This is a genomic window from Gammaproteobacteria bacterium, assembly GCA_019748175.1.
Classification (GTDB): domain Bacteria; phylum Pseudomonadota; class Gammaproteobacteria; order JAIEPX01; family JAIEPX01; genus JAIEPX01.
Window position 1 is genome coordinate 1 of record JAIEPX010000001.1, and the last position, 44,545, is coordinate 44,545.

40 protein-coding genes and 2 tRNA genes are annotated in these 44,545 nt (G+C 40.6%); 26 read left to right on the forward strand and 16 right to left on the reverse strand.

The features are described 5' to 3' along the window. The coding region (locus K2X50_00005) for a hypothetical protein (protein ID MBX9585616.1) at positions 1-1,440 on the reverse strand (1,440 nt) is incomplete at its 3' end. Between the two features lie 225 nt (positions 1,441-1,665). Between K2X50_00005 and K2X50_00010 the strand changes: the two genes are divergently transcribed. The 6 genes from K2X50_00010 (at position 1,666) to K2X50_00035 (ending at position 6,310) form a co-directional block, all read left to right on the forward strand. After that, a complete protein-coding gene (locus K2X50_00010) occupies positions 1,666-1,944 on the forward strand; it encodes an HU family DNA-binding protein (GenBank protein MBX9585617.1) in 279 nt (92 codons plus the stop codon). 25 nt (positions 1,945-1,969) lie between these two features. Beyond that, positions 1,970-2,045: transfer RNA gene (locus K2X50_00015), tRNA-Val, on the forward strand. Positions 2,046-2,050: 5 nt separating this feature from the next. Further along, a tRNA-Asp gene (locus K2X50_00020) sits at positions 2,051-2,127 on the forward strand. Between the two features lie 108 nt (positions 2,128-2,235). Further along, on the forward strand, positions 2,236-4,152 hold the full coding sequence (locus tag K2X50_00025; GenBank protein MBX9585618.1) for a SurA N-terminal domain-containing protein: 1,917 nt from the start codon (positions 2,236-2,238) through the stop codon (positions 4,150-4,152). A 1,079-nt stretch (positions 4,153-5,231) separates the two neighbouring features. After that, positions 5,232-5,723 (forward strand): hypothetical protein, encoded by a 492-nt coding sequence (locus tag K2X50_00030; protein ID MBX9585619.1) that lies wholly within the window; start codon positions 5,232-5,234, stop codon positions 5,721-5,723. Positions 5,724-5,731: 8 nt separating this feature from the next. Beyond that, entirely contained in the window at positions 5,732-6,310 is a 579-nt protein-coding gene (locus K2X50_00035; GenBank protein ID MBX9585620.1) for a hypothetical protein, read from the forward strand. Between the two features lie 70 nt (positions 6,311-6,380). Here the strand turns inward: K2X50_00035 and K2X50_00040 are convergent, their stop codons facing one another. Then, the gene (locus K2X50_00040) at positions 6,381-8,093 is read right to left on the reverse strand and encodes an NAD-dependent malic enzyme (GenBank protein MBX9585621.1); all 1,713 of its coding nucleotides are present in this window, start codon (positions 8,091-8,093) and stop codon (positions 6,381-6,383) included. Further along, entirely contained in the window at positions 8,087-9,340 is a 1,254-nt protein-coding gene (locus K2X50_00045) for a tyrosine-type recombinase/integrase (protein MBX9585622.1), read from the reverse strand. The genes K2X50_00040 and K2X50_00045 overlap by 7 nt, the downstream gene beginning before the upstream one ends. A gap of 95 nt (positions 9,341-9,435) precedes the next feature. On the opposite strand from K2X50_00045, the gene K2X50_00050 reads away from it, so the two are divergent. Further along, entirely contained in the window at positions 9,436-10,098 is a 663-nt protein-coding gene (locus K2X50_00050; GenBank protein ID MBX9585623.1) for a class I SAM-dependent methyltransferase, read from the forward strand. 52 nt (positions 10,099-10,150) lie between these two features. On the opposite strand, the gene K2X50_00055 is transcribed toward K2X50_00050, so the two are convergent. Both K2X50_00055 and purB read right to left on the reverse strand, forming a co-directional pair. Next, positions 10,151-10,612 carry a hypothetical protein gene (locus K2X50_00055; protein MBX9585624.1) on the reverse strand — a complete coding sequence of 154 codons (462 nt, stop codon included), beginning with the start codon at positions 10,610-10,612 and terminating at the stop codon, positions 10,151-10,153. 583 nt (positions 10,613-11,195) lie between these two features. Beyond that, positions 11,196-12,563, reverse strand: coding sequence for an adenylosuccinate lyase (purB, locus tag K2X50_00060; protein MBX9585625.1), 1,368 nt, complete (start codon positions 12,561-12,563; stop codon positions 11,196-11,198). 170 nt (positions 12,564-12,733) lie between these two features. On the opposite strand from purB, the gene K2X50_00065 reads away from it, so the two are divergent. The 10 genes from K2X50_00065 (at position 12,734) to K2X50_00110 (ending at position 23,707) form a co-directional block, all read left to right on the forward strand. After that, positions 12,734-13,372, forward strand: a complete 639-nt coding sequence (locus tag K2X50_00065; protein MBX9585626.1) for an acetyltransferase — start codon at positions 12,734-12,736, stop codon at positions 13,370-13,372. Positions 13,373-13,747: 375 nt separating this feature from the next. Beyond that, a complete protein-coding gene (locus K2X50_00070) occupies positions 13,748-14,476 on the forward strand; it encodes an acylneuraminate cytidylyltransferase family protein (protein MBX9585627.1) in 729 nt (242 codons plus the stop codon). 193 nt (positions 14,477-14,669) lie between these two features. Next, positions 14,670-15,773, forward strand: coding sequence for a DegT/DnrJ/EryC1/StrS family aminotransferase (locus K2X50_00075; GenBank protein MBX9585628.1), 1,104 nt, complete (start codon positions 14,670-14,672; stop codon positions 15,771-15,773). A gap of 14 nt (positions 15,774-15,787) precedes the next feature. Continuing rightward, a complete protein-coding gene (locus K2X50_00080; protein MBX9585629.1) occupies positions 15,788-17,614 on the forward strand; it encodes a polysaccharide biosynthesis protein in 1,827 nt (608 codons plus the stop codon). Further along, positions 17,611-18,930: a UDP-glucose/GDP-mannose dehydrogenase family protein gene (locus tag K2X50_00085; protein ID MBX9585630.1), complete on the forward strand. Its 1,320-nt coding sequence runs from the start codon at positions 17,611-17,613 to the stop codon at positions 18,928-18,930. The genes K2X50_00080 and K2X50_00085 overlap by 4 nt, the downstream gene beginning before the upstream one ends. Positions 18,931-19,047: 117 nt before the next feature. Further along, positions 19,048-20,265, forward strand: a complete 1,218-nt coding sequence (locus K2X50_00090; protein MBX9585631.1) for a multidrug effflux MFS transporter — start codon at positions 19,048-19,050, stop codon at positions 20,263-20,265. Between the two features lie 91 nt (positions 20,266-20,356). Further along, entirely contained in the window at positions 20,357-20,761 is a 405-nt protein-coding gene (locus tag K2X50_00095) for a hypothetical protein (protein ID MBX9585632.1), read from the forward strand. An 87-nt stretch (positions 20,762-20,848) separates the two neighbouring features. After that, on the forward strand, positions 20,849-22,156 hold the full coding sequence (locus K2X50_00100; GenBank protein ID MBX9585633.1) for a hypothetical protein: 1,308 nt from the start codon (positions 20,849-20,851) through the stop codon (positions 22,154-22,156). A gap of 303 nt (positions 22,157-22,459) precedes the next feature. Continuing rightward, positions 22,460-23,110, forward strand: a complete 651-nt coding sequence (locus K2X50_00105) for a hypothetical protein (GenBank protein MBX9585634.1) — start codon at positions 22,460-22,462, stop codon at positions 23,108-23,110. A gap of 231 nt (positions 23,111-23,341) precedes the next feature. Beyond that, positions 23,342-23,707, forward strand: a complete 366-nt coding sequence (locus K2X50_00110; GenBank protein ID MBX9585635.1) for a hypothetical protein — start codon at positions 23,342-23,344, stop codon at positions 23,705-23,707. A gap of 275 nt (positions 23,708-23,982) precedes the next feature. On the opposite strand, the gene K2X50_00115 is transcribed toward K2X50_00110, so the two are convergent. The 4 genes from K2X50_00115 to K2X50_00130 are packed head-to-tail and all read right to left on the reverse strand — an operon-like array spanning position 23,983 to position 27,398. Then, positions 23,983-25,155: a 2-oxo acid dehydrogenase subunit E2 gene (locus tag K2X50_00115; protein ID MBX9585636.1), complete on the reverse strand. Its 1,173-nt coding sequence runs from the start codon at positions 25,153-25,155 to the stop codon at positions 23,983-23,985. Next, positions 25,152-26,132 (reverse strand): alpha-ketoacid dehydrogenase subunit beta, encoded by a 981-nt coding sequence (locus K2X50_00120; GenBank protein ID MBX9585637.1) that lies wholly within the window; start codon positions 26,130-26,132, stop codon positions 25,152-25,154. The genes K2X50_00115 and K2X50_00120 overlap by 4 nt, the downstream gene beginning before the upstream one ends. Beyond that, on the reverse strand, positions 26,125-27,195 hold the full coding sequence (pdhA, locus tag K2X50_00125; protein ID MBX9585638.1) for a pyruvate dehydrogenase (acetyl-transferring) E1 component subunit alpha: 1,071 nt from the start codon (positions 27,193-27,195) through the stop codon (positions 26,125-26,127). The genes K2X50_00120 and pdhA overlap by 8 nt, the downstream gene beginning before the upstream one ends. 8 nt (positions 27,196-27,203) lie before the next feature. Continuing rightward, positions 27,204-27,398: a hypothetical protein gene (locus K2X50_00130; protein MBX9585639.1), complete on the reverse strand. Its 195-nt coding sequence runs from the start codon at positions 27,396-27,398 to the stop codon at positions 27,204-27,206. Positions 27,399-27,742: 344 nt separating this feature from the next. On the opposite strand from K2X50_00130, the gene K2X50_00135 reads away from it, so the two are divergent. Beyond that, positions 27,743-28,489 carry a glycerophosphodiester phosphodiesterase gene (locus K2X50_00135; GenBank protein ID MBX9585640.1) on the forward strand — a complete coding sequence of 249 codons (747 nt, stop codon included), beginning with the start codon at positions 27,743-27,745 and terminating at the stop codon, positions 28,487-28,489. A gap of 77 nt (positions 28,490-28,566) precedes the next feature. Here the strand turns inward: K2X50_00135 and K2X50_00140 are convergent, their stop codons facing one another. The 3 genes from K2X50_00140 to K2X50_00150 form a co-directional block, all read right to left on the reverse strand. Then, entirely contained in the window at positions 28,567-29,127 is a 561-nt protein-coding gene (locus tag K2X50_00140; protein ID MBX9585641.1) for a hypothetical protein, read from the reverse strand. Between the two features lie 137 nt (positions 29,128-29,264). Continuing rightward, positions 29,265-30,227, reverse strand: coding sequence for a nucleotidyl transferase AbiEii/AbiGii toxin family protein (locus K2X50_00145; protein ID MBX9585642.1), 963 nt, complete (start codon positions 30,225-30,227; stop codon positions 29,265-29,267). Then, positions 30,211-31,023 (reverse strand): transcriptional regulator, encoded by an 813-nt coding sequence (locus K2X50_00150; protein MBX9585643.1) that lies wholly within the window; start codon positions 31,021-31,023, stop codon positions 30,211-30,213. Before K2X50_00150 ends, K2X50_00145 begins: the two co-directional genes overlap by 17 nt. A 197-nt stretch (positions 31,024-31,220) precedes the next feature. Here K2X50_00150 and K2X50_00155 point away from each other — a divergent pair, with 197 nt between their 5' ends. Then, a complete protein-coding gene (locus tag K2X50_00155) occupies positions 31,221-33,650 on the forward strand; it encodes an acyl-CoA dehydrogenase (GenBank protein ID MBX9585644.1) in 2,430 nt (809 codons plus the stop codon). Between the two features lie 57 nt (positions 33,651-33,707). Then, positions 33,708-34,091, forward strand: a complete 384-nt coding sequence (locus K2X50_00160; GenBank protein MBX9585645.1) for a hypothetical protein — start codon at positions 33,708-33,710, stop codon at positions 34,089-34,091. Positions 34,092-34,124: 33 nt separating this feature from the next. Here the strand turns inward: K2X50_00160 and minE are convergent, their stop codons facing one another. The 3 genes from minE to minC form a co-directional block, all read right to left on the reverse strand. Continuing rightward, on the reverse strand, positions 34,125-34,394 hold the full coding sequence (gene minE / locus K2X50_00165; GenBank protein ID MBX9585646.1) for a cell division topological specificity factor MinE: 270 nt from the start codon (positions 34,392-34,394) through the stop codon (positions 34,125-34,127). Continuing rightward, entirely contained in the window at positions 34,394-35,221 is an 828-nt protein-coding gene (minD, locus tag K2X50_00170) for a septum site-determining protein MinD (protein MBX9585647.1), read from the reverse strand. Before minD ends, minE begins: the two co-directional genes overlap by 1 nt. 226 nt (positions 35,222-35,447) lie before the next feature. Then, a complete protein-coding gene (minC, locus tag K2X50_00175) occupies positions 35,448-36,236 on the reverse strand; it encodes a septum site-determining protein MinC (protein MBX9585648.1) in 789 nt (262 codons plus the stop codon). 105 nt (positions 36,237-36,341) lie between these two features. On the opposite strand from minC, the gene K2X50_00180 reads away from it, so the two are divergent. The 6 genes from K2X50_00180 (at position 36,342) to K2X50_00205 (ending at position 44,208) form a co-directional block, all read left to right on the forward strand. Next, positions 36,342-38,024 (forward strand): AMP-binding protein, encoded by a 1,683-nt coding sequence (locus K2X50_00180; protein ID MBX9585649.1) that lies wholly within the window; start codon positions 36,342-36,344, stop codon positions 38,022-38,024. Continuing rightward, positions 38,021-38,878 carry a methylisocitrate lyase gene (gene prpB / locus K2X50_00185; protein MBX9585650.1) on the forward strand — a complete coding sequence of 286 codons (858 nt, stop codon included), beginning with the start codon at positions 38,021-38,023 and terminating at the stop codon, positions 38,876-38,878. Before K2X50_00180 ends, prpB begins: the two co-directional genes overlap by 4 nt. Before the next feature lie 3 nt (positions 38,879-38,881). Then, positions 38,882-40,000 (forward strand): 2-methylcitrate synthase, encoded by a 1,119-nt coding sequence (gene prpC / locus K2X50_00190; GenBank protein MBX9585651.1) that lies wholly within the window; start codon positions 38,882-38,884, stop codon positions 39,998-40,000. A gap of 24 nt (positions 40,001-40,024) precedes the next feature. After that, positions 40,025-41,800: an ATP-binding cassette domain-containing protein gene (locus tag K2X50_00195; GenBank protein ID MBX9585652.1), complete on the forward strand. Its 1,776-nt coding sequence runs from the start codon at positions 40,025-40,027 to the stop codon at positions 41,798-41,800. A gap of 13 nt (positions 41,801-41,813) precedes the next feature. Further along, positions 41,814-43,010: a glycosyltransferase family 4 protein gene (locus K2X50_00200; protein MBX9585653.1), complete on the forward strand. Its 1,197-nt coding sequence runs from the start codon at positions 41,814-41,816 to the stop codon at positions 43,008-43,010. A 112-nt stretch (positions 43,011-43,122) separates the two neighbouring features. Continuing rightward, entirely contained in the window at positions 43,123-44,208 is a 1,086-nt protein-coding gene (locus K2X50_00205; protein ID MBX9585654.1) for a hypothetical protein, read from the forward strand. A gap of 61 nt (positions 44,209-44,269) precedes the next feature. Here the strand turns inward: K2X50_00205 and K2X50_00210 are convergent, their stop codons facing one another. Then, the gene (locus tag K2X50_00210) at positions 44,270-44,509 is read right to left on the reverse strand and encodes a hypothetical protein (protein ID MBX9585655.1); all 240 of its coding nucleotides are present in this window, start codon (positions 44,507-44,509) and stop codon (positions 44,270-44,272) included. Between the last annotated feature and the right edge of the window lie 36 nt (positions 44,510-44,545).

The following is a 44,545-nucleotide window of genomic DNA, read 5'->3' on the forward strand; positions in this document are numbered from 1 at the left end:
ATGAGCATCGACCGCAGGGGCGACAGCGAAGAAATCCGCACGCCATGTGGAGGCATCGCTGTAATTGTAACCACAATATCCAAAGCTACCCACGATAAAGGCTGCAGCTGCGCCTCCGGCGAGTGAAATGGCAATGTTTTGGGTGACGAAAGAAATTATCGAAGCGGCTCCAAAAGTGGCAATTCCACCAGAGGCGAAAAGGAGTAAGGTAGTGGCAATGATTGCTGCAACAACAAGACCAACGAGAGCAGCAACGAGTGCGTTATAACGATCTTGAACTTTCTCAGAATACAATTTTCCATCGCAGTTTTGGACGAAAGTGTTTTTAGCCTTATTAAAATCATCCGCGGTTTTTGCTTTGAGTAACGAAGAAGTGAGTGTTTCTAGCTCAAAAAGAAGATCGTGGATCTTAGAGGCTTTCTTAACAGATTCAATGAGGTTTTCAGTTGAACCCTTTGTTTTATCGAGATTAATTTTTTCAAGATCTTGAGCGAATTGTTCCAGGTTAGACGTCAATTGTGCTTTCAAGTCGGTGTTTTGAATGGTGAGTATTTTATTCGAAACATCTTTGATCCATTTGTCTGAATTTGCTTTAAAACTTTCAAGGAATCCGTCTAGATGGATAAAGCTCGCTATCAATTCATTATGCTTCAAATCACACGCGAGAGAGATGGGGGATTTACCCTCAAAATTCTTTTGAAAAATCAATCGCGGGAAATCTTTTAGTGGCTTGAGACTATTAAAAAAAGCTTGATCGTCATCGTAAAGCTTTGAGGTACCCTCAGGATTGTTTTCAGCAATACCTAGAACCATCTCGTGAAGAATATTGTTCCCTTCTACAGTGAGGATAGTCGGATAAGCATTGCCACCCTTATTTCTTGTGCGAATTAAATGACTGAATGCGTTTAGATTACGTTTTCGGGCGGCTTTCAGTAGAGGTGCTGGTCGATGCTTTAGGCTCGGTGAATTAACAGAATGTTTTATCTGTGGATAATCAGCGAGAAATGATTCAACCAGTGCACTGGCGTTTTCCTGATCCAGTGCGTCTCGAAGTATATCAGCAGGGTGATGAGAAATATCAAGTAAGCGTCTAAAAAGATTTTTATCATTCGGTAGTAGAAGCGCAACATAAGTTAAAGGAGTAAAGTAACAAGATGGCGTAAAGTTATGATAAACATCGACATTCTCACTGCCGCCTTTATTTAATAAAATATCAAGAAGCCTGCTGCGAATATTGTCTGTCCATTTTGAAACCACTAAGTGCAGTAAAGAAAATCCGTCTTCTTTTTGGCACCAACGAGCCAGCGCAAATTTAGTTTTCTCATCGAGTCGTTCGATCTTAAAGTAAAGATCATCATCGCTTGGAAAAGTAATCGCACGCTCGAACAATTCGATAGGATCTTTTAAGTTTGCAGGTAAAGGTAATTTAGCTCTAGACATGATAATCCTCTGGTTGTTATGTTTGTAAAAACCATTCATTGGTTCGAACAGTAGACTAACAAATTCTTCTTATAATTGCGAGAGTGGAAAGATTTGAGTGAAAAATCGCTGTTTCGACAATCATCGCTTGACTGTTAGGGCAAGCTATTGGTATAAACGCCTGGACTGGGACGGGTAAGCGTTTCGCTGCCCGCGTTTTATCAACGGAAGAGGGCAGTAAAGATTATGAACAAAGAAGACTTAATCAATGCAATTGCATCACAAGCTGGCATTTCTAAACGTCAAGCAGGCGATGCATTAGATGCATTTACAGGTGCTGTAGTCAGTACTTTAAAATCAGGTGAAACTGTTACACTGGTTGGATTTGGAACCTTCAAAACTGCAGATCGTGCTGCACGTGAAGGCCGTAATCCTCAAACCGGTGCAAAGATTCAAATTAAGAAGGCAAGAGTGCCTAAGTTTGTTGCTGGTAAACAGTTGAAGGATGAAGTTAATACAAAATAATTGTATTATGTTTTAGTTCTGATCTGGGTGCTTAGCTCAGCTGGTAGAGCGTCGCCCTTACAAGGCGAATGTCGGGGGTTCGAACCCCTCAGCACCCACCATTTTAGGAGTGGTAGTTCAGTTGGTTAGAATACCGGCCTGTCACGCCGGGGGTCGCGGGTTCGAGTCCCGTCCACTCCGCCACATTGAAACATCAAACGCGCTCATTTAAGGCGCGTTTTTTGTATCGAGCTTAGATATTGTTTATGCAGTACCTAGGCTAGTTTCTACATCTGAATGAGGTCACTGATTATGCTGCAAACGTTTAGGAATCATCTCGTTGGTTGGTTTTCTAAAATTTTAATTGGATTAATTAGTGTAGCCTTTGGCTTATTCGGTATTGAGTATTATCTTGTGAGTAGTCGCACCAACCCTCCTGTTGTCACTGTCAATGGTGAAAAAATCGGGGCGACTGATTTAACAGCTGCGTATAATCGTCAACGAAATCAACTGTTAAATCAATATGGTACGTCATTACGTTTAACAACAGAATTACAAGAACAACTTCGAGAAAAAGCGCTGAATGATTTAATTTTGCGCACGGTAATGTATCAGGGTGTGAGTAAAGCAGGATTTGTTGTAAGCCCGTTAGTTGTTCAAGCCGTTATCGAACAAATGCCCGCTTTTCAAGTTGACGGAAAATTTTCCCCCGATCGTTTTCAGCATTTAATTTATAATCTTTCATATTCCGAAAATAGCTTTTATCAGGACTTGATGCGTTCTCTAATGGTCAGTCAATTCAGTGAGGGGATTATTCAAACGGCATTTGCTCTGCCGAATGAAATAAATCAGGCCTATGAAGTGGCTGAACAAAAACGTGATTTTAAATACGTCACATTACCTGTTAAAGATTTTGAGTCAGAGGTGACGGTTAAGGATGCTGATATCAAGTCGTATTATGATGCCCATAAAAAAGCCTATCAGAGTGAAGCACAAGTCAGTGTGGATTATGTTGAACTAAATATCGAGTCGCTTAAATCAAAACAAACCGCTAGTGATGCCGAAGTGCAAGACTATTATCAAAATAATCAAATGGCTTTCTCCAGTCCTATGCGGTGGCAGGTTGCAAAAGGGGTTGTTCCTATTGCGACAGGCGCTAAAGTAACAGACATTGAAGTTGCAAAAAACCGTGCTGAATTATTATCTAAACAATTAGGGCCAGGTGAAAAATTACCGGACGCTGCGAAAATTCAGTGGGTAAGTCCCGCCAAAGATAATGCGGACTTAGTGAAACTATTTGCGACGATGAAAGTGGGGCAAGTTAGTCCTGTGCAACAAAAACAAGAAGGTTTTGTAGTCTATAAATTATTGGCGGTGGAAGAATCAAAACCACAACCTTTAAGTGCGGTGCGATCTCAAGTCAGTGAAGCCATACTCAAACAAAAAGCCGAGCATGAATATACGTCATTGAGTGATCAATTAGCTGAGTTGGCGTTCACTCATCCTGATTCTCTAGCACAGGTTGCTCAGGCAGTTGGTGTGCCGATTAAATCTACAGGCCTATTTACACACCGTGGAAATAAGGATGGACTTGAAGCATCGCCTAAAATTGTTTCTGCGGCATTTACTGATGAGGTTTTACAACAAGGCAGTAATAGCTCGCCGATTGATTTAGGCAACGGACGCTTAGTTGTGCTTCGTGTTAAAACATATCAACCCGCACAAGTGTTACCTTTAGAGAATGTTAAAGATAAGATTGTGGCAATACTGAAACGTCAACAAGCTCAAGTCACAATGCAAAGTGTAGCAAATACTCTCGTAGAGAAATTACGAAGTGGTAACAATACGGAAGATCTTTTGAAGACTCATCATCTTGTGTGGCGTCAACAAAACGGAGTCAGTCGACACGAGAATGGAATGAATCAAGAGATACTTCAGCTTGTGTTCCACCAACCTCCCCCTAATCAAAAAACGGCTGCATATGATAGTGCAGCATTAGCTGACGGTGATCATGTAATAGTCGGCGTTGAAAAAGTGATACCTGCTCAAGTGAAAACAATGACAACAGAACAACGTGAAAGTTTTAAAAATTCTTTGACACTTAATTATGGTTCTCAGGATTTTAATATTTATGTCAAAGACTTAAGAGATAAAGCTAAAGTGAACAAGCTGCGAAAACAATCGGAGAATTCCTCGGCGGCTCCGGCCGACGTTTCTGACGATTATTAAAGTATTTTTATCGTAGCCTGGATATTGCATAAAGAATAATTTATGTAATATTCCGATTAGCAATTTTCGCGTCATCCATTTTTCATCCCGCCGGAATTAATTTTAGTTTTGCAAATTAAAATGAGAGAAAACAATTCTGTTTTTTTATTTCGCTGTTAGAAAATTTTGGGCTGCAGAATTTTTTTTTGCTGAATTATATTATTCTTTTTTGATATGGGTTAACAGAGAGAAGGAAATGAATAATAATGCTATGGCTAGAGAGTTGAAGTGATCATGAAATCAAGGGGATTGGCCAAATCCTTAGCTTATTGATTAAAATTCTTTTATTTTCAGTGAATTAGCTACTCTATTTAAAGGGTTAGACGCAGAGTCTGGTTGTATCCCTTGTGCGAGATGTCTCAAAGGCTGGTAAGTGTATCGCGGAGGAATTGGTGCCCCAAAAACCGAGTTTTTTCATAAGTCGTTGAAAAATAACGATTTTTAAAGTAAGCCAAACCGGACTTGAAAAAATTACTTCTTGGCATTGAATTTAGGCCTACTTGCGAGTTTTTAGTAATATGGTAGATTTACATTAAGTCGTTCAAGGATGAACGATGTGGGATTGGTGATGTGCCCTAACACGGATGTTCTTCAGGGAAGAGATAGGGCGGCAAAGGATTGCCATCACTAGTCCAAATAACATTTTAGCGCTTGTCGCTGAAATGTAAAGGTAAGAGGTAGGGTAGGTCTGTTAACAAGGAGTTCTTGGGGCATGGATGCCCGGAGCAGACCAACTATACTGAATGCCTTTCCAAGCTGAGCATTTATTGTCTCGGCTTTTTTTTTGCCTTTAATTCTCTTGAAGCCAATAATTATCTTATAATATACAATTAAGTACATTAAAAAATTAAAGTGCTAAATTAATCTTAGTGGGTCAAGTCTAAGATTGCTACATTGTATATTTTGACAGTACGAATACAAATTTAACATATAAGAATAAAGCAATCTTAGACTTGACCCCTATACATTCACTTGCGATGATGTTTAACGCGACGATATAATTCGTATTTTGTACTATCAATCAACTGAAAGGATGTATTATGATTTTGCTAAGGATTTCAATGGCGTGTTTAGTAGCGGGTACTTTGTTTGTAGCCGGTTGTCATGAAAAGCAGAAATCAGATCATGAGACCGCACTTCCTGCTGGGTCTAAACAAGTGCAGCCGGCCAAACCTGAAATGCATGAATCAGAAAAAGTTCCTGTGAAGCATCCAGATGTTGGAAGTAATACTCAACCTACTTCTTCCGGTGAGGCCAATGCTGAGAGTTATGGCTCTGAAGTTGAAGCAGATGGTGTCAGTTATATTCCGCCAATAGACGGGCTAGATTCTTCAACTGTGGCTGTTGCAAGTTCTGAAAATGCTGCATCGGTGCCCCAGTCAGCCGAATCAGCTCAAATTGGATCAAGTGCGCCGAATTCAACGATTGCTGCATCTCCTGGCGCTTCATCAAGCACAAATACCACGACCACAAATAACTCCCCAATCGTGCAAAATCCAGGTACAGTACAGCAGGCAAACAACCCTAAGTAATGTGTGATATGGTCAAATTAATTCAAAAATACGTCGGTTACGCTTTTGTGAGTCTTGCAATAGTAAGCATTATTGCTGGCTGTTCTGGCGTTCCGTATGGAATTCCATCGAAAGAATGGTCTGCTCTTAGCATGCCTGATATTAAAGACCTTCAAGAAAATTACCAACGAATCAAAGACTTAAGAGAAGAAGAAAAAAGTTGGCAAGAGCGCACTAAAATCACTGCAACCACGCCTCGTATTGAATTGAATATTCAAGGGGGCACAATTCAGGTTCCGCCTTTTGTCAAAAGAGTAGAATATAAACCTATAAAATTAGTTGTTTATCAAGGGCATTGCCGGTCCGTTAAGGTGCATGAAAAATCAGGTAAAAAGAAAACCGAACTTGAAGCGTGTTATTTGGGCGACATTGTTTATATAGATCCCAGTAAAACAGTTTACCAGTGGCGACATGGTTCATTACGATTTTATTATGTTCCCATTTGGGACTCAGGATTTACGTACCATAATATCAGTAGCCATGGTTATGTCGCGTTACAAGATGCGACTATCAAAATCACGGCCACGTCGATAACGCCAGCATCATAATTATTCGTCAGCATCTCCCAGTTAACGATATTAGATTTTATTTTGTCAATGTCTCTATCATGATTGCTGATTATACTTTTATGTATCTCAAATATTTAGGTTCCCATTTGATGGCGTCTATGAGTCCAGAAATATTGTCTGTGTTAGAAACAGTTGCAAGACCTTCTTTTACAGCTTGGCTAGCAACGGCGAGAGCAATTACGTTGGAAAAAGGTCTGGCTTCTTCGATAGGGGGAAGTAGGGCGGCATCGGGATTTTTGAGGATTGGAGAAAATTGGGCGGCAGCTTCGCAGGCAGCCCACAGCATGTCATCCGATAAGCGTTTAGCTTTAACGGCCATGATGCCTAAGCCAATACCTGGGTAAACTAATGCATTGTTGCATTGCCCGATGGGAATGGTTTTGCCGTGATAATCAACAGGAGCGAAAGGACTTCCGGTAGCGATTAGGGCTTTGCCTTGAGTCCATTCTAAAATATCAGCGGGTGTCGCTTCGCTGCGCTCTGTGGGATTCGATAGTGGGAAAATAATCGGGCGTTCACAATGCGATGCCATGGCTTTCACCACAGTTTCTGTGAAGGCAGAACCAACCGTTGAGCAGCCAATCAATACAGTGGGATGAACGTTATTAATCACATCTTCAAGATTAGCGATACCCGCAGACGTAGTTTTCCATGATTGTATTTCAGCAGGGTCTCTGGCATACAATGCGCGTTCTGTTGATAGTTCAGGCGTGTCAGATGTAATGAGTCCACTGCTGGAAATCAACCAGAATCGCGAACGAGCTTCTTTTTCATCCATCCCGTTTCGAATGAGCGCATCGCACAATTGGTGCGTGATTCCAAGCCCGGCACTGCCAGCGCCAAAAATGACAAAGCGTTGATCTTTTATTGAGGTTCCAGAAGCATGAACAGCAGCAAGCATTGCTGCAAGTGTCACAACGCCTGTGCCTTGAATATCATCGTTGAAAGAACAGATTTCATTGCGATACGTTGTTAAATTGCGTTGAGCGTTATCACGACCAAAATCTTCCCAATGTAAATAAACACCCGGGAATTGTTTTTTGACTTCATCGATAAACATTCGAATAAATTCATCGTATTTTTCACCCGCAATTCGATTTTGTCGCCAGCCTAAATAGAGGGGGTCATCGAGGAGTGCTTGATTGTTAGTGCCTGTGTCTAACATGATTGGCAAGGTTCGTAATGGATTAATTCCCGCAGCAATCGAGTAAACCATTAATTTTGCGATGGGAATATCGATGCCGCCGATGCCTTGATCACCAATTCCTAATACACCTTCACCATCAGTGACAACGATCACGTCAATCTCTGGGTGTGTTCGGTTCGATAAAATTTCGCGAATGTATTCACGATCTGGATATGAAATATAAAGGCCCCGTGGACGTCGAAATTCTGTGCTATGTGTTTTGACGGCAGTGCCAACGATGGGAGTGTATAAAACAGGGATCATTTCTTTCATATGATCGGCCACGAGTTTATAAAATACCGTTTCATTTGTTTCGTGGAGTGTGCGCAAATAAATGCTTTTTTGTAAATCTGTAGCAAAAGCCGAATATTGAATAAAAGCACGCATGGTTTGTTCAGGCAGTGTTTCGGCGGCAGCGGGTAATTTGCCTAATAATCCGAATTCATGACGTTCTTCATACGTAAACGCCGTTCCTTTATTAAGCTGTGGAGATGTTAATAAAGTTTTTCCGCTTAACGGAGTTTTGAGAATGGTTTCGCCGGTTTTTGGATCTTTTGTCACTTCAAATTCTAACATGCTGTCTCCTCAATTTTCCTTCTTAATGTTTTTTTTCGCGCTGAATCATGTCGCGCGATTCGATCAATATCGATGTAGCGATCGGTGATACTGATATTTTCATGTCCGGCATCATCACGAACATGTTCACGTGGACGATTTTCTACATCGGCAGAAATGGCGGTATGTCTTAACCAGTGAACTGTCGCTACTGTTAAGTCCTGAGCTTCATCATCTAAGCCATCACGTGTTAGTTCTAGGATAGCTTGATCGAAGCAAAATTGCACGAGATTACGTATTTGCCTGGTGCCTAAGCCGCCTCGGCCGCGCTGCTTATTGAGCAGCGGTGTTGGGTCGCTGCGAGAGGGGAGGGAAGGTAATCCCTGACTCATACGATAACGTTTTAATGCGGATAACATGGCATCAGGCACCGCAATATCCCGTATTTTATTGCCTTTACCTACTGTTGTGAGCCACCAGCGGCTTTGTTTATCCGGTGCAAAATCGCCCATGCACGGAATACGTCCGGGTGTTTCTGCTAATTCAGAAATACGCAGGCCCAGTAAATAAAACGCTGACATCATAAATAAATGGCGCTCATATTGCGGATCTTCGTGAGCGAGTTGCTCGATGGTATTAATCGTGTAGCGCCATTGTACGTCTGTCAGTTTACGAGTGACTTTGGTTGTTTGTCGTTTCTGTAAAAATCGGCCTTTTTGTCGAACCAATTGAACAGGATTGATATCGATGTAACTTTCTTGCTGCAGGAATGTGAAAAATGTGCTGAGTCCTGCAAATAATGCGCGACGTGATGGATCGTGCATGTGGTAATGCGCATCGTCCGTTGTTTGTCCGGATCGGCGCTGTGATTTTCCAATGCGTATGACAAAAGGGCGCCACTCAGTATTTTGAATGCGTTCACCGTTTTTGTTAATGAAGCGAGCCACACTTTTATCAGTCAACCATTCTTTGGGGGGATCTGTCGCAAATTCAATATAACGACGGATGTCGTTGCGATCGAGACTTTTAACTGATTTTTTGGCGACGATCCATGCCCATTGAAGGAATCGTTCTATTTCTTTTCTGTAGGCATTAAAGGTATCTTGCGAACCGGCATAGCTTGCCAAAAACTCTAGCGATAGTCGGTATTCTTCAGGCACTTCAGGCATATCGAAATTTTTCAGATAGAGAGTGATGCAGTCTGGAGTTGGATCGTCCAGATTGGTAATTGTGTCGAAAAGAGCTTTAGGTGCAATCATTTTAGTCATTGTTGCAGTCTAGCCTATAGAGAGTATGTGATCAATTACGTGTCTAGGATTATAGTTTGATGTGATAGAATCTGTTTTATTTTATGAGTGAAATTATGGCAAATCAAACGATAGTGATGAATGATGCTTTGTACGATTATATGTTGAGTGTCTCGTTGAGAGAGCACGAGGTGTTGCGTGATTTACGAGAACGTACGGCAAAGATGAGTACGGGCGGGATGCAAATTGCACCAGAGCAGGGACAGTTTATGGCGATGTTGGTGCAAATTTTAGGCGCGAAAAAGACGTTAGATGTAGGGGTTTTTACGGGATATAGTTCGACGGTAGTGGCGATGGCATTACCAGAAGATGGGCGTGTATTTGGTTTTGATACGAATAAAGAGTGGACTAAGATGGCGCAGCAAGCATGGAAAGCAGCGGAGGTCGATCATAAAGTCAGTTTGACGTTGGGACTTGCTGTAGATTTGTTAAAGGATTTGCTGGAGCAGGGTGAAGAGGGGAGTTTTGATTTTGCGTTTATTGATGCGGATAAACAAAGTTATGATGCGTATTATGAGTTGTGTTTGAAGTTGCTTCGGGTGGGTGGTGTGATGGCATTGGATAATGTGTTTCAAGAGGGGAAAGTGTTGAACGCTGCTTCAGAATCTGAACAAGTTCAAATTATTGATGCGTTAAATAAAAAAATTCTCAACGATGCTCGTGTCCAAGTTAGTTTATTACCCATCGCCGACGGCTTAACGCTCGCCGTAAAAAAATAATATTGAAAAATTTAACTTAATCGTAGAAGTGAGACTGGTCAAGACGCCATGATCACGGAGATTTTTCAGACTGGTTTTCTTCGTCAGTATCTTTGGTTGCTGGCTCAATCTCTCGTTGAGTGCTTGGTTTTGTGCTAGATGCAAAGAAGTCAGTCTGACCGTTAGCATTAGCACTGGGAGAAATATGATGCTTTACTCGGTCTGCGATACCTTTTGGTAAAAAGACGCCATTAAGAAAATCACTTTCTAGATATTCTAATAATGCGACTAACTGATCTGTATCGCTCTCAATTTCAATTATATTAGATGCAGGAGGATCAGAAGGCATATCATAGAGTATTCGTACACGTCCCTCGGTTGCAAACAAAGCTTGTCCTGCAAGTTGAGTCCAGAGACTATTACAATGCGTATCATTTCTGGTATGCAAAATTAATTTCTCATTATCATCAGATAGCTCAATCTTAGATATGATTCGTTCGGGATTCGAAATGATGATTTCAAAAAGTTGCTTCATGAAATTAATACCCTACAGCTGATAAAGATTACAGCTTACATGCTAAAGTATAACAGTTTATTAGTTTAAATTCAATGAAAGGTCGTATTCTTCGCCTTTGCGACCCAGGATAATTTTCTTTTTTTCCATGTTTCAAACTCACTTTTTCTTATTGCTGCTTTTACAGACTATGTCAGGTATAGCCTTTCAAGACCCCCGTAAATACATCCGTGTAGTCTTCGTTCGGACATCCATGTCCTCAACAATCTTGAAAGGCTATACCTGACTTGTCTGTACGCAGCCGAGCCAATGGATAATTATTTGCTGCCTCAGTTAAATTATGCGATTTTTCTGAGAATAAAACGCTAACCCTTTTAGGAGCAAAGTAATTATTTTTTGCGAATTTTTGAAAAAAACTTTCCAGAGCCACTGAAATAAAAATTTAGCACGGAGTGTAGAAGACTGGGCAAGATCTACCTTTTCAAGATCGTTGAGGACATGGATGTCCGAACGAAGACTACACGGATGTATTTACGGCGGTCTTGAAAAGGTAGATCTTGCCCAGTCCAACTCCTTCGCTAAGCTTTTTTTCTTGCGAATTGGATTAGATTTTTTTAGCGAGCTGGGCAGCGAGTCCAAGATATTTTTGCGGCGTTAAATTTAATAATTCTTCTTTTACCGACTCTGGAATTGTCAACGAACTAATAAATTCTTGCAACTCAACTCGATTAATTCGCTGCCCACGCGTCAAACCTTTTAATTTTTCATACGGCTCATCCACACCATAACGTCGCATTACCGTTTGAATCGCTTCAGACAACACCTCCCAATTATTCTCAAGATCCTCATCTAAACGGGCAATATTCGGTGTTAATCGACTTAAACCCTTTATAATAGATTGATAAGAAATTACAGAATGCGCAATACAAACGCCCATATTTCGCATTACTGTAGAATCACTTAAATCACGCTGCCATCGAGAAATCGGAAGCTTCTCTGCCATGTGCTCTAACAACGCATTGGCTAAACCTAAATTGCCTTCAGCATTTTCAAAATCGATTGGATTCACTTTATGTGGCATTGTGGATGAGCCTACCTCTTCTTGAACCGTTTGTTGAGTGAAATAACCTAAACTAATATAACTCCACATATCTCGACAAAAACCAATTAAAATCGTATTGATTCGAGAAATACAGTGAAAACTTTCTGCGATCGCATCGTGAGATTCAATTTGTGTCGTGTAAATATTCGGTGTTAAACCCAGATCTTGAATAAATTGTTGAGTCCACTGTAGCCATTTTACTTCTGGATACGCAACAATATGCGCATTAAAATTTCCTACAGCCCCATTGAATTTTGCGTAAATCGGAATTTTTTTATACACATCAATTTGACGCGTTAATCGCGAAATAAAAACGGCAATTTCTTTTCCAAGCGTTGTTGGACTAGCGGGTTGGCCATGTGTGCGCGCTAGCATCGGTAAATCTGCGGTTTCTTGCGTGATGGAGCGTAATTTAGAAATTAGCTGATCAAATGCTGGTAGCAGAATAGTATCTTTTGCTTCTTTTAGCATTAAAGCGTAAGCAATATTATTAATGTCTTCGGACGTACAGGCAAAGTGAATAAACTCGTTTAAAGGATTAAGAATTTTGTGATGTTTAATTTTATCCTTAATAAAATATTCCACAGCTTTTACATCATGCTGAGTTGTTTTTTCGATTTCTTTTACTCGTTCAGCGTCTGCTTCAGAAAAATTGTTAATGAGCGAATTTAAAAATTCCAAGGAGTCTTCTGAAAACGGTGGCACTTCATGAATAGAGGGGTTGTCGGCCAATGCTTGGAGCCAACGCAATTCAACAATGGTTCGATAGCGAATTAACCCAAATTCACTGAATATTTTTCTAAGATCATTCACTTTATCAGCATAACGACCATCAATGGGCGACAGTGCAGTTAATGTGGTCAAATTCATACAGTCTCCGTCTAATCAGAAGGCAAGAGTGTTTCTTAGATAGGGTCAAATTGACTCGATATAAGAGCGCTTATTAATTATAGCCAGATCCTGCCTTGACAGCTAGCATTACAACACCTAGGCTTTAGATAGAGAATCAAGGATGTTAAATTATAGTTATAGGGAGCTTTATGAACCAATTACCCGTCATAGTCATAGGTGCAGGTGGACATTCCAAAGCTTTGATCGATATGTTACATCAAGCCAAACGTCAAATCATTGGGTGTACTGGGCTGAATAAAGGTCTCAATGGTACAGAAATCATGAGTGAAACAGTCATTGGTCTTGATGATGATATTTTCAAATATACACCGCGCGAAATTCGCTTAGTGAATGGGCTTGTTAGCATTGGAACGTCGAATCGTCGTAAAGAAATTTTTGAGCACTTTTCAAAAGCGGGCTATTTATTTGAAACGCTGATTCATCCCAGTGCAGTTATCTCTGAAGAAGTTGGGATTGCACAAGGTGTGTTGGTCATGGCCGGTGCAAAGCTCATGCCGGGTGTCCACATCGGGAAAAATGCGCTTATCAACACGTCCGCAGTTATTGATCACGATTGCAATATTGGTGCTCATGCCCACATAGCGCCGGGTGCCATAATTTGTGGAGCTGTGAGTATAGGCTCAGGAGCATTTATTGGGGCAGGTGCTGTGGTGATTCAGGGCATCACCATTGGGCGAGATGCTGTAATCGGTGCTGGTTCTGTGGTGACTAAAGACGTTCATGCAAAACATCGAATGGTGGGTGTCCCTGTTCGACGAATCGGTTAACTTCACATTATATCTCTATCTTCCCAGTTCATACAATTCCATCACAGATAAGTAAAGAGTGTAGAGGGCTAATCTCACTTTTACTCTAGGTGTTGACTTTTAATTGATTTTAAAGTTTACTACGAGTTGTACTGTTTAAACCTAGATTCTGCAGTTGGAATCGGAGCGAGAGGTCCTAAGGTGCTGAAGATAAACACTTTTTGAAGGGTTTTTTATTGAAGGCGTACTTACTTGTGCGGTGAAATAAAAAATACTTCAAAAAGTGTTTAGATTCAGTGCATTAGGACCTCGTAGTAGATTTCAACTGCAGAATCTAGGTTAATGATAACAGAATGGGATGGACCTCAGGAAATTATTATTATATAGGTATACTGTATGTTACAAGGAAAGAAAGTACTGGCAGTTATTCCTGCACGTGGACAATCAAGGAAAGTTGCAGGGAAGCATTTACGCAAAGTCGCCGGGCGATCATTAATAGCTTGGACGATACATGTCGCTCAGAAATCACGTTATATTGATCAACTTATTTTATCTTCCGATGACTTACTAATCATTCAAGAAGCGAAAAATCAAGGATGTGATGTTCCATTTTTGCGTCCTAAGCACTTAGCTCAGGCTGCAACACCACTAATTAAAGCAATCACCCATGCGATAGAAATGACGCCTGGATACGATTTTATCGTTGTTTTACCACCCTCATCACCCTTGCGGACTACCGAAGATATCGATAATGCAATTTTCACCTGTGTGAATAATCATGCAAAAGCCTGCATTAGTTTGACAGAACCAACGTACGGAGAGTGCAATGGTTACACATTATCAAGCAATAGTGTGTTAGTTCCGACAATACCAGGTCAATTTTCATTACCGACTCACCATGATGAGGCCTGTTATGTGCCTAATGGCGCGATTGCTGTGGCTGAGATCGCATGGTTATTGCGAGAACAGACGTTTGTGACCCACGAAACAACGGGTTTTGTAATGCCTCGCGAACGATCAATTGACGTGGATAGCGAGTTTGATTTGTGGCTCGTTAACTCTTACAAAGAATACCTTTTGCAAAGAGCGGCTAATCAAAATCAAGAAACTACAGACGTTACATAGTCCCAGCATCTCCCGGTTAAGGATTTTGGGTATAGCGCCCTCTCGTGCCCTGAGAGGACAATCACGAATCTCTCCCCTAAAACCCCTCATCGTGGAAGGGAAATCTTCATACTTTCATAACATCATTTGATCATATATACTGCCGCCGGTGATTTCCTATCAATATGTCTACTAAAAGGTGTAACCTATCGTGATGCAGTTTATAGATCTAAAAACACAATATCTTCGAGTGGCTGATGATGTGCGTGCTCGAATGGACGCTGTCTTTGAGCATGGTCAATTTATTTTAGGCCCTGAAGTTGATGAGCTTGAAAAAAAACTCGCTGAATTTGCAGGAGTCAAACACTGTGTCACAGTAGCCAGTGCGACCGATGCTCTTTTAATTGCATTGATGGCCATGGACATTGGGCCAGATGATGAAGTGATTACGACTCCGTTCACTTTCGTTGCAACTGCATCGATGGTGAAAATGTTAGGGGCAAAAGCAGTTTTTGTTGATGTTGATCCACGCACGTACAATCTCGACCCTAAAAAAATAGCCGCAGCAATAACACCAAAAACAAAAGTAATTTTACCCGTTAATTTGTACGGACAATGTGCTGATTATTCAATGATTGAAAAAATTGCCCACGATAATAATTTATTACTTATTGAAGATGCTGCGCAAAGTTTTGGCGCAAGTCAAAACAATAAACGCTCAGGCAGTTTTGGACAAATTAGCATCACCAGTTTTTTCCCTGCAAAACCACTGGGATGTTATGGAGAAGGTGGTGCATGTTTTACGAATGATGATAATTATGCTGAACAAATGCGATTAATTCGACATCATGGGCAACGTTCGCGTTATAATCATGTCAGGCTAGGACTGAATGGCCGCTGTGATACATTGCAAGCTGCGATTCTTCTTTCGAAATTGGCTATTTTCCCCGATGAATTAGAAAAGCGTGCAGCGATTGCAGCGCGATATGATCAGTTACTGGAACCACATATTGAAGCGCCTTATATTGCACCGGGAAATTTTAGCGCGTACGCGCAGTATACAATTCAAGTGGAAGATCGCGATCGAATTCAAAAAATATTGCACGAACAGGGAATTCCTACGGCAGTTCATTATCCGGTACCTTTACATTTACAACCGATATTCATTGATGAATATCCTAATGTGAAGCATTTGCAAAATGCAGAAAACGCTGCGAAAAAAGTGCTGAGTTTACCGTTTCATCCTTATTTATCACAGGATGATCAAGATAAAATTGTCAATGGCTTGATCAATGCACTTGAGCTAGCTAGCGCTTGAATCGATTAGGCACAATGCTGGCTCGATTACGACACGGCATGACGGTTTTTGTTCATGATGTCATTGTGATACCTATAGCATGGTTAGGCGCGTATTGGCTTCGATTTAATTTAGACACTATTCCAACCGAATTTTGGCGAGCAGCGTTGGCTGCATTGCCAATCGTCATCTCTTTGCAAATCGCTGTTTATTGGGGCTTTGGTCTTTACCGGGGTGTTTGGCGTTTTGCTTCTATGCCGGATCTGATACGCATCCTTAAAGTCTCTGTTGCCGGTGTTTTACTCAGCAGTGTCAGTTTGTTTCTGATTAACCGTCTGGATGCCATTCCACGATCCGTTCCTTTTTTGTACGGTTTATTGTTGATCGTGCTGCTGGGAGGTTCTCGTTTTATTTTTCGTTGGTTTAAAGATTATGATTATTTTAATAAAGGTAAGCGCGTATTAATAGTGGGTGCCGGTGAAGCGGGTGAAAATTTAGTGCGAGATTTACTGCGGCGTCATCACGATTATCAACCCGCTGCTTTTGTCGATGACAAAATTCAAAATCGGGGTAAAGAAATTCAAGGTGTGCGTGTCGTAGGACCCATAGATGATATTCCGCAAGTAGTACGACTTTATGCGATAGAGTTAGTGATTATTGCAATGCCTTCTGTTAAAGCCGAAATTATGCGTCGTGTCGTGAAATTATGTGAACTAGCACACGTTGATTATCGTACGTTGCCGAGTGTGAATGATTTAACAGAAGGACGTGTGTTGGTGGATGCACTACGTCAAGTATCAATAGAAGATTTATTGGGACGAGATCCTGTGAAATTGGATTGGGAAAAGATAACGGAAGGTATCACGGGAAAAAGTATTTTAGTAACGGGTGGAGCAGGTTCCATTGGGTCTGAACTTTGCAGACAAATTGCCATGTTAAAACCCAAAATTTTAATTGTCGTTGATCAAAATGAACACCAACTTTACGAGCTACGTTTAGCAATTACGGCAGCCTTCCCTGAATTACTGCTGGCATTATTTTTGGAAGATATTACCGATCGAATCGCTTTACGTAACGTTTTTCGAGAACATGCTATCGATATTGTTTTTCATGCGGCTGCGTATAAACATGTACCTATGTTAGAGTCACAAATACGCGTAGCTATTCGCAATAATATTATGGGAACACAAATTTTAGCAGAAGAAGCTGTGCGAGCGAGTGTGAAAAAATTTGTGTTAATTTCAACTGATAAAGCAGTGCATCCAGCCAACATTATGGGCGCAACAAAACGCGCTGCAGAAATTTTTTGTCAAAATTATAATGCGCATTCTACTACGGTATTTATCACTGTTCGTTTTGGGAATGTGCTGGGTTCTGCAGGATCTGTTGTGCCTCTATTTAAACGACAAATTGAAGAGGGTGGTCCGGTTACTGTGACGCATCCGGATATCACACGGTATTTTATGACCATCCCAGAAGCCACTCAATTGATTTTGCAAGCCACCATCATGGGGCAGGGTGGCGAAATTTTTGTGTTGGACATGGGTGAGTCCATTAAAATTGTTGATCTTGCGACTCAAATGATCAAATTGGCAGGACATGTTCCTGGAGAAGACATTGGGATTATTTTTACTGGCTTACGTCCCGGTGAAAAAATGTTTGAAGAGCTTTTTCACGAAAGTGAAGCTCTCGCCGCGACTGACCATCCTAAAATTCTTCGAGCTCAACATCGCTCGGAAGATTGGGGTGATTTAATATTTAAATTCAATCAGTTACAAGCTGTGATCGATGTGGGCGCCGATGAAAAAATGGCGAGCTTACTTTTGGAGCTTGTGCCTGAATATGAAGGGGTTAGATCTTGAACGTAACGATATTTGGTACTGGCTATGTTGGCTTAGTGACGGGGGCTTGTCTTGCAGAGATTGGCAATCAAGTCTGTTGTATTGATATTAATGCAGAAAAAATTGCCAAGTTAAATCGAGGTGAGTCGCCGATTTTTGAACCGGGATTATCAGAAATGTTGCAACGCAATATTGCTGGAAACCGAATTACATTTACTACAGAGGCTGATCAAGCCGTTCGGCAAGCAGAATTAATTTTTATTGCTGTGGGAACACCACCCGGTGCTGATGGGGCTGCGGATTTGAGAGCAGTTTTTGCAGTTGCTAAAACAATTAGTGAAAACTTAGAGAATTATGCTCTGATTTTGAATAAATCGACGGTTCCTGTGGGAACTGCCAATCAAGTAAAAAACATTATTTCACAGCAATTAAAATCACGCGGAAAAAATATTGATTTTGATATTGCCTCAAATCCAGAATTTTTACGTGAAGGTGCGGCAATTCAAGATTTTATGAAACCTGATCGCATCATTGTAGGTGCAGATACTGAACAAGCCGCTGAAAAATTACGCCAGCTTTACACCCCTTTAATTGATGCAGGACAACGTTTTGTTGTGATGGACACACCTTCAGCTGAGCTCACCAAGTATGCTTCAAACGCATTTTTAGCGACAAAAGTCAGCTTTATGAATGAGATGAGCCATATTGCTGAAAGGCTGGGTGCAGATATTGAACAAGTGCGTCGTGGCATGAGTATGGACCCTCGAATTGGTGAACATTTTTTATATGCAGGATGTGGCTATGGGGGTTCTTGCTTTCCCAAAGATGTTCAAGCCTTACAAAAAACCGCTATCGATGTGGGATATGAAGCAGAAATTTTAAAAATTGTAGAAGCGGTGAATGAAAAACAAAAACATATTTTATTCGATAAAATTCGACAATATTTTCAAGACGATTTACAGGATAAAATTATTGCACTTTGGGGGCTCGCTTTTAAACCCAACACGGATGATATGCGTGCTGCATCAAGTCTTGTATTAATTGAGGATCTTTTATCAGCAGGAGCGCATGTTCGATTGCACGATCCTATTGCATTGAAAAATGCGCGTTTAATTCTGGGAGAGCAAAATAGAGTATTTTATGCTCAATCATCGTATGAAGCGCTGGATACAGCCGATGCTTTAGCTATTTCCACAGAATGGGCGGAATATTCCAGTCCTGATTTTACGCGAATTAAAAGTTCTCTTAAAAATCCTGTTATATTTGACGGGCGTAATATGTACCAGCCAATGATTGTTGCTCAGCATGGTATTCATTATGTTAGTGTTGGCCGGTAGCATCCTCCGGATAAGGATTTTAGACGTTTTTTCGTTACTCAATGTCCAGAATTCATGACGAAGGAAAAACTTCCAACACCTTGAATGCAAGTGTAGACTTTAACCCTGGAGGAAATGATGAAACAGAAAAGTGTGGCATCAACCATTTTTTTATTAGCACCTTTTGTGTTTAGTTTTGCCTTCGCGATGGACATCTATATTCCTGCAATTCCCAAAATGAAAGAAGTTTTACACACCAGCCAAGAAAATATTCAGCTCACTTTAAGTCTGTTTATGTTTATGACGGGTCTTGGTCAATTAGTTATTGGCCCTATCAGTGATCAATTCGGTCGCCGCAGTATAGCTCTATTAAGTGTCGCTTTTTTTATTTTAGGCTCTGGGCTATGTGCCAGTGCTAACTCTATTCATCTGTTGATTTTTGCTCGGATTTTTCAAGCTTTTGGTGGATGCGGAATGCTGGTTGTGTCTTTTGCTGCCGTGCGTGATCAGTTTTCTGGAAATGAACTGGCCAAAGTCTACAGTTTTCTTAATTGCGGTATTGGAATGTCGCCGCTCTTTGCGCCAATTATTGGCAGCTATTTGTATCATTGGTTTGACTGGCGAGCAGGATTTATCTTTTTAACAGTGATGGGTGTTATAATATTTATCACCTCTTTTTTCAACATGAAGGAAACTTTGCCAGCAGAAAAGCGAGTAAAAATAAATGCCGGTGTGTTTCTGCGTTATTGGAAGGTATTAAAAAATGCTACGTTTATCTCTTATGCCTTTACTGCAACCGCTGGTTTGATAACCTTTTTTGTTTTTTTTTCTAGCTCACCTTACATCATTATTAATTTATTGCACGCACCGGTTAAATACTTCGGATATTATTTTTTTACAGTCGGTGCAATGTTTTTTGTGGGCAGTTTAATTTGTGGCAAGCTAGCTCACAGAATCGGTCCATTTAAATCAGTGATTGCAGGCTCTTTTTTGTTGTTGTTGGCTGGATTAATCATGCTAGTCTGGTACTGGGTGAGCGGTATTAGTACCGCGCAATATTTATTACCGTGCATGATGGCAGGTATTGGCGGAGCTTTTATGATGGGCGCCGGCGCAGGTGGTGCTATGGAACCCTTTGGAGAAGCGGCTGGTTTGGCTGCCGCATTGGTCGGTTGTCTAGAATTTTTATGCGCTGCCATTTTTGGTACTATTGTCATGCAATGGCCTGTCACTTCAACAATTCCCTTGTCTTTAACAATGCTGGGGTTGAGTGCGCTGGCGTTGTTGGTCATGATTTCTTATCGTTACTTCCAAACCAAAGCCTTCACCAATCCTTCTGCAGCTGCCATTCGTTGACCTAAAATATCGGCGCTTGAATGTTCTCAAAATGTGCTCTACACTAGACCTGTATCGACATGTGCTAATAAGAGGGGGAGGGAGGGCATCTATGTGTCAGGCTATTTTTTATCCAGAAGCGCACCGAACACTGAAAATTGATTTTAATCAACAGCAAGCCAAATTACCGGTATTGTTGAAAGCGGGCGGGGTGATGTGGCTACCCTGGGGGCGTCGGCAATTGCAGAAAGGGGGCTTGCCCTTAGGTGGGTGGGCGCGCTTGGAGTCTATTGAAGAGGGGAAGTGGGATGAGTTTTTCCCCAAGCCCGTCAAAATTCCCGTTCACGGCTTTTCCGAGGTCGATTTTGAAGGGCGTTCGCACTATTTTAAATTGGTAAAGCAGCAGTCAATACAGGGGTTATTAGCCCGTTTGGACCAAGAACTTCGTGTGTACATTGTCACCATAACTCCCGAGCGCTGCGATGCCGTCTTTGCCCGGTGGCCCAAGGTCATTTAAATTCAGCATAGGCTCATCTGCTATACTTAAAGTAGAGTTTGAAATGGAGGGGGGCAGGCCATGAATGAGAATGGTGAGAAAAAAATAATGGAAGAGCGTGAAAGGGCTGAAATAGAATTTTATATTCTCGAGCAAGACTATGAAGAGTTATTAGAGGAGATTAAGATCAATCCAGATCTTGAGAAAATTAAAGCGATGCTTGAGAGAATAAAAGCATCTAAAAGCGAAATGACAAATATAAAAATTATCGATCAGTATGCAGAAAGACTATCTGCTATGAGAGGAAATCTATTAAACCATTTAAAACCTTTATCTGGTCTTCCAGAAGTACACCAGGGAGAAGAAGTAACGGTAGAAGAAATTGCATTTACTTTCCCTGCGGCAAATGCATTTACTGAAATGCAAAATGCAATCAATTCTTTCAATAATGAGTATACTGGTTCAGAGAGTGCCAGGACCTTAGGCGATCAAATACAACGACTGAAAGATGCATTAGCTGCTGTTAAAGAAAGTCTGCATACAAATGGTGGTACAAGAGCAGAACAAAAAGCAATTTCAATGATCGTAAAATTAGATAAAACATTGAAAGCTTTTGAGAAAAGTAAAGTGCCCATTCCGTCATTTATTATCCAAAGAGTAGTAGTGGCTCAAGTCAATCGAATGAAAAATTCAGATGAATTTAATACTGCCATGGTCATTTTGGCGAAAAAGGCTAAACCTGAAGGGTCAGTCCAATTTAGAGAAGACTCAATGGACACAAGAAAAGTCGAAAAGGAAGATTTGAGAATGATGAAGGAATTTATAGAACGTGTGGATAGACTGCAAAAGGGGCTGAAGGGGACAACAAATATACAGCTGCCAGCAGAAAAAATAGTAGTTGCATTTAATAGGCTCAAAGATGATTGTTCAAAACTAAGTCGTCAATTTAAAGAAAATAAAAGTGATAATATTAATAGGCCAACCAATTGGGATGAATTACAAAACGACCTTAGAGATATTTCAAGGTATCTAATACAGGTCACCAATCAAGCTGATGCAGCGCTATATCGATCTTTGGAAATTCTAGCTCAAAGAGGAATAGGTCTTTGTGATACTGAAAAAGACAAAAATATTTTAAGAAAACAAATCGACTTGATCAAAATCAGTCCTGAGTATTTGGAATATCAACAAGCAAAACGAAATGGTACTGAGAACGAACACCCTCGTCATGAAACTTTTTCGGCAGTTGATCAGTGTGAGAAACTGCTTAAAAAAGCCATGAGCACTCAAAAGCTTCCACTAGTTTCTGATATGAACAACAACAAATTGAAAAAATTCTTTGAAGAAAATGCGAGTAAATTTCAGCAGCAAGTGGCGCCCTCGAGTAGCGTGTCAGAGAGAAAGAGCCGGATCTAAGAGCGACTTAGGGGTCAAATCTAAGATTGCTACATTCTTAAATAACAACTTAGATGATGGCGAAGTGCTGGTTAGAGAATGTAGCAATCTTAGATTTGACCCCTAAGTTTTATGACCTACTTAAAGGCACGAGAGATTAGAGTGCCTTTATTATGAGAAAATCCCCCACTTTAAGTTGCTGACCCATATCATATATGTACTATAATGTAAGTTACGGACAAACAAGATTCAGTAGGTCACCCGTATAATTAGGCTGAGATTGGCTAACATGCTGACATTATATAGAGGATATAGAGATTTTTTATGGATAATAATGATCACATAAGAGAGCGTATTCTAGAGTATTTATATGCTCGAAATCACAACAGTCGTGGTGTTCCAGCTATTTCTGCAGGTATAAGAGACATTCAAGGCTCTTTAAAAAAGAAATATGGGTATAAACAACAACAGGTTAACGGAAATATTAACTATCTTATTGATAAGGGTTGGGTTAAGAAGGAAATCACACAAAAAGAGATAACCAAAACTCCGGGAGTTAAAATACCCGCACAATCGATAAAATACAGAATTTCAGCTGATGGAATAGACTATTGGGAGGGGCCATCAAAATTCCAAAATAACAACATACTGCCATTTATTAATATTCACAATGTGTCAGGTATTGTTACTGTGGGTGATTTTAACACCATAGTAAACAACAAATATGTAGAGTTGCTCGAAGAATTAGAAAACTTTCATAGAGTCATATTAAATGAAAACACGATGCCTGATGATGTAAAATTAAATTTGTCAAGTGACGTGGCGAGCCTGAAAAGTCAATTATCTAAAACAACACCTGAAAAAAGTCTTATTATGAAACTATGGAATACTATTACTGATGCTGTGACAGCATATAACTTTTCGAATATTGTGTTAGATATAGCTAGTAAAATACATGAATTGTTTCCAAGTTAATAACATTAACATTATTAGATATTTAGAATTCAGCTAGAGATGTTGTAGCTCATACTTTCCTGCCCCCTTTAAATTTATTAAGCGAAGGTAGTTATTTCTGGTTGGCAGGTTGTAATTTGCTATTACGTAGAAATAGACTAAGATTGCATTTTGCATTCAAATATTTGGATGCAGTTTGAGTTATTGTGTAATTGTTTGATTGTTGAAGTGGGCTTACCTAAGAGGTGTTTTATGACAAAAGACGAAGTATATCGGAATGTGAAGGAAATTTTAATGGTCATTAAAAAATCAGGGTCTCATTTTTCTATGTTCGAAGAAACGTTGTTCTACTTGTTCGTGTATTCGTATATGAATAATTATATGGATTATGCTGAACGGCGCTTAACAGCTGATGCAATCATAGATGATTTAGTCGTCGATAAAGATTTCGTTCCTCATTTAATTGTAGAAGGTGACGATCTTCTGATGGAATTCTCGGAATCCTGGTATACTTGGACAAAGGCTTTTCATTTAGGCTTATCAAATAGTTTTATAGAGTTTAGCGATGAGGCTGAATCGAGACTAGCAAAGAGACTCGAGTTTCTGAAAAAAGGTTAGAGGCGTAATGAGTCATTTTTTACAATCCTAGAACCGTTATTACATTGCTACATTTGACGTAATTTGATTTTTGGCTAAGTGAGGTGTTAATCATGATATTTGTGATTAGGAGTAAGTGCTATGTACATATAAAATGATAGCAATATTTGAAATAGACTTAACTCTCACTGGCAACAGAAGATTTATACAACTAAAAATTGTTCAAATTCAGCCACAAGAAGCACCATCGACTAGAATATGAACTTCGAAAAAGTAGAATATCTTGAGCATGCTTGTCACTGTTGCAGTGAATTGATCATTGCCGCAAGAAAACGTGCCGCCTCTCCACCGGTAATGAGTCGATGATCAACGGTAAGTGAAATTGGAAGAATTTTATGCACAGCAGGAGCGCCATTTTCGACGACAACCGCTTCACGTAATTTTCCGATGCCAATAATCGCGACTGTCGGTGGAACAATAATTGGGCTCGCATAACGGCCAATAAAAACGCCGAAATTGGATAAGGAGATTGTTGCGCCATGAAGGTCCGCAGGCGGAAAATCTTGTTTTTTGGCGTGCACTTTAAATTCGTTAATTTTTTCGCGAATTTCTAAATCAGATTTATTAGCAACATCTTTAATGACTGGTGCATAAAGTCCTGCTTCAGTATCAACAGCAACGGCTAAATTAATTTCTTTAATTTGTTTGTAGCTTAAGGATTTTCCATGGAAATGCGCATTTAATTTAGGTACTTGTTCGCACGCATGTTGTACGGCGCGCATAATGCGAACGCTAATATCTACATCGGGTCCGAAATGATGAATGTCTGCATCGTCAACCAGCGTGACGGGAGCCACTTGCTGTTGAGCAAGGGCCATGTTGATAGCCATGCTTCGAGTTACGCCGTGGAGTGCAGTATAGCCTGCTGGCGCGGCGATATCGGCGGTAGTCTGGGCGGTTTGATTAACAGGAGTGTTGTTGCCTTCGGCCGCAGCACTTACATCGGCAGAGGTGATGGAGCCTGCAGGTCCTGTGGGTGAGACTGAGTTTAAGTCGACACCTAATTCATTGGCCAGTTTCCGAACAACAGGGCTGGCTTTAATACGCGCTCCTTGAGCGGCTGCAGGTTTGATGCCGGTTGCGCTTTCATTGATAACAGTATCGCCTACTTGAATAGATCCAACGACAGTCCCCGCATCTTTTCTATGTTGTTCAACATGATGGCTAGATTGGGCATCCGCATTGAAGCTCACTAAGGGAGCGCCGGTTTTGATTAAATCACCCGTATTACCATGTAATTTTGTGATAGTCCCCGTAAAAGGTGAGGGCACATCCAGCAACGCTTTAGCTGTTTCCATAGCGACAATGGGTTGGTCTTCAGTAACTTGATCACCTTCTTTTACAAGCCATTCACGAATTTCAGCTTCGTGTAATCCTTCGCCCAAATCGGGTAGGTAAAAAATTTTCATTCGAACTCCATTAAATGTTTGGCGGTTGCCATTATACGCGTAACGCTAGGCATGTAAAAATTTTCAAGTTTGTAATAAGGCATCATGGTATCAAAACCTGTGACCCGTTGAATGGGGGCTACTAATGAGGTGAGTGCATGTTCCGCGACAATGGCGGCAATTTCGGCGCCCACACCACAGTTTTTAGGTGCTTCATGCACGATCATTAATCGTCCAGTTTTTTCAACAGATTCTAAAATCGTTGCGCTATCGATAGGGCTGATCGTGGCCAAATCAATGACTTCAGCTTGAATTCCTGCTTGTGCGAGCTGCTCAGCGGCTTGTAAGGATTCGACGGTATAAGCGCCCCAGGTCACCAGGGTGAGATCGGTGCCTTCACGCAAGACGAAAGCTTGATCAAGGGGTAAGGCCTCACCATTATCAGGGACTTCTTGTTTGACGAGTCGGTAGATGCGTTTTGGTTCTAGAAAAACAACCGGATCGGGGTCACGAATCGAAGCCAAAAGCAAACCATAGGCACGAGCAGGGGAGGAAGGAATCACCACTCTCACACCGGGTATGTGCGCAAAATAGGCTTCATTACTTTCAGAATGGTGTTCAGGCGCATGAATGCCGCCACCCCAGGGTGCTCGGTACACCACCGGACAGGTGATGCGTCCGCGCGTGCGGGTTCTCATTCGACTGGCATGACTCACAATTTGGTCGAAAGCAGGGTACATGAAACCTTCGAATTGAAATTCAGCGACGGGTTTTAAGCCTTGAGCCGCCATGCCTATCGCCATACCACCAATCATGCCTTCAGCGAGCGGGGTATCGAGTACGCGTTCGGGTCCAAATTTCTGCAGAAGACCTACAGTGGTGCGAAATACGCCGCCATTGGTGGCAACATCTTCACCAAAGACGATCACATCTTTATCTGCCTGCATTTCGTAGGCAAGAGCCTGGGTAATCGCTTCTGCTAGCGTAATCTCAGCCATGGTTACCTCCTAGTAAAATTTCGCGTTGTTCGAGCATGGCTTCAGGCACTTCTTTGAAAGTAAAATCTATAATATTTTCAGGTGGTTGCGGTAGCTTGTTCGCGTAATCTTTAAGGGCTTGGTCTAACTCCTGAGAGAGTTCATCGATTAATTGCTTTTCTTTTTCGTCGTTCCAGACACCTTGTTCTGTGAGATAACGACGAAGTCGAATTAAAGGCTCTTTGGTAGTCGCGCCTTTTACAACCTCTTCATTCCAATAGCGTTTTGCATCATCAGCGGTGGTATGATCAGACAAACGATAGGTCACAGCCTCAACAACGGTTGGGCCTTTTCCGTTTCGTGCTTTTTCAACCGCGCGTCCCACAATTTCCCGTACGGCGATGACATCATTCCCGTCAACCTGAACGCCCTCTATGCCCCCCGCGATGGCTTTTTGTGCCAGCGTTTGCGCATGAGTTTGAATGCCTCTGGGTACTGAAATGGCCCACTGATTATTGTTAATCACAAATACTACAGGCAAATTCCATGCGCCCGCGAGGTTCACAGCTTCGTAAAAAGCCCCTTCTGATGTTCCACCATCGCCTAGTGATGTGACAGCCACCCGAGGTTGTTTGCGATATTTGAAGGCATACGCGATGCCGCAAGCGTGTAGACATTGCGTTGCAATGGGTACACTCGGTGAAAAATCTTCACGCGCAACTTGAAAATCTGCACCGCGTTCGTCACCGCCCCAATAACTCAAAATCTCATCGAGTGTGACGCCACGCTCAAGTAATGCACCTTGATCACGGTAGTAAGGACAAAACACATCCTCAGGGCGCATCGCATCGCCCAAACCCGTGGCTACAGCTTCTTGTCCCAACGAAGAAGGGTAGGTTCCCATTTTTCCTGTTCGCTGCATGATAACCGCTTTTGCATCCAATAAACGCGTACGTTGCATGGACGTAAATAATCGAATCAAATGGTTATGGTCATTAGCAAATGCAGGAAGTGCTTGTACGGCGTGTCCTTCCTCATTTAAAAATTGATGATATTGGATGCTAAATTCGGCGACGGTTTTCATGCTCTTCCTTATTCGTTAAGACGTTCTTCAGCGATCGTATGAGCGACAATATTGGTTGATTTATTTTCAGCCTGAGCGCGTTCAAAGACTCGGAGTGATTCATCATCAAGATTAGTGATTTTTAGTTGAGCCCGTTCATGGATAGCTTCGTTGCTGGAATCATATTCAAAGATGTCTCGATTAGACATTTCAGCAGTTGGCATTCGCCATTTCCCCCCCATTAAATATCCCCTAGTCACTACCTGTCTTTCTCCGTGAAGAACGCACTCTAGCCGAAGCCTAGTCCGTTGGCAAGTGCATGCCAGTCTGTACTTTTACCTACACGTTAGGAGGTGGTATATTAAACGCAAGTATAGCAGAGCTACGCTCAGAGGTCATATTGGGTCAGGTCTAACATTGAAACCAGCTCGGAGTTTATGTAGACCTGATTCCTCAATAATGAGTTGGGTTCAATGTTAGACCTTGCCCCATGGCCAATGGGGAGACCTGCCCCCTGAGCCTCTCTGTGATATAATGGTAAAATCTAACAGGACAAAGGAGTGCAGCTATGTCACAAGATTTACGTCTATCTCGCGTGATTGCCCACAGAGGCGCCTGTGCTTACGCACCCGAAAATACTTTAGCCTCCATGCGTAAAGCCCACGCGATGGGAGCCAAGTGGGTTGAATTTGATGTCATGCTGACTGCTGATGGTGAGGCCATCATTATGCACGACGACACGTTGAGAAGAACCACAAACGGCGGAAAACGAGCAGTCGCAGCAACAGCTTACAGTGATATCGCTCAGCTCGATGCGGGTAGTTGGTTCGCAAAACAATATGCTCAAGAAACCGTTCCCACGCTGCACGAACTATTGGACTTACTCATAAAATTAAAACTACACATCAACCTTGAAATAAAACCAACTCCAGGAAAAGAAGCCGAAACCGCTGAAAAATCGATTGCAATAGTCAAAGAAATTTGGCCAACAGCAGAAAGTCCACCGATGATATCAACACAATCTGAAATATGTTTGCGCATTGTGCACCAAATTGCCCCAGAATATTGTTTAGGTACTGTTATTCATGAATGGAATGAGCCTTGGCAACAATGGTTAACTGATTACGCTTGCCAATCTGTTTCTGTTAATCATCAGATTTTATCACCCGAAAAAATTGTTGAATTAAGAAAATACGTGAAATATGTTTTAGCGTATACCGTCAATGAGCCATGGCGAGCTCATGAACTTTTCGAATGGGGTGTTGATTCGGTTTTCAGTGACAAACCGGATTTGTTATCAATAACTTATTCTTAAGCACTTTTCTCTTACCTAGCATTGCCACTGACACAACTATAGACAGTTGCGTCAGTGACATAGACAAGGTGATTATACTATAGGGTATTATTGATTTTAGATGGTAGGACCTCTAATGGAGTGCATAATTGTTCTTTAATCTCTATGAAATCTTTCTGGTTTTTTGCATTGTAAAATAAAATTGAAATCAAAATGTCCCATTTTTTTAATATTTCATTGAGTGATTTAAATAAAGCGGTTTTCCTATCTGAAGAGGTTGGGTCTACGTTATCTGGATAAAACACTAAAGGATATACCCCTTTCTTTTTGTCTTGTGACTCACATTTATCTACAAACATGGCTCCAATATTGTTCAAATTATGTTCTCCATCAAAACTAAATATGTATATTTCAAATAAATCCGTCTCTTTGAATTGATCGATACTAGATGTATAAAGAGATGTAATTATCTTATTTAGACGATCTCTCAGCCGCATGTATTCAATAAGGACTTCATTTTCGTCATGTTGTTGTAAAAGGTGTATCATGTGTTCATAAAGGGAATGTAAGATAATACATCGATACGAAAGGGGGTAGGAGTCTTTTGTGGTTTTGAAAAAACTAGGGTCTGATTCTATCATATACTTCGTTCTGCTCATAACATACCTCACTAGTTATTAATGGTTACATTTTAAATTATAGCATATATTAGTATATTTGTCAAATTTTAGGATATTAGTTAGTGTAGTACGTAACTTGGCAAGTGGGATAATAAATATATTTTAGAAAGCTGCAATCACAAAAGTAAATTTTGTTGAACCCGCCAATTTATTAGAGGATGTTGTTGTATTCTTTCGCGAAGTTCTTGATCGTCAGTAAGCAGGTCTGGTTTGATAACGGAGTTTTTTTGTGCTGTTTCCAAAAATTCAATTTCATTCTTTCGGAAAGGTAATATCTTCTGGAGTGCTTCTTTACATTCATTTAATAGATTCGATGCCCAATCTTGAACGGCACCATAATTTTGTGGTCCAACATTTTTGTTAAGTACAGGAATCAATTTATCACGAATATCTTTCACAGAGAAATTTAGATTATTGATATTAATATTCTGCCAACTTTGCTTTCTCATACTCGCATATATTGTGAACGCTAATCTGAGTTTTTCGATATCTAATGGACATTTTGTAAGTAATTGGTGGCTATCGAATAAATCACGACTAACGTTTCTTTCGAATAAGGCATTGAATTTACCTGCGGCTATTTCATGGATGTCAAGAACTTTGCAATGTGTGGCTTTAGGCCATGATGGTGATTTTCGCCATTCAGGCTCCCATAAGGGTATCCGATATAAATAATTAAGGTCTATTTCAAGACGACCCTTGTTATTTGTAAAACTATTGTAGGTTAAAACTGTTTTACCACCGGCGTGTTTATTCGGGTTTCTGTGAACTGAATATTGTCGTTGCTCACAAATACTTAAGAGTATTTTTTCAACTTCTAATCTATCTTTACGCATAGAATCTTTGTGAAGTTCGCCAATATAATTTAAGTCGATGTCGACAGATAGTCTAGGAAACTCGTCATTATAGAAGAAATTTATAGCTGTACCACCTTTCAAAACAAGTCGATCAGAAAGATAGGGTACTTTCATAAATTCATCTAACAAATTTAAAAGATGAAATACCTTTTCAACCATTTCAGGACGATAGCCTTTATCTTGTGATTCTACTTTCAATTCATTGTCAAATAGTCTCATCATTTGGTTCTTCCCAAGTTCGATTAATAATCTCTAGTGGCACAACTAGTCGCCATTTATCTAAATACGTTCCTTTTTTATATCGCGTGCGATCCATATAGTGAGGCCCTTTTGGAATATGGGGCAAAAGCATATCAATATATTTTTTCTCTACAACATAATGTTTAGGTCGTTGTTCGAGAAAATACCCGACTTTGGCTACAGTAGTAGCATTTTTCAGAAGTAGAGCATAATTCACAATCTTAGCTGGATCAAACTGAGTGATGTTGTCGAGTGAACGCCAAATTTCTTCCCAGCCACCACCCAAATCTGGTCGATCTAAAATATCGACAATTGTGCGTTCTAAATTTGTCACTTTTATGAGTATGCCATTTCGTTTTATCAAATCAATACCGTAGTTGGTTTGGTTTGCTTTGATTAATGCAGTAGGTTGATTAATTGCCCGATAATATTGTGATTCGTATGAAAACGGTAATACCCTGTGTGAAGTGAGATAGGCAAGTTCATTAAAGGTTGTGTAGGCTGATCCATGTAATTCCAGTGATGCGTGGTAAGCAATTATTGCATCATCTGTTGCTTTGCTCGCAATAAGATAAGGGTCAATCCAGATATCTTGAGTACCAAAAGGTTTTACTGCATAAAGAAATTTGCGAATAAGGATCAAATGCCCAACTTTTTTGTGATAACTGAGTTGCTGTTTCCAGCTCTGTTGACGATGTGATCCATTAGATGCCATAAACTCTGCAAATTCTTCATACCGAAAAACTGGGTGGCTCTCAAAAAAATCTTTTATCCTCATAACTTGACACCATGTCATTAAAGAATACAATTATTATATACTACAATTACATAATGTCAAGTTATACTGATTCTATACTTTGTCTGTAGTCTTAATGGAATTTGAGCTGTTCTCAGAGAATAGATTCCATATTGAGGTTTATTATTCACAGTTTCTGGTATAATTTAGAATATAGGGAAATTAAATAGGGACATATAATGCATTCTTTAGTATGGATAGTGTTACTTTTCGGCGTTATTGGACTGCTGGCATATCACCGCGCGAGCCGGTCCGTTTTAGCCGTCGGCATTGGATTTTATTTGATCTTGTTAAGTGCTTTAAGTCATATTAATTTAATAATGATGCTGATTTACTGGGTGCTGTTCGGATTAGCATGCGTCGTGTTATTTGACAAGCAAACGCAGCAAAAATTGTTGGCCCCCATTTACAAAAACATGGGCAAATTGATGCCGACACTGTCACCTACAGAGAGAGCGGGTTTAGAATCCGGCACTGTAGGTTGGGAAGGTCAATTATTCGCAGGCATGCCAAATTGGTCGCAATTGTTGGCGTACCCTAAAGCAAAACTCAGTAAAAGTGAGCAAGCTTTTATTGATGGACCCGTGACACAATTATGTACTATGACAGATGAGTGGGACTTAACAGCTTATCAACTCTCTATCCCCGACAAGCTTTGGGCTTTCATGAAAAGCGAAGGCTTTTTCGGATTAATCATTCCAAAAAAGTACGGCGGAAAAGGCTTTTCTGCCTATGCGCATGCGTTAATTTTATCGAAACTTGCAGGAGTGAGTGCTTCGGTGGCGAGTACTGTTTCTGTTCCGAATTCATTAGGTCCCGCCGAACTATTATTAGAGTACGGCACGCAAGCACAACGTGATTATTATTTACCGAAATTAGCGAAAGGCGAAGAGATACCTTGTTTTGCATTAACCGGGCCCGATGTTGGATCCGATGCCACTAGTATGCCTGATCATGGCACAATTTGTGAGCGAGTGATCAACGGTGAAAAAATAATCGGGATTTCTCTGAATTTTAATAAACGCTATATCACATTAGGTCCGGTGGCGACGGTCATCGGATTAGCCTTTAAATTATTTGATCCTGATAATCTGATGAGTAAGAAAAAAAATCTGGGTATTACTGTTGCATTAGTTCCTGCTAATACAAAAGGTGTAGAGCATGGCCGTCGACATTTCCCTTTGAATGCTGTCTTTCCAAATGGTCCAGTTCGCGGAAAAGATGTCTTTGTTCCCATCGATGCCATTATTGGTGGATTTAAAATGGCGGGCAAAGGTTGGAATATGCTTGTAGAGCGACTCGCGGTTGGACGCGCAATTTCTTTACCCTCTATTTCTTTAGGTGGAGCGCAAATGGCTGTTGCGGTAAGTGGAGCTTATGCGCGGATTCGTGAACAATTTGGATTACCGATTGGCCGATTTGGTGGGGTAGAAGAACGATTGGCGAGAATGGCAGGCATGAGTTATATCATGAACGCAACGCGTAATTTTACTGTTGCTGCGATTGATGGGGGTGAAGCGCCTGCAGTGCCTTCAGCTATTAGCAAATATCATTTAACAGAAATGGGGCGAACAGTCGTCATCGATGCTATGGATATTCATGGTGGAAAAGGTATTTGTTTAGGGCCTAAAAATTATTTGGGAAGAGGATATCAGCAAGCTCCGATTGGCATTACTGTTGAGGGCGCCAACATTTTAACGCGTTCCATGATTATTTTTGGGCAGGGCGCAATTCGTTGTCATCCGCATATATTAAATGAAATTAGTGCAGTCGCAAATGAAGATAAAAAAGCGGGATTAGAGCAATTCTCATCTGAAGTTTTTGCGCACAGTGGGTATTTGTTGAGTAATTTGATTCGATCTTTTTGGTGTGGTTTACTCAATGCCAAATTCTCGAGTGCCCCAGAAAGTTCAGTAAAGCACTATTATCAACAATTAAATCGAATTAGCGCTTCCTTTGCATTGATTTCAGATGCATGCATGATTTATCTTGGCGGTGTCATGAAGCGCAAAGAAAAATTGTCAGGACGTTTAGGGGATGTATTAAGTATGTGCTACTTAGCCTCTGCAGTTTTGAAACAATTTCATGAGCGAAAAGAACCTCAAGATGAATTGCCATTAGTGCAATGGTCTTGTCAATATCTGTTGACACAAGCGGAACAACAACTCGATGGCGTTATCAGAAATTTTCCCAATAAAATAGTTCGAGGGATTTTAAGAGTAGCTATTTTCCCTTTGGGTCGTTGGAATAAATTACCGACGGATCGTTTAGTGAGTCAACTTGGAAAAATTATGCTGACTCCCAATCGAGTTCGTTCTCAGTTAATTGAAGGTGTCTATCTTCCAGAAGACCGAATCCATGTTCCAGGAATGTTAGAAACAGCATTAAAGATGGTGACGAAACATCAAACAACATTTAATAAACTTAATAAAGCCATTAAATCTGGCGAAGTCAGTGGGCTCACTTTTGAAGAGAGAATTGATCATGCTGAAGAGCTGAAAATTTTAAATAAAACCCAAGCTAGTCATTTGAGAGAATACAATACACTGAGGGAAATCATTATTTCTGTGGATGATTTTTCTGATGATGAATTACGAGGGGTGAAATGATTGCTCTCTCTATCATTTGCGCTATACTTAACTATAGAATGTTAATCAGGAGGACATATGAATAAGGTCGTTCATGGGATTATTGGATTATCCCTATGCTTTTTGTCTGCTGCATTTGCAGAGCAACAGCCTTATGGTGCTTGCGGTACAGGGCTTTGCGGAAGTAGTAGCTCTGAAGCAGGTGGTCAAGAGTTAGTGCAATATAATAAGTATATAACACCCTCACCGGCGTGTGCTCCTGGCGATTGTTACTTGTTCAACGAATTAGTTAATTGTTCAGTGAATGATTATTCTTGCAAAGATGGAAGGAGAAGAATCTGGAGCTATAGAGCAAAATATTACGCTCCCGATAACACGGAATTGTTGGTTAATTTAGACAAAAAATTATGCCCAACTAAAAAGACGTGTATGTGGCCTTATTCGCAACAAAGTAATTATTAATCTTGTAAGAAGGGGGCAAGCCTTGCCCCCTTATCAATGGTGATCCACAGAATCAGGTAATGTGACATTCATCTCTAATACTGAATGATCAGCATCATGTTGCAATTGCACGCTAAATTGCTGTTCATCAATGTGCAAGTATTGCGAAATCACACTCACCAATTTTTGTTTGAGTTCTTGTAGATTGATAGGGTTATTGCGAATTTTGCGAGTACGCTCATGCGAAACGATAATCTGTAAACGTTCTTTAGCAGTGCTTGCAGATGATTCCCTTCTAGAGCGAAATAAATCGAGTAAGCTCATCATGCGGTCTCCTTTGCCTTCTGCCCGAATAAACGTTTAAGTAAACTCTTTTTCTCGGGGTTGATAAATCGAAACGGTGTTTTCTCTCCCAGAAAACGACTAACCGCATCGGTATATGCTTGAGCTGCATCACTTTCTTGATCGATTATGACTGGAATACCTGCATTTGAAGCGCGAAGAACAGCTTGAGATTCAGGAATAACGCCTAATAGAGGAATGGCTAGAATTTCTCGAACATCATCGACACTGAGCATTTCGCCTTTTTCTACGCGAGAAGGTGAGTACCGTGTGAGTAATAGAAATTCGCTGGGTGAAGCTTGACCATTTTCTGCACGACGGGTTTTGCTCGATAAAATTCCTAAAATTCTGTCGGAATCTCGCACAGAAGAAACCTCGGGATTGGTTACGACAATTGCAGTATCTGCAAAATACATAGCAAGATGAGCGCCTCGCTCAATACCGGCAGGTGAATCACAAACAATAAAATCAAATTCTCGGCTCAGATCATTTAATACACGCTCAACACCTTCTAAAGTGAGTGCATCTTTATCGCGCGTTTGTGAAGCCGGTAAAATATAAAGATTCTCAACTCTTTTATCTTTAATTAAAGTTTGAGCTAATTTCGCTTCATCATTGATAACATTGATAAAATCATAAACAACGCGTCGTTCGCATCCCATGATTAAATCCAGATTACGCAAGCCGACGTCAAAGTCAATAACAACGGTGCGATAACCTCGCATAGCGAGACCAGTTGCAAATGCTGCGCTGGTGGTGGTCTTGCCCACGCCACCTTTTCCTGAAGTGATGACAATTATTTTAGCCATGATTTCCCTTTTTAGTGTCGAATCGAAAATAGCTTAAATAGTACACTGTTTAGGAAAGCGGTCAAGTCTAAGATTGCCCCATTCCTCAGGCTAACTATCAAACGAAGCCTCTTTGGATTAGCATTAAGCAGCTATGCTAGAGGCGATAATGAACCACGCCAGCTGGTATTTTGGTCCCTTGAGCTATGATGTCTCTGTAGGGTACTCTGACCTTCCCCTGGATTGATTATGCTGACAAGGCCACAATTTGCAGTTGATCATCTTGAATAAAAATTTGCACCGGCGAATTTCGATGTGTGCTGGCTATGTCATCTTGTAATTTGTAAAGTCCCGCGATAGAAATAATTTCGGCCTGAAGATCATGACAAAAAATCCGGGCATTTTTATCACCTTGCACTCCGGCTAATGCACGACCGCGTAAACTTCCGTAGATGTGAATATTTCCATCCGCAAGCACTTCAGCGCCCGCACTGACGGTAGCAATAATAATTAAATCTGACCCTTTTGCATAAACCTGTTGACCTGAACGAATGGGACTTACAATCATTTTAGAATTTGTAGTGGTTTGCTCAACCTTTACAGAAGATGAACGAGCTTTAGTCTGAGACGTTGATTCTCGTTCCGTGGAATTCAATGACGCTGATTTAGATTGAGCGTTGTTCACGTCTTCTTTTTTAATTTGTGAAAGAGTACCAAGACCTGCTGAATTGGCGGCTTCAAGTTGTTCTGGAGTTCCATTACACACACCAACGGGTAATAAACCATGTTCACGCAATAAGTCAATAATTCCAGAAAAATCAACAGGATAGGAATGATTCGTTAAATGCTGACAATCGATAACGATAGGCATATTGGCAAAAAACTTCGGCGTCTTTGCAATAGTTGCCTGTAGTTGCTGACGAATGAGATCAAGCTCTGCTTGATACAATTGCATTACAGTGAGGGTAAGTAGATTCCCTTTAAGTCCAAAAGCACCTGACTTTTGTGTGTGTGCTGATTTTAGTTGTGCTGACATGCCATCCTCAATTCGTCTCGAAAAGGATTTGCCCCCTTTCCTTCTCTAGTAATTGTGGCTATTCTCGCATACTTTAGTCCGAATGCAAACCAGGGGGGCCGGGCAATGAAGGACGCATCAAATAGCCACTCAGTGGAAGAGTGGACCAAATTGCAAAAAAACAACCAAGGTAATGGCGCTTTTCTAACCTTAGTTGAGCTGATTGAAAAAGGTTATACAGAATTTGCGGATAAAATCGCTGTATCCAATATGGGGGCTGATCTCACTTACCGTGAGTTGGGTGAGCTCGCTACACATTTCGCCAGTTATTTGCAAAGTCATTTTCAGATTAAAAAAGGCGATCGTGTTGCAATAATGATGCCTAATTGTTTGCAATATTGTGTTGCTTTGCATGCTATTTTACGAATAGGTGCGGTAGTCGTTAATATTAATCCAATGTATAAACCTCGAGAATTATTGCATCAAGTAAACGATGCTGAGTGCGACACAATTATTCTGATGTCGATGAGTGCATCCACACTCTCTGAAGTATTATCACAAACCAAGATAAAAAATGTGGTCATAACTCACTTAGGTGATTTATTAAGCCTCATGAAAGGCACGATCATTAATCTGGCTGTGAAATATATTAGACGGTTAGTAAAGCCGTATAATATTCCAAATGCAGTGTATTTCAAGAAGGCTTTATCACTAGGAAAAAAATTAAAATATAATCGCGTTGATATTTCAGCGAGCGATATTGCTTTTTTGCAGTATACGGGTGGAACAACGGGCGTTGCAAAAGGTGCGATGTTAGCACATGCTAATATGTGCGCGAATGTTTGGCAGACACAGGTTTGGGCTGGAAATCAATTGCCTGAGTTTGGTAAAACTGCTTTAAATCCACTTCCGCTGTATCATATATTTGCTTTAATGATTAATGCCTTTACAATTTATTCAATTGGTGGGCGCGTCATTTTAATAACAGATCCACGCGATATTTCTCAATACCCTAACCTTTTTAGACAATATCCTGTCACAATGTTGACAGGACTTAATACTTTATTTTTAGCTTTATTAGCGAATAAAGAGTTTCGTCAACTTGATTTTTCTAATCTGAAATTTACTGTGGGTGGTGGAATGGCAACACGACAAGCAGTTTCAGAAGAGTGGGAAAAAGTGACAAAACACGTCATCATTGATGGATATGGATTAACAGAAACAAGTCCTGTGGTTTCTATTAATCCGATATCGATTCAACACTATACTGGAACAATTGGTAAACCCGTTGCGGCGACGCAGGTTGAAATTCGAGATGATCAAGGCAAATCGCTACCTGTGGGAGAAACTGGCGAAATTTGTGTTAAAGGCCCTCAGGTCATGCTGGGTTATTGGAGAAATCCTTCGGAAACAGCCAATGTTTTAGGCGAGGATGGGTGGTTAAAAACGGGCGATGTTGGAAAATTTGATGCAGAAAGCTTTATTACCCTTGTGGATCGCAAAAAAGAATTAATTTCTGTTTCGGGTTTTAAAGTGTATCCGAATGAAGTGGAGGATGTATTAACTTCACATCCTGGTATATCTGAAGCTGCTGTTATTGGAATTCCAGACAAAACATCGGGTGAGCATGTTAAAGCGTATGTTGTAAAAAAAGATCCTAATGTAACGGCAGAAGAAATTATGTCGTATTGTCATGATAATCTTACAGGATATAAAAGACCGCATGAAATTGTTTTCAGAGATTCACTACCTAAAAGTAATGTCGGAAAAGTTTTGCGGCGAGCATTACGAGAAGAGGAGGGTTTATGAGTGCGGGGACTCGTTTTAGACAAGCGCTAGTTTCAGAAAGTCCACTGCAAATTGTCGGCGTCATCAATGCGTATGCTGCAAAATTAGCAGAAAAAGCAGGATTTAAAGCAATATATTTATCAGGAGCTGGAGTGGCGAATGCAAATTTTGCTTTACCTGATTTAGCCGTCACGAACTTAACGGATGTTGTCACTGAGGTACGGCGTATTACTGCAGCGACCCCGTTGCCATTATTGGTTGATGCAGATACAGGTTGGGGAAATGCAATCAGCATTGGACGAACCGTGCGTGAACTCACTCAAGCGGGTGCTGCTGGTTTGCACATAGAAGACCAATTGGAAAATAAACGCTGTGGACATCTTCCGGGAAAAAAATTAGTGGACACTAATGAAATGGTTGCGCGCATTCAAGCGGCTGTGGCAGCAAAAACAGATCATGCTTTTGTGATAATAGCACGTACTGATGCTGCGAATGTTGAAGGATTACCAGCCGCAATTCAACGAGCAAAAGACTATGTAGCCGCGGGTGCAGAAATGATATTTGCAGAAGCACTCACAACTTTAGAAGAATACAAAAGTTTTGTAGAGGCGGTTGGCGTTCCTGTGCTGGCTAATATTACTGAATTTGGCCAAACACCCTTATTTACGACTCAGGAATTAAAACAAGCAGGGGTAGCCATGGCATTGTATCCATTGAGTGCTTTTAGGGCGATGAGTTTAGCAGCCCAAAATACATACGACACGATTCGAGAAAAAGGATCGCAAAAATCAATTGTGGAAAAAATGCAAACGCGTGATGAGTTGTATGAGATTTTGAATTATCGTCAGCAAGAAAATTTAGTGAGTAAGGAGTAATTTATGTCTACAACAAGTGGTGGCTTGGCTGGAATTGTCGCAGGTGAAACAGCGATCAGTAGCGTCGGTAAAGAAGGAATGGGCCTCAATTATCGCGGTTATTCGATTAATGCTTTAGCTGAACATGCTTCGTTTGAAGAAGTCGCTTATTTATTAACACGGGGTAAATTGCCGACGCAGCAAGACTTTACAGCGTATCAGAAAAAATTAATTGGCTTGAGAGGCTTGCCTGAGTCGCTTAAAAAATTGCTTGAACTTATGCCCGCTTCTTCTAATCCTATGGATATTTTACGAACGGGATGTTCATTTTTGGGAACCTTGGAACCCGAAACTCATGAACATAATCAACTCGATGTGTGTGATCGATTAATCGCTTTATTTCCCGCGATATTATGCTATTGGCATTGTTTTCACAAAGAAGGTAAACGCATTGAAACTCAACTAAGTAATGATTCGCTTGCAAGTTATTTTTTAGAAATGTTGCAAGGTAATACGCCTGAGCCTTTATCGCGGCAAGTGATTAATGTGTCATTAATTTTATATGCAGAGCATGAATTTAATGCGTCGACATTTGCTGCACGCGTGACAACATCAACAGGCTCTGATTTCTATTCAGCAATTTGTTCAGCAATAGGAACCTTGCGTGGACCGCTGCACGGAGGAGCAAACGAAGCTGCAATGGAATTAATCGAACAGTTCAACACCCCTGATGAAGCGGAAGAAGGCATCCTCGAAAAGTTAGCGCATAAAGAATTAGTGATGGGATTTGGACATCGGGTTTATCGTACATCGGATCCTCGATCGGATGTCATTAAGGATTGGGCTAAATTATTAGCCGATTCAGTAGGGGATACAAAATTATTTCTGGTTGCTGAACGAATTGATGAAGTTATGCAGCATGAAAAACATTTATTCCCTAATTTAGATTTTTATAGCGCACTAGCGTATCATTTCTGTGGTATTTCTACTACGATGTTCACACCTCTTTTCGTGTTTTCACGCACAGCAGGTTGGGCTGCTCATATCATTGAGCAACGTGAATTAGGAAAATTAATTCGCCCCATCGCTGAATATACAGGGCCGTCTTCTCGACCTTATGTTCCTCTTGAGAAGCGTTCATAATTTTTTAAAATAAGTAATAAAATAATGCCACAAATTAATTTAAGAAATATTACATTGGGTCATGGTGGATTGCCTTTAATTGAAAAAGGCAATTTAACGATTGAACGCGGTGAACGAGTCTGCTTAATTGGTCGTAATGGAGCAGGAAAAACAACCTTAATGCGGATGATTTATGGTCAGATTACTCCAGACGATGGTGTAATAGAAACCGAAGGCTCCCTCAGTCTAGCCTTTTTATCGCAGACAATTCCGGACGGATTAAATAAAACAGTTTATCAAGTCGTTGCTCAAGCACTTGAGTCACTCCATCTAGAGGATTGGGAGCATCAATATCGTATCGAAAAAGTCATTACACAATTAAAGTTGCCCGGTGATGTGGATTTTGATCAATTGTCAGGTGGCTTAAAACGGCGAGTTTTATTAGCTCAAGCTTTAGTCATCGAGCCCGATGTATTGATGCTGGATGAACCTACTAACCATCTCGACATCGAGGCGATTAACTGGCTAGAAAAATTTTTATTAAATACACCGCAGACTATTATTTTTGTAACTCACGATAGAGTATTAATGCAAAATTTAGCAACGCATATTGTCGAAATTGATAATGGTCAAGTTAATAGTTGGCGAGGCCGTTACGAAGATTATTTAAAGCATAAAGAAGTTTTGCTACAGACAGAAGCTAAGGCGCACGCATTATTTGATAAAAGACTCGCCAACGAAGAAGTTTGGATACGTCAGGGAATAAAAGCTCGTCGAACTCGAAACGAAGGTCGAGTACGGGCATTAGAAAAAATGCGCAATGAAAGAAGTAAACGACGCGTTCGAGCGGGTAATGTAAGCATTACTCAACATGATTTAGAATTATCGGGTAAGATAGTTTTTGAGCTCAAAAACGTTAGTTATCGGTATGATGCTGTTGATATCATCAAAAACTTTTCTACCGTGATTATGCGTGGAGATAAGATTGGAATTATAGGTCCTAATGGATCTGGAAAATCGACATTGTTAAATCTAATACTTGGACGATTGATTCCTACTGAAGGAACTATAAAATTAGGGACTAATCTCAGCGTAGCTTACTCTGATCAAACTCAAGTAGAACTCGATGGATCAAAAACGGTGCAGGAAAATGTGGGATCTGGTAGTGAAACGGTGACGATTGGAGATCAGAAAAAACATATTATTAGTTATTTACAAGATTTTCTTTTTTCACCCGAAAGAGCCAGAACGCCACTGAGAGTGCTGTCTGGAGGAGAACGTAACCGGGTAATGCTAGCTAAATTATTTTTAAAACCCAGTAATGTTCTAGTGCTGGACGAGCCTACCAACGATTTAGATGTCGAAACACTAGAATTATTGGAAGAACAATTAATGAATTATCCTGGGACCCTATTGCTGGTAAGTCATGACAGGGCTTTTTTGAATAATATAGTGACCAGCACGTTGGTGATGGAAGGTGAAGGCGGTGTAGGTGAATACAATGGGGGTTATGATGATTGGTTGCGTCAACGAGCCTATGATCTATCAAAGAAACCTGCACATGAAGAAAGCGAGGTTAAAAAAGCAATTCCTGTAAAAGTACCAACTAAAAAGAGTTACAAAGATCAACGTGAATTAGACGCAATCACAAAAAAAATAGAGAAATTTGAAATAAGGCAACAAGAGTTGCATGGGAAATTAGCTGATGCTGATTTTTATAAAGAACATGGCAGTGAAATTCCTGGCATTCAGCAGGAACTTAATCAGATTGAAGCGGATATCAAAGCAGCTTACGATAGATGGACAGAACTGGAAGGATGATGGAGAAGTTTTTATGAAAGTGTTGCAGATTGTAAAAACATCTGATGGTGCTTTTTGGGCAGTTCGGCAAGTTGCAGAGTTGATAAAATATGGCATAGAAGTTCATGTTGCCATCCCGAGAGAATCCGGAGCAGCAATACCCGCTTGGCAAAAAACAGGTGCCATTGTGCATTTTATTGATTGTAGTTTACCTGTCCGCGCTCCTTGGAAAATGGCTGGAATTTCAAAAAAAATTCGGGAGCTCGTCAATCATATTAATCCTGATATAATTCATAGTCACAGTGTTACAACCACAATCATGCTGCGGCTAGCCCTAGGGCGTCATCACGGTATTCCTCGAATTTTTCAAGTACCAGGCCCCTTACATTTGGAGCAAAAGTACACAAAACTTTTTGAAATATTGGTGGCAGGAAAACAAGACTATTGGATTGCAAGTAGTCGATTCACGTATAATCTTTATCTAGATGCTGGCATTCCTTCAGAGAGACTTTTTTTAAGTTACTACAGCACAGAATTATCGCACTTCAACCATCCTCGAACAGGAGTTCTACGTAAAAAATTAAATATTCCACCACATGCTTTTGTGGTGGGGAATATCAATTTAATCTACCCACCGAAAAAATATTTAGGACACCGAATTGGATTGAAGAGTCATGAAGATGTTATTGAAGCGATCAGTATCGCTCAGAGTCAAAATGATAATATTTGGGGCGTGTTGGTTGGAGGTACATTTTCTGGTTCACCTCAATATGAAAAGAAATTGCGAGAAATGGCAGAAAAAAAAGGCAAAGGAAAAATTCTGATGCCTGGAAAATTCACCGCTGAAGAAGTGGGGCTCAGCTGGCCAGATTTTGATTGTGCTGTTCATGTGCCCTTATCAGAAAATTGTGGTGGAGTAGTGGAGCCATTACTCTGTGCTGTGCCTACCATAGCAGGGCAGGTGGGTGGTCTGCCTGAAGTCGTTCAACATGATCGAACAGGCATCACAGTACCCATTCGTCGTCCCGATTTATTAGCAGAAGCCATTTTGAATGTCGTTAAGGATCAACAAAAATACCACATTTTGGCTGAACGAGGTCGTCACCTAGCTACAAAAATGTTTGATCCTGTTCGTTGTACAAAGGAAATTCTAGCGATTTATCATCATATCCTAGATGCTCAGCCTCGACCTGAGGAGTTGTCTACTCTTAAAGGATTACTCGATACATGAGAGATGGAGTCAAATCTTAAACTGCCCCCTTTTCCTTTTCACTCTAAAAATGCTATTTTAAGGGATCGTCTGAACCGTTTTTTTTGCGGTGAATAATGAATAAGGAAATTCAATGAAAAAACTGCTTCTTATCATTTTGGCTTTTTCGACAAGCCTCGCTTTAGCCACGAATAATCCTTCCGTTCGTTTGCTTCCATTGAAATCTTCGGGTATGAGAACACGAACAGTGGCTGCGATGCCAATTCAGCTATCACCGGCAGTGTTTGAGATGCAGCGTACACGTAATCTTAAGCTCAATAAATCCAGACGTAATATAGTAGAAGATAATTTGCCGTCGGAAGTTAATTTGAGTATGAATGATGTGCCGGTGTTTGATCAAGGTCGCTATGGCACGTGTGTGGCTTTTGCAGTAACCGCCGCGATTGATGCACAAATCAACAAAGGTGATTACATTAGTCAACTTTGTTTGTTGCAGTTAAGTCGCAGTGTGACTCAAAACACTTATTGGCATAGTTTATGGGAAGGCAGTTCAATAAGGATACTTTTATCCTATATTTCACAGTACGGAATTATGACGACTGAGGATCAAAAAAAAGGCTTCTGTAATAATGTTAAAACATATCCTACAACATATGATGAAAAATATTTGAAACTTAAAATGAGTCCATCGCAATATCATGCTCATAGTGTAAACATTTATAAAAGTTATCGAATTGAGCCACAGATATTGTTTAATTTCACTCATGTATATTCCATGGGGGGGAGCTCAGATCAAATACTCACTATTGGAAACAACAGTGATGGCTGGGTAACACCCGAAGAATCATTTGCAGCAACGCGTAAATCAATTGCTGAAGGAAATCGTGTTATTGTGGAGTTTTTATTTAAGGCAGACAATATGCGCGTGGGTATTAAAAACACTGATAATGACACCTGGTTTATGAGTAATGATTTAAGATCAGCATTTAGTTCGCAACATTATTTAACAGATTCTAACGATTGGTATTATCATCAAGTTGTGATTTATGGTTATGATGATAACATCACTGTGCAAAACGCAGCGGGTGAAAGTCAAACAGGCGTTTTTTTGGTGCGTAATTCATGGGGTGAAGAAGGGCCCGAGTATATGACATACGATTATTTTAAACTTATGGCGTTGGAAGCCACTAGCATTAACACAACGAAAAAAACATATTAATGTAGCAATCGTGCGTTAAATTAATGCGTTTAAACTTGAGCCTCTTTTCCCCAATTGATCATTAGATCAAAGGTCTTTTGCTACCACAATTTTCGCCATCGCGATTAAAGATCATTGGTTTGCTGCTACCGCAATCATCACCTTTGCGATCAAATATTGGTTTGCTGCTACCACAGTCATCACCTGGTTTAACAGAGACCATTGGCTTGCTGCTACCACAATCGTCTTTACCACCAGCGATTACTGCACCAGAACAAGCAATTGCAGAAACCATTATTAAACTTGCGATTAACTTACTCATATCAATACTCCTTTTGATTTGATTAATTACCGTAAA

Bases quoted from the DNA above. Each gene is read 5' to 3' on its own strand.
- K2X50_00010 (MBX9585617.1), top strand. From the start codon at position 1,666: ATGAACAAAGAAGACTTAATCAATGCAATTGCATCACAAGCTGGCATT.
- K2X50_00025 (MBX9585618.1), top strand. From the start codon at position 2,236: ATGCTGCAAACGTTTAGGAATCATCTCGTTGGTTGGTTTTCTAAAATT.
- K2X50_00030 (MBX9585619.1), top strand. From the start codon at position 5,232: ATGATTTTGCTAAGGATTTCAATGGCGTGTTTAGTAGCGGGTACTTTG.
- K2X50_00035 (MBX9585620.1), top strand. From the start codon at position 5,732: ATGGTCAAATTAATTCAAAAATACGTCGGTTACGCTTTTGTGAGTCTT.
- K2X50_00040 (MBX9585621.1), bottom strand. From the start codon at position 8,093: ATGTTAGAATTTGAAGTGACAAAAGATCCAAAAACCGGCGAAACCATT.
- K2X50_00045 (MBX9585622.1), bottom strand. From the start codon at position 9,340: ATGACTAAAATGATTGCACCTAAAGCTCTTTTCGACACAATTACCAAT.
- K2X50_00050 (MBX9585623.1), top strand. From the start codon at position 9,436: ATGGCAAATCAAACGATAGTGATGAATGATGCTTTGTACGATTATATG.
- K2X50_00055 (MBX9585624.1), bottom strand. From the start codon at position 10,612: ATGAAGCAACTTTTTGAAATCATCATTTCGAATCCCGAACGAATCATA.
- purB (MBX9585625.1), bottom strand. From the start codon at position 12,563: ATGAATTTGACCACATTAACTGCACTGTCGCCCATTGATGGTCGTTAT.
- K2X50_00065 (MBX9585626.1), top strand. From the start codon at position 12,734: ATGAACCAATTACCCGTCATAGTCATAGGTGCAGGTGGACATTCCAAA.
- K2X50_00070 (MBX9585627.1), top strand. From the start codon at position 13,748: ATGTTACAAGGAAAGAAAGTACTGGCAGTTATTCCTGCACGTGGACAA.
- K2X50_00075 (MBX9585628.1), top strand. From the start codon at position 14,670: ATGCAGTTTATAGATCTAAAAACACAATATCTTCGAGTGGCTGATGAT.
- K2X50_00080 (MBX9585629.1), top strand. From the start codon at position 15,788: ATGCTGGCTCGATTACGACACGGCATGACGGTTTTTGTTCATGATGTC.
- K2X50_00090 (MBX9585631.1), top strand. From the start codon at position 19,048: ATGAAACAGAAAAGTGTGGCATCAACCATTTTTTTATTAGCACCTTTT.
- K2X50_00095 (MBX9585632.1), top strand. From the start codon at position 20,357: ATGTGTCAGGCTATTTTTTATCCAGAAGCGCACCGAACACTGAAAATT.
- K2X50_00100 (MBX9585633.1), top strand. From the start codon at position 20,849: ATGGAAGAGCGTGAAAGGGCTGAAATAGAATTTTATATTCTCGAGCAA.
- K2X50_00105 (MBX9585634.1), top strand. From the start codon at position 22,460: ATGGATAATAATGATCACATAAGAGAGCGTATTCTAGAGTATTTATAT.
- K2X50_00110 (MBX9585635.1), top strand. From the start codon at position 23,342: ATGACAAAAGACGAAGTATATCGGAATGTGAAGGAAATTTTAATGGTC.
- K2X50_00115 (MBX9585636.1), bottom strand. From the start codon at position 25,155: ATGAAAATTTTTTACCTACCCGATTTGGGCGAAGGATTACACGAAGCT.
- K2X50_00120 (MBX9585637.1), bottom strand. From the start codon at position 26,132: ATGGCTGAGATTACGCTAGCAGAAGCGATTACCCAGGCTCTTGCCTAC.
- pdhA (MBX9585638.1), bottom strand. From the start codon at position 27,195: ATGAAAACCGTCGCCGAATTTAGCATCCAATATCATCAATTTTTAAAT.
- K2X50_00130 (MBX9585639.1), bottom strand. From the start codon at position 27,398: ATGCCAACTGCTGAAATGTCTAATCGAGACATCTTTGAATATGATTCC.
- K2X50_00135 (MBX9585640.1), top strand. From the start codon at position 27,743: ATGTCACAAGATTTACGTCTATCTCGCGTGATTGCCCACAGAGGCGCC.
- K2X50_00140 (MBX9585641.1), bottom strand. From the start codon at position 29,127: ATGAGCAGAACGAAGTATATGATAGAATCAGACCCTAGTTTTTTCAAA.
- K2X50_00145 (MBX9585642.1), bottom strand. From the start codon at position 30,227: ATGATGAGACTATTTGACAATGAATTGAAAGTAGAATCACAAGATAAA.
- K2X50_00150 (MBX9585643.1), bottom strand. From the start codon at position 31,023: ATGAGGATAAAAGATTTTTTTGAGAGCCACCCAGTTTTTCGGTATGAA.
- K2X50_00155 (MBX9585644.1), top strand. From the start codon at position 31,221: ATGCATTCTTTAGTATGGATAGTGTTACTTTTCGGCGTTATTGGACTG.
- K2X50_00160 (MBX9585645.1), top strand. From the start codon at position 33,708: ATGAATAAGGTCGTTCATGGGATTATTGGATTATCCCTATGCTTTTTG.
- minE (MBX9585646.1), bottom strand. From the start codon at position 34,394: ATGAGCTTACTCGATTTATTTCGCTCTAGAAGGGAATCATCTGCAAGC.
- minD (MBX9585647.1), bottom strand. From the start codon at position 35,221: ATGGCTAAAATAATTGTCATCACTTCAGGAAAAGGTGGCGTGGGCAAG.
- minC (MBX9585648.1), bottom strand. From the start codon at position 36,236: ATGTCAGCACAACTAAAATCAGCACACACACAAAAGTCAGGTGCTTTT.
- K2X50_00180 (MBX9585649.1), top strand. From the start codon at position 36,342: ATGAAGGACGCATCAAATAGCCACTCAGTGGAAGAGTGGACCAAATTG.
- prpB (MBX9585650.1), top strand. From the start codon at position 38,021: ATGAGTGCGGGGACTCGTTTTAGACAAGCGCTAGTTTCAGAAAGTCCA.
- prpC (MBX9585651.1), top strand. From the start codon at position 38,882: ATGTCTACAACAAGTGGTGGCTTGGCTGGAATTGTCGCAGGTGAAACA.
- K2X50_00195 (MBX9585652.1), top strand. From the start codon at position 40,025: ATGCCACAAATTAATTTAAGAAATATTACATTGGGTCATGGTGGATTG.
- K2X50_00200 (MBX9585653.1), top strand. From the start codon at position 41,814: ATGAAAGTGTTGCAGATTGTAAAAACATCTGATGGTGCTTTTTGGGCA.
- K2X50_00205 (MBX9585654.1), top strand. From the start codon at position 43,123: ATGAAAAAACTGCTTCTTATCATTTTGGCTTTTTCGACAAGCCTCGCT.
- K2X50_00210 (MBX9585655.1), bottom strand. From the start codon at position 44,509: ATGAGTAAGTTAATCGCAAGTTTAATAATGGTTTCTGCAATTGCTTGT.